This window comes from Nocardia terrae, from assembly GCF_009760405.1.
Lineage (GTDB): Bacteria > Actinomycetota > Actinomycetes > Mycobacteriales > Mycobacteriaceae > Nocardia > Nocardia terrae.
Genome location: NZ_WRPP01000016.1, coordinates 1 through 54,847 on the forward strand (window position 1 = coordinate 1; position 54,847 = coordinate 54,847).

Annotated in this window: 59 protein-coding genes and 1 pseudogene (1 of these 60 cut by a window edge); 23 read left to right on the forward strand and 37 right to left on the reverse strand. The window is 68.1% G+C overall.

Features of this window, described 5'->3' with window-relative positions; translation table 11 throughout:
- Both GPX89_RS44175 and GPX89_RS42340 read left to right on the forward strand, forming a co-directional pair.
- Nucleotides 1-252, forward strand: a 252-nt coding sequence (locus GPX89_RS44175) for a hypothetical protein (RefSeq protein WP_207710611.1), incomplete at its 5' end; no start/stop codon positions are given.
- 566 nt (nt 253-818) lie between these two features.
- Nucleotides 819-1,664, forward strand: coding sequence for a class I SAM-dependent methyltransferase (locus GPX89_RS42340; RefSeq protein WP_157393434.1), 846 nt, complete (start codon nt 819-821; stop codon nt 1,662-1,664).
- Nucleotides 1,665-1,674: 10 nt separating this feature from the next.
- Here the strand turns inward: GPX89_RS42340 and GPX89_RS42345 are convergent, their stop codons facing one another.
- Together GPX89_RS42345 and GPX89_RS42350 are read right to left on the reverse strand one after the other, a co-directional pair.
- The gene (locus GPX89_RS42345) at nt 1,675-2,559 is read right to left on the reverse strand and encodes a class I SAM-dependent methyltransferase (protein WP_157393435.1); all 885 of its coding nucleotides are present in this window, start codon (nt 2,557-2,559) and stop codon (nt 1,675-1,677) included.
- A gap of 74 nt (nt 2,560-2,633) precedes the next feature.
- Nucleotides 2,634-3,602: an esterase/lipase family protein gene (locus GPX89_RS42350; protein ID WP_157393436.1), complete on the reverse strand. Its 969-nt coding sequence runs from the start codon at nt 3,600-3,602 to the stop codon at nt 2,634-2,636.
- Between the two features lie 232 nt (nt 3,603-3,834).
- Here GPX89_RS42350 and GPX89_RS42355 point away from each other — a divergent pair, with 232 nt between their 5' ends.
- Entirely contained in the window at nt 3,835-4,461 is a 627-nt protein-coding gene (locus GPX89_RS42355; protein WP_157393437.1) for a TetR/AcrR family transcriptional regulator, read from the forward strand.
- Between the two features lie 30 nt (nt 4,462-4,491).
- On the opposite strand, the gene GPX89_RS42360 is transcribed toward GPX89_RS42355, so the two are convergent.
- Complete coding sequence (locus GPX89_RS42360) at nt 4,492-5,112, reverse strand: class I SAM-dependent methyltransferase (RefSeq protein WP_157393438.1); 621 nt, start codon at nt 5,110-5,112, stop codon at nt 4,492-4,494.
- A gap of 147 nt (nt 5,113-5,259) precedes the next feature.
- Between GPX89_RS42360 and GPX89_RS42365 the strand changes: the two genes are divergently transcribed.
- Entirely contained in the window at nt 5,260-6,009 is a 750-nt protein-coding gene (locus GPX89_RS42365; protein WP_157393439.1) for a helix-turn-helix transcriptional regulator, read from the forward strand.
- On the opposite strand, the gene GPX89_RS42370 is transcribed toward GPX89_RS42365, so the two are convergent.
- Both GPX89_RS42370 and GPX89_RS44135 read right to left on the reverse strand, forming a co-directional pair.
- Nucleotides 5,924-7,612: an acyl-CoA synthetase gene (locus GPX89_RS42370; protein WP_157393440.1), complete on the reverse strand. Its 1,689-nt coding sequence runs from the start codon at nt 7,610-7,612 to the stop codon at nt 5,924-5,926. The genes GPX89_RS42365 and GPX89_RS42370 overlap by 86 nt on opposite strands.
- Before the next feature lie 83 nt (nt 7,613-7,695).
- Nucleotides 7,696-7,872, reverse strand: coding sequence for a hypothetical protein (locus tag GPX89_RS44135; protein ID WP_198347852.1), 177 nt, complete (start codon nt 7,870-7,872; stop codon nt 7,696-7,698).
- A 195-nt stretch (nt 7,873-8,067) separates the two neighbouring features.
- On the opposite strand from GPX89_RS44135, the gene GPX89_RS42375 reads away from it, so the two are divergent.
- From GPX89_RS42375 to GPX89_RS42385, 3 genes are all read left to right on the forward strand, one after another.
- Nucleotides 8,068-8,481: a ribonuclease domain-containing protein gene (locus GPX89_RS42375; RefSeq protein ID WP_157393441.1), complete on the forward strand. Its 414-nt coding sequence runs from the start codon at nt 8,068-8,070 to the stop codon at nt 8,479-8,481.
- Nucleotides 8,482-8,690: 209 nt separating this feature from the next.
- Nucleotides 8,691-10,214: a mannitol dehydrogenase family protein gene (locus GPX89_RS42380; protein ID WP_157393442.1), complete on the forward strand. Its 1,524-nt coding sequence runs from the start codon at nt 8,691-8,693 to the stop codon at nt 10,212-10,214.
- Between the two features lie 47 nt (nt 10,215-10,261).
- Nucleotides 10,262-10,933, forward strand: a complete 672-nt coding sequence (locus tag GPX89_RS42385) for an HAD family hydrolase (RefSeq protein ID WP_328602964.1) — start codon at nt 10,262-10,264, stop codon at nt 10,931-10,933.
- A gap of 8 nt (nt 10,934-10,941) precedes the next feature.
- Here GPX89_RS42385 and GPX89_RS42390 read toward each other — a convergent pair whose 3' ends face one another.
- The 8 genes from GPX89_RS42390 to GPX89_RS42425 form a co-directional block, all read right to left on the reverse strand.
- Entirely contained in the window at nt 10,942-12,222 is a 1,281-nt protein-coding gene (locus tag GPX89_RS42390; protein WP_157393444.1) for a family 1 glycosylhydrolase, read from the reverse strand.
- Nucleotides 12,223-12,310: 88 nt separating this feature from the next.
- On the reverse strand, nt 12,311-12,679 hold the full coding sequence (locus GPX89_RS42395; protein WP_328602965.1) for a YrdB family protein: 369 nt from the start codon (nt 12,677-12,679) through the stop codon (nt 12,311-12,313).
- Nucleotides 12,680-12,758: 79 nt separating this feature from the next.
- Entirely contained in the window at nt 12,759-13,013 is a 255-nt protein-coding gene (locus tag GPX89_RS42400) for a hypothetical protein (RefSeq protein WP_157393445.1), read from the reverse strand.
- 96 nt (nt 13,014-13,109) lie between these two features.
- Nucleotides 13,110-15,446: a glycoside hydrolase family 65 protein gene (locus GPX89_RS42405; protein ID WP_157393446.1), complete on the reverse strand. Its 2,337-nt coding sequence runs from the start codon at nt 15,444-15,446 to the stop codon at nt 13,110-13,112.
- Complete coding sequence (locus tag GPX89_RS42410) at nt 15,446-16,216, reverse strand: HAD family hydrolase (protein ID WP_157393447.1); 771 nt, start codon at nt 16,214-16,216, stop codon at nt 15,446-15,448. Before GPX89_RS42410 ends, GPX89_RS42405 begins: the two co-directional genes overlap by 1 nt.
- A 47-nt stretch (nt 16,217-16,263) precedes the next feature.
- Nucleotides 16,264-16,452 (reverse strand): DUF2795 domain-containing protein, encoded by a 189-nt coding sequence (locus GPX89_RS42415; protein WP_157393448.1) that lies wholly within the window; start codon nt 16,450-16,452, stop codon nt 16,264-16,266.
- Between the two features lie 69 nt (nt 16,453-16,521).
- Entirely contained in the window at nt 16,522-17,292 is a 771-nt protein-coding gene (locus tag GPX89_RS42420; protein ID WP_157393449.1) for an RNA polymerase sigma factor SigF, read from the reverse strand.
- A 125-nt stretch (nt 17,293-17,417) separates the two neighbouring features.
- Complete coding sequence (locus GPX89_RS42425; RefSeq protein WP_157393450.1) at nt 17,418-18,086, reverse strand: TetR/AcrR family transcriptional regulator; 669 nt, start codon at nt 18,084-18,086, stop codon at nt 17,418-17,420.
- A 137-nt stretch (nt 18,087-18,223) separates the two neighbouring features.
- Between GPX89_RS42425 and GPX89_RS42430 the strand changes: the two genes are divergently transcribed.
- Nucleotides 18,224-19,399 (forward strand): LLM class flavin-dependent oxidoreductase, encoded by a 1,176-nt coding sequence (locus GPX89_RS42430; RefSeq protein WP_328602966.1) that lies wholly within the window; start codon nt 18,224-18,226, stop codon nt 19,397-19,399.
- A 159-nt stretch (nt 19,400-19,558) separates the two neighbouring features.
- Nucleotides 19,559-20,404 carry a ParA family protein gene (locus GPX89_RS42435; RefSeq protein ID WP_157393451.1) on the forward strand — a complete coding sequence of 282 codons (846 nt, stop codon included), beginning with the start codon at nt 19,559-19,561 and terminating at the stop codon, nt 20,402-20,404.
- Here GPX89_RS42435 and GPX89_RS42440 read toward each other — a convergent pair.
- Entirely contained in the window at nt 20,377-20,910 is a 534-nt protein-coding gene (locus tag GPX89_RS42440; protein WP_157393452.1) for a hypothetical protein, read from the reverse strand. The genes GPX89_RS42435 and GPX89_RS42440 overlap by 28 nt on opposite strands.
- Nucleotides 20,911-21,020: 110 nt before the next feature.
- On the opposite strand from GPX89_RS42440, the gene GPX89_RS42445 reads away from it, so the two are divergent.
- Genes GPX89_RS42445 through GPX89_RS42460 form a run of 4 tightly spaced genes read left to right on the forward strand, consistent with a single transcriptional unit; the run spans nt 21,021 to nt 24,236 of the window.
- Nucleotides 21,021-21,785: an ATP-binding cassette domain-containing protein gene (locus GPX89_RS42445; protein WP_157393453.1), complete on the forward strand. Its 765-nt coding sequence runs from the start codon at nt 21,021-21,023 to the stop codon at nt 21,783-21,785.
- On the forward strand, nt 21,782-22,804 hold the full coding sequence (locus GPX89_RS42450; RefSeq protein ID WP_157393454.1) for an ABC transporter permease: 1,023 nt from the start codon (nt 21,782-21,784) through the stop codon (nt 22,802-22,804). The genes GPX89_RS42445 and GPX89_RS42450 overlap by 4 nt, the downstream gene beginning before the upstream one ends.
- Nucleotides 22,805-22,832: 28 nt before the next feature.
- A complete protein-coding gene (locus tag GPX89_RS42455; protein WP_235949363.1) occupies nt 22,833-23,813 on the forward strand; it encodes an ABC transporter substrate-binding protein in 981 nt (326 codons plus the stop codon).
- Between the two features lie 48 nt (nt 23,814-23,861).
- Entirely contained in the window at nt 23,862-24,236 is a 375-nt protein-coding gene (locus GPX89_RS42460; protein WP_157393455.1) for a hypothetical protein, read from the forward strand.
- 6 nt (nt 24,237-24,242) lie between these two features.
- On the opposite strand, the gene GPX89_RS42465 is transcribed toward GPX89_RS42460, so the two are convergent.
- Entirely contained in the window at nt 24,243-24,986 is a 744-nt protein-coding gene (locus GPX89_RS42465; RefSeq protein ID WP_157393456.1) for an SDR family NAD(P)-dependent oxidoreductase, read from the reverse strand.
- Nucleotides 24,987-25,149: 163 nt separating this feature from the next.
- On the opposite strand from GPX89_RS42465, the gene GPX89_RS42470 reads away from it, so the two are divergent.
- Complete coding sequence (locus GPX89_RS42470) at nt 25,150-26,091, forward strand: hypothetical protein (protein WP_157393457.1); 942 nt, start codon at nt 25,150-25,152, stop codon at nt 26,089-26,091.
- A 37-nt stretch (nt 26,092-26,128) separates the two neighbouring features.
- Entirely contained in the window at nt 26,129-27,010 is an 882-nt protein-coding gene (locus GPX89_RS42475; protein ID WP_157393458.1) for a SecDF P1 head subdomain-containing protein, read from the forward strand.
- Here GPX89_RS42475 and GPX89_RS42480 read toward each other — a convergent pair.
- Nucleotides 27,007-27,975 carry an NAD(P)/FAD-dependent oxidoreductase gene (locus tag GPX89_RS42480; RefSeq protein WP_157393459.1) on the reverse strand — a complete coding sequence of 323 codons (969 nt, stop codon included), beginning with the start codon at nt 27,973-27,975 and terminating at the stop codon, nt 27,007-27,009. The genes GPX89_RS42475 and GPX89_RS42480 overlap by 4 nt on opposite strands.
- Before the next feature lie 82 nt (nt 27,976-28,057).
- Between GPX89_RS42480 and GPX89_RS42485 the strand changes: the two genes are divergently transcribed.
- Entirely contained in the window at nt 28,058-28,645 is a 588-nt protein-coding gene (locus GPX89_RS42485; RefSeq protein WP_157393460.1) for a helix-turn-helix domain-containing protein, read from the forward strand.
- 3 nt (nt 28,646-28,648) lie between these two features.
- On the opposite strand, the gene GPX89_RS42490 is transcribed toward GPX89_RS42485, so the two are convergent.
- From GPX89_RS42490 to GPX89_RS42515, 6 genes are all read right to left on the reverse strand, one after another.
- Nucleotides 28,649-29,266, reverse strand: a complete 618-nt coding sequence (locus GPX89_RS42490) for a TetR/AcrR family transcriptional regulator (RefSeq protein WP_328602967.1) — start codon at nt 29,264-29,266, stop codon at nt 28,649-28,651.
- A gap of 25 nt (nt 29,267-29,291) precedes the next feature.
- Nucleotides 29,292-30,782, reverse strand: coding sequence for a flavin-containing monooxygenase (locus tag GPX89_RS42495; protein ID WP_157393462.1), 1,491 nt, complete (start codon nt 30,780-30,782; stop codon nt 29,292-29,294).
- Nucleotides 30,779-31,636: an SDR family NAD(P)-dependent oxidoreductase gene (locus GPX89_RS42500; RefSeq protein WP_157393463.1), complete on the reverse strand. Its 858-nt coding sequence runs from the start codon at nt 31,634-31,636 to the stop codon at nt 30,779-30,781. The genes GPX89_RS42495 and GPX89_RS42500 overlap by 4 nt, the downstream gene beginning before the upstream one ends.
- Nucleotides 31,620-32,522: an alpha/beta fold hydrolase gene (locus tag GPX89_RS42505; RefSeq protein WP_157393464.1), complete on the reverse strand. Its 903-nt coding sequence runs from the start codon at nt 32,520-32,522 to the stop codon at nt 31,620-31,622. Before GPX89_RS42505 ends, GPX89_RS42500 begins: the two co-directional genes overlap by 17 nt.
- Nucleotides 32,519-33,886 (reverse strand): cytochrome P450, encoded by a 1,368-nt coding sequence (locus GPX89_RS42510; RefSeq protein WP_157393465.1) that lies wholly within the window; start codon nt 33,884-33,886, stop codon nt 32,519-32,521. The genes GPX89_RS42505 and GPX89_RS42510 overlap by 4 nt, the downstream gene beginning before the upstream one ends.
- 128 nt (nt 33,887-34,014) lie before the next feature.
- Complete coding sequence (locus tag GPX89_RS42515) at nt 34,015-34,302, reverse strand: hypothetical protein (RefSeq protein WP_157393466.1); 288 nt, start codon at nt 34,300-34,302, stop codon at nt 34,015-34,017.
- Nucleotides 34,303-34,409: 107 nt separating this feature from the next.
- Here GPX89_RS42515 and GPX89_RS42520 point away from each other — a divergent pair, with 107 nt between their 5' ends.
- Together GPX89_RS42520 and GPX89_RS42525 are read left to right on the forward strand one after the other, a co-directional pair.
- Nucleotides 34,410-36,308 carry an alkyl/aryl-sulfatase gene (locus tag GPX89_RS42520; RefSeq protein ID WP_157393467.1) on the forward strand — a complete coding sequence of 633 codons (1,899 nt, stop codon included), beginning with the start codon at nt 34,410-34,412 and terminating at the stop codon, nt 36,306-36,308.
- 20 nt (nt 36,309-36,328) lie between these two features.
- The gene (locus GPX89_RS42525) at nt 36,329-37,489 is read left to right on the forward strand and encodes a PucR family transcriptional regulator (RefSeq protein ID WP_157393468.1); all 1,161 of its coding nucleotides are present in this window, start codon (nt 36,329-36,331) and stop codon (nt 37,487-37,489) included.
- A 1-nt stretch (nt 37,490) separates the two neighbouring features.
- Here the strand turns inward: GPX89_RS42525 and GPX89_RS42530 are convergent, their stop codons facing one another.
- Entirely contained in the window at nt 37,491-38,144 is a 654-nt protein-coding gene (locus tag GPX89_RS42530; RefSeq protein ID WP_328602968.1) for a TetR/AcrR family transcriptional regulator, read from the reverse strand.
- Nucleotides 38,145-38,245: 101 nt separating this feature from the next.
- On the opposite strand from GPX89_RS42530, the gene GPX89_RS42535 reads away from it, so the two are divergent.
- Nucleotides 38,246-39,190, forward strand: coding sequence for an oxygenase MpaB family protein (locus tag GPX89_RS42535; RefSeq protein ID WP_328602969.1), 945 nt, complete (start codon nt 38,246-38,248; stop codon nt 39,188-39,190).
- A 12-nt stretch (nt 39,191-39,202) separates the two neighbouring features.
- Here the strand turns inward: GPX89_RS42535 and GPX89_RS42540 are convergent, their stop codons facing one another.
- The 8 genes from GPX89_RS42540 to GPX89_RS42575 all read right to left on the reverse strand — a co-directional run bounded on the left by GPX89_RS42540 (nt 39,203) and on the right by GPX89_RS42575 (nt 46,144).
- On the reverse strand, nt 39,203-40,669 hold the full coding sequence (locus GPX89_RS42540; RefSeq protein ID WP_157393470.1) for an alpha/beta hydrolase: 1,467 nt from the start codon (nt 40,667-40,669) through the stop codon (nt 39,203-39,205).
- Between the two features lie 73 nt (nt 40,670-40,742).
- Complete coding sequence (locus GPX89_RS42545; RefSeq protein WP_157393471.1) at nt 40,743-41,156, reverse strand: hypothetical protein; 414 nt, start codon at nt 41,154-41,156, stop codon at nt 40,743-40,745.
- 185 nt (nt 41,157-41,341) lie between these two features.
- A complete protein-coding gene (thpD, locus tag GPX89_RS42550) occupies nt 41,342-42,226 on the reverse strand; it encodes an ectoine hydroxylase (RefSeq protein WP_157393472.1) in 885 nt (294 codons plus the stop codon).
- A gap of 27 nt (nt 42,227-42,253) precedes the next feature.
- Nucleotides 42,254-42,643, reverse strand: a complete 390-nt coding sequence (locus tag GPX89_RS42555) for an ectoine synthase (RefSeq protein WP_157393473.1) — start codon at nt 42,641-42,643, stop codon at nt 42,254-42,256.
- Between the two features lies 1 nt (nt 42,644).
- A complete protein-coding gene (gene ectB, locus GPX89_RS42560; RefSeq protein ID WP_157393474.1) occupies nt 42,645-43,919 on the reverse strand; it encodes a diaminobutyrate--2-oxoglutarate transaminase in 1,275 nt (424 codons plus the stop codon).
- Nucleotides 43,916-44,452, reverse strand: a complete 537-nt coding sequence (gene ectA, locus GPX89_RS42565) for a diaminobutyrate acetyltransferase (RefSeq protein WP_157393475.1) — start codon at nt 44,450-44,452, stop codon at nt 43,916-43,918. The genes ectB and ectA overlap by 4 nt, the downstream gene beginning before the upstream one ends.
- A 105-nt stretch (nt 44,453-44,557) precedes the next feature.
- Nucleotides 44,558-45,283 (reverse strand): response regulator transcription factor, encoded by a 726-nt coding sequence (locus GPX89_RS42570; protein ID WP_157393476.1) that lies wholly within the window; start codon nt 45,281-45,283, stop codon nt 44,558-44,560.
- A gap of 183 nt (nt 45,284-45,466) precedes the next feature.
- Nucleotides 45,467-46,144, reverse strand: a complete 678-nt coding sequence (locus GPX89_RS42575) for a L,D-transpeptidase family protein (RefSeq protein WP_198347853.1) — start codon at nt 46,142-46,144, stop codon at nt 45,467-45,469.
- Between the two features lie 63 nt (nt 46,145-46,207).
- On the opposite strand from GPX89_RS42575, the gene GPX89_RS42580 reads away from it, so the two are divergent.
- Nucleotides 46,208-46,759 (forward strand): YaeQ family protein, encoded by a 552-nt coding sequence (locus GPX89_RS42580; protein ID WP_157393478.1) that lies wholly within the window; start codon nt 46,208-46,210, stop codon nt 46,757-46,759.
- A gap of 4 nt (nt 46,760-46,763) precedes the next feature.
- On the opposite strand, the gene GPX89_RS42585 is transcribed toward GPX89_RS42580, so the two are convergent.
- The 4 genes from GPX89_RS42585 to GPX89_RS42600 form a co-directional block, all read right to left on the reverse strand.
- Nucleotides 46,764-47,261 (reverse strand): winged helix-turn-helix transcriptional regulator, encoded by a 498-nt coding sequence (locus GPX89_RS42585; RefSeq protein WP_157393479.1) that lies wholly within the window; start codon nt 47,259-47,261, stop codon nt 46,764-46,766.
- Complete coding sequence (locus GPX89_RS42590; RefSeq protein WP_157393480.1) at nt 47,258-49,507, reverse strand: molybdopterin-dependent oxidoreductase; 2,250 nt, start codon at nt 49,505-49,507, stop codon at nt 47,258-47,260. Before GPX89_RS42590 ends, GPX89_RS42585 begins: the two co-directional genes overlap by 4 nt.
- 40 nt (nt 49,508-49,547) lie before the next feature.
- A complete protein-coding gene (locus GPX89_RS42595) occupies nt 49,548-50,192 on the reverse strand; it encodes a pentapeptide repeat-containing protein (protein WP_157393481.1) in 645 nt (214 codons plus the stop codon).
- Between the two features lie 336 nt (nt 50,193-50,528).
- Nucleotides 50,529-51,008, reverse strand: coding sequence for a MarR family winged helix-turn-helix transcriptional regulator (locus tag GPX89_RS42600; protein ID WP_157393482.1), 480 nt, complete (start codon nt 51,006-51,008; stop codon nt 50,529-50,531).
- An 84-nt stretch (nt 51,009-51,092) separates the two neighbouring features.
- On the opposite strand from GPX89_RS42600, the pseudogene GPX89_RS42605 reads away from it, so the two are divergent.
- Both GPX89_RS42605 and GPX89_RS42610 read left to right on the forward strand, forming a co-directional pair.
- Nucleotides 51,093-52,745 (forward strand): annotated as a pseudogene (locus GPX89_RS42605) (ABC transporter ATP-binding protein); the annotation flags it as partial.
- A 49-nt stretch (nt 52,746-52,794) separates the two neighbouring features.
- Nucleotides 52,795-53,355: an SDR family NAD(P)-dependent oxidoreductase gene (locus tag GPX89_RS42610; protein WP_235949379.1), complete on the forward strand. Its 561-nt coding sequence runs from the start codon at nt 52,795-52,797 to the stop codon at nt 53,353-53,355.
- A 41-nt stretch (nt 53,356-53,396) separates the two neighbouring features.
- Here the strand turns inward: GPX89_RS42610 and GPX89_RS42615 are convergent, their stop codons facing one another.
- Both GPX89_RS42615 and GPX89_RS42620 read right to left on the reverse strand, forming a co-directional pair.
- Nucleotides 53,397-53,585 carry a hypothetical protein gene (locus tag GPX89_RS42615; RefSeq protein ID WP_157393483.1) on the reverse strand — a complete coding sequence of 63 codons (189 nt, stop codon included), beginning with the start codon at nt 53,583-53,585 and terminating at the stop codon, nt 53,397-53,399.
- Between the two features lie 73 nt (nt 53,586-53,658).
- Nucleotides 53,659-53,997: a hypothetical protein gene (locus GPX89_RS42620; RefSeq protein ID WP_157393484.1), complete on the reverse strand. Its 339-nt coding sequence runs from the start codon at nt 53,995-53,997 to the stop codon at nt 53,659-53,661.
- A 291-nt stretch (nt 53,998-54,288) separates the two neighbouring features.
- Between GPX89_RS42620 and GPX89_RS42625 the strand changes: the two genes are divergently transcribed.
- A protein-coding gene (locus tag GPX89_RS42625; protein ID WP_157393485.1) for a VOC family protein crosses the window boundary here: on the forward strand, nt 54,289-54,847 show its 5' portion. 224 nt of this gene lie beyond the right edge of the window; only the first 559 of its 783 coding nucleotides appear in the window; the start codon lies at nt 54,289-54,291; its stop codon lies off the right edge, out of view.

Here is a 54,847-nt window from a genome sequence, read left to right on the forward strand (position 1 = left end):
CCAGAAACGGTGGATCACCCGCTGGAAATCGGCGTTGAACGCCTTCGACATCACCTTCGACGGCCGACTCACCGCCGCACGGAAATGACTCAATCAACCCGAGTTACACCGTTATCTGGACAGACCCGCTCGCCAGACAAGTTCTGCCACAACCGCATTCAGGTGATGGGCTGTTTCGACGACGTCGTCGCCCCCGAGCAGCATGATTCGCTCGAACGCGCGGCTCCGTTCCCCGCCGGTCTCGGAAAGTAGTGCACGGAGTTCCTCTTCCGTACGCGGATCTGGGTGCTGGTCCTCGCTGCGGTATGCGTGATACAGCGTCCACGCCGCGGAGATGTTCGCGCGCACCTTGTCTACGTAGGCCTCGTAAGCATCGAGCTTCCGACTGTCCCAACGCGTCGAGAGCTCATACCGATTGCGTTGACGCGTCAAGACATACGTCGCGACGTAGGACGACACAGCACCTACGAGAACACCGGCGATGGTGACGATCTGACTGACCATGGTCCCCCCACGCGTGGACTGCTGTGTCATCGAGAGCTGTGCAGGCTCTCGTCAGTCAATCTTGCATGGGATACGTCTCGGACTCCACCTTGCCTTCCACGCACGCCTGGTCGCGGCGACGCGTCGGGTTGGGGTCTGCGGCAACACGGTCGAGTCCGAACCTCTCCTGTCCTGAGTTTGGTTGTGTCGCAGCCCTTATCGGGATGACGTGTCAGTGGGGGCGGCTGTGATGCTGGCGGGCCATGCCGTTTTGGAGGATCCTGAGGGCGGCGGTGTGGCCGGTGTGGTGGGTTCTGGTCGGCGAGGAGGGTTGTATGGAGAGTGCGCCGAGTCGGACGGCGATGTTTGCGGCTATATCGCGGGGGTTGTTTCGGTTGGAGACGGCGGCGCCGTGGGTGTTGGATGATGTGTTGGCGCTGGTGCTGGTTGGGCCGGGGTGGCGGGAGTTGCGAGAGCGATACGATCCGATGTTTCCTGAGTCGGTTCGGCTCGAGGCTCGGGCGGCTGTTTGCACTCGTAGTCGGTATGCCGAGGATCGGCTGGGGGCGGGTGGGTTCGGGCAGTATGTGATTCTTGGGGCGGGGCTGGACTCGTTTGCTTGGCGGCGGCCGGATCTGGTCGGCTCGGTGACGGTGTTCGAGGTTGATCACCCTGCCTCGCAGGGCTGGAAGCTCGAGCGGGTCAGGGAACTTGGGCTGCCGGTCAGCGAGTCGCAGGTGTTCGTGCCGGTTGATTTCGAGGCTGAGCCGGTTCGGGATGCGTTGGGCGCGGCCGGGTTCGATTGGGGGGAGCCGGCGATGTTCTGTTGGACGGGCGTGGCCCCTTATCTGACGGCACAGGCGATCGAGTCGACGTTGCGCATGGTCGCGGCGGCGGCTCCCGGGTCGGAGGTGGTGTTCTCCTACCTTGCCGAGGACGCTGCGCTCGACGACGCGGGGGCGGAATACGCCCGTATCTACACTCCGATCGCGGCTTCTGTCGGCGAGCCTCTTCAGCCGGGCTGGCCGGTATCCGAGATCGAGAAGCTGGTCAGCCGGTGCGGGCCGAAGGTCGTGGACCACCCCACACGCGCAGACCTTCAGCAGCGCTACTTCGCCGATCGGACCGATGGCCTACGCCCCTACACCTTCGAGACGCTGGTGGCCGCGCGGGTCATCTGAGCGAGCGGTCTCAGTCGCGTTGGAAATGCCAGAGCAGCAGTGACGGTGCGCCTACGTCGGCGGAGGAGGCGGCTTCGGGGATCAGGCTGTAGAGGGACCAGGGCCAGATTTCCCAGGGGCCGGGGTCGGTGGTTGGAGGGAGGGCGGTGGAGGTGAGGCGTTGCGGGGGAATCGGCTCCTTGCAGGCTCGGATCGAGAGTCCTGCGGCGAGGGCGGCTCGCACGTAGTCGCCCGTGGGGTGATGGTGGGATCGGATGCGGGCGGGGGTGCCGTCGGGTAGGCGGACTGTGGGGACGTGGGTTCGGGCGACGCGGTCGGGGTGGATGTCGGCGATTATCGCGTGGCCGCCGGGGCGGAGGACTCGGGCGAATTCGGTGAAGACCTGGGTCAGGTCGGGGACGTGGGAGAGGGCCAGGGCGCAGGTCACGATGTCGATCGATGCCGTGGCGATGGGGAGGTTTTCCAGGGGGCCGACTCGGAAGTCGGTGTCCGGGAGGCGGTTTCGGGCCTGTTCGAGCATTTCCGGGGTGGCGTCGACGCCGATCGGCTTGTGGCCGCAGTCGGCGAGCAGGGCGGTGATACGGCCGGTGCCGCAGGCGGCGTCCAACGCGATGCCGGAGGGGAGCTGTTCGGCTATGGGGCGGATGAAGGTGTCGACGAAGCCGAATGCGGGGTTGGGGCCGTCGTAGGTTTCGGCCCAGATTCCGTATCCTTCAGGGCTTTCCGCTGTCGAGACGTCGACGCCGGGGTGGGTGGCGAGCTCGCCGTCGAGGAGTTGGCGGATCTCGCGGAAGCGGGCCTCGATGAAGTCGCGGTCGTGTTCGCCCGCGAAGGCGCGGAGCAGGGCGACCCCTTCCAATCCCAGCACATAGGCCAACGGATGTTCGTAGGTCATGAGCGGGACGCTAACGCGCACTCGCGGTTCGAAGCGAGCGAATTATGTGCCGCGACGGGGCACGTGGCCGCGGGCTACCGGCAGGCGGGTAAGCCGGTGGCGGTCGGGTCCAGCGCCCTTTCGACGATGTAGGCCACGGCGGGAGAATCGGGGAGTTTTCCGTGCGGGGTCGTGTCGGTCGGGCACACGTCTTGTACCCAGAGGTTTTCGACGCTGGCGCCGGGGCCCGCGGTGAGGAAGGTCGCCTCGGGCGGGGTCGAGGTCTTGTCGACATGCGTTGCGACGACGGTGTATTCGATGCCGGGGACGGTGTCGCCGTCGGCGTTGAGGGTGGTGATGAATTCGCTGCCCGCCAGCTGTTGCACGGAGGCCAAGCCGACGTAGCTTCCGATGAGGCCGCCGGCCAGGCCGGAGCTTCCGGTGGAGCCGGAGGAGAGGGCGGTGGAGCCCGAGGAGCTTCCGAGGGCGAGCTCGGACAGGCCGTCCATGGTTGTGCCGTGGTTCGTGGCCGCTACGGTGATCAGTTTCGCGACCTTGGCGGCGCCGCCCTCGAAGCGCAGGTACTGGCGGGACATGGTGCCGCCCTGCGAATGTCCGACGAGGTCGACCCGGTCGACGCCGGTCGATTCGAGGACACGGTCGACGAAGGTGGCGAGTTCCTTGGCGGAGGTGGGGATGTCGCCATTGCCGTAGGAGCCGCGCTTGGCGCCCATGACGCTGGTGGTGTCCTTGCCGTAGTTGAGCGAGAACACGCAGTAGCCTTCGGATTTCAGCTGCGGGGCCAGGGTGTTCCAGGCGTTCTGATTGCCCCAGGTGCCGTGGACGAGGACGACGGGGCGCGGGTGCGCGGCGGTCGGCCGGCACGAGAAGTCGTTGGCTCCGGGCGGCGGGGTGCTGCCGTCGGGTCCGTCGCTCGCGCCGCTGCCCGAGGACGATCCGCTGCCCGAGGAGAGCCCGATGGGGCTCGGGTCCGCGGAGGCGGTGCCGCACAGGGTCGATGCGCCGACCGCCAACGCGAGCAGTGTTCCGTTCGCGATCCTCATCGAACGTCGCGTACTGGTCGAAGCCATCTGAACGAGATTCCTTCCGTCGCCAAATTTCCCGTGCTCACCGCACCTCCCGAAAACAGTACATCATTCGGTTTTCGTGGAAAGGGCGGCCGAACGACGCCAATGCGCGCCCTCGCGCACCGGACGGCGTACGTTCTTGCTGGCATGGATGTTCGACGCTGATGACTGGGCGTCGGGAAACGATGATGTCGAGGAAGGCGCCACCGTGGCGAACAGGACTATGACGCAGGCCAGGCTGGAGCGTCGCCGGGTGATCGTGGCGGCCGCCGCGGGGTTGTTCGCTGCCTGCGGTTACCGGGCGGCCAGCATGGACGAGATCGCCTGCCGGTCGGGGATCAGCAAACCGATACTGTACAAGTCGTTTTCGAGCAAGCTGGAGCTCTATCTAGCGGTGCTGGACGAGGCCGTGCACGTGTTGGACGAGACGCTCTCGACGTCGCTCGGCAGCGCACGGGACATGCAGTCGGTCGTGGTCGCGACGGTGACCGCGGTGTTCGACTTCGCGGACCTGCACCCGCGCAGTGCCGCTCTGCTCGCCGGGGCCGCGGTGGCCGAGGAACCGGCGGCGCAACGATTGGCGCATCGCGCGGGGACGATCTGCACCGACGCCGTCACGCGGGCATTGGCACCGTTCCCGCAGCCGCGGATCGGGCAGCAGTGGCTGATCACGGCCGAATTGGTCGCGATCGCACAAGCCTGCGCGCGGGACTGGGTGGCCACCGGCAAGCCGCTGTCCAAACACGACGCCGTCGCGACCACCGCCGGTCTCTGCTGGACCGGTCTCGCCGGTATCCGGTCGATCCGGCCGCAGCCCAGCCACACCGCCGAATAGTTCCCCGCCCCGGCAGCGACCGAGCCTGGCTCAGATCGCCCGCGCTACACCGCTGAGGTGCGGAGTCATCGGGGGTGGGAGCGGCCAGACGAGGTGGGAGCGGAGGTCGGTGGTGTCGAAGCCCGCCGCGGCGATGGCGGCGGCGGTGTGGCGGTTGGGCTGGCAGCCCGAAGCGAAGGCGGACCAGGGGCGGGCGATGCCGTCCTGGAAGCGCGCCATGAGCCCCTCGCCCCGGACGTGTTCGAGGACGATGAGTTTGCCGTCGGGGGTCAGCACCCGGCGGACTTCGGCGAGGGTGGCGGCGGGGTCGTCGACCGAACAGAGGACCAGTCCGCACAGAACGCTGTCGAAGGAGGCGTCGGGGAAGGGCAGTCGTTCACCCGCGGCGTCGAGGATCTCGGCGGACAGGCCGAGGCGCTGGGCTTTTCGCTCCGCCATGCGGCGCATGACGGGATCGGGCTCCACCGCGGTGATCGAGGCTACTTCGGGTGGAAGGTATTTCAGGTCATTACCGGGTCCGATGCCGATGATGAGCAGACGGCCTTCGGCGTGGGACATGCTCTCGGTGCGGATCCGCCCGTACAGCAGAGGATCGGTGAAGTCGACCAGCAGGCGATAGAAATAGGGGAACAACGGGTTTCGAGCTGCCATGGCTGGATTCTGCTCCTGATGACCATGCTCGGCCGACGAATCGGACTATTGGCGGATCAGGCAAATACCGGCAGGTGGCACCGCGGGCGGTTGTGTACCTTGAGAATTCGGATGTCGCGGCAACGGTGCCGGGATCGGAGGGGAACTGTGTCTGGGGATCTGGCCGACCTGCTGGTTCGGTCACGCGAATTGCTGGATTCCGCACTGTCGAGAATCGATTCGGCCGCGGGTGCCGGGGAGATCACCGACAACTCGCCGGTGACTCCCCGCGAGGATTGGGGCGAGACCTTGCTGCAGCGGTTACGCGGGGTGCGGGACGAGGTGACGATCGCGATCTCGAATCCGATTCGGGCGCGGCGGGAGTTCGTCGCTGCGGACGCGCTGCTCCGGGAGCTGATCGACGGCGGGAAACGGGTCCGGATGCTCGTGTACTCGCGATACGCCGACGATCACGATCTGGAGGAATTGCTCCGGGATCGTACGTTCAGCGATCGAATCCGGGTCACGCACAACACATTCCACAACACGATGGTCATCGACGACCGGCTGGCAGTGGTGTGGACACAGGCGAACGGGAAACCGCAGGCCTATTTCGCCACCGAATTCACCCTGTTGGGCGCCATCCAGCAATTCGCCAACCAGACCTGGGAGACCGCGCTCCCCCTGCGGGATCATGTCGCACTGCGCCGGCGCGGATTCGACGAGATGGCCATCGCGGTGCTGCGATTGCTGAACGCCGGTGTCACCGATGAGGTGGCGGCGCGGCGGCTTTCGGTGTCCACCCGCACCTATCGACGTTATCTGGCCGACGTCATGATCCGGTTGAACGCCGCGACCCGTTTCCAGCTCGGTGCTCGTGCGGCCGAACTGGGGCTGTTGAAAGCGGAGAGCGCTTGAGTTCGGCGTGCTCGGCGGCATGCCTCTTTGCGGCGGGGTAGTTGGCCTTGCCGCTCGGCTGGCGCATCATCTGCTCGACGATCCAATAGCCGCGCGGCGCTTTGTATCCGGCGACCTTGGTGCGCACGTGCGCGTCGAGGGCGGCGAGGTCGAGCTCGGTCTCGCCGCGCGGCTGCACCAGCGCCGCGACGGAGTTGCCGAAACGCTCGTCGGAGATGCCGATCACCAAGGCGTCGAAGACATCCGGATGCGATTTGAGCGCGCCCTCGACCTCTTCGGGGAAGACCTTCTCACCGCCGGTGTTGATGCATTCCGACCCGCGCCCGAGCAGGGTGACGGTGCCGTCCTCCTCGTAGCGCGCGTAGTCGCCGGGCACGACGTAGCGGGTGCCGTCCACCTCGACGAAAATCGTCTTCGTCTTCTCCGGATCCTTGTAGTACCCCAGCGGCACGTGCCCGCTGCGCGCCATCCGGCCCACCGCACCCGGCTTGGGCTCCACCAGTTTTCCGTCGTCGTCGATGAGCGCGGCCTGCGCGTTGTACTTCACCCGCGGGCCTTGGGAATGATCGGAATCCTTGCTGACCACGGCCAGTCCGGTGCTGCCGCTCTCCGAGGAGCCGATCACGTCGGTGATGAACAGATTCGGGAACTGTTCGAGGTACTGCTGTTTGAGCGCCTGAGAGAACAGCGCGGCGTGGCTGCTGAACGCCCACAGCGACGACACGTCGTACTCGCCGGCACGGAACGCGTCCATCAGTGGCTTGGCCATGGCGTCACCGACCACGGTCAGCACGTTGACCTTCTCCCGCTGTACCGCCCGCCACACCTCGTCGGCATCGAACTGCGGCACGAACACCAGCGTGCCGCCCGAGTTCAAGGTGATGAACGCCGCCCACTGCGCCGCCCCGTGGATCAACGGCGAAAGCGGGGCCATCACAATGCCATTGGGCGAGGACTTGGCATTATTCGACAATTCCCATTCGTCGGCGACGTACTCGCCGGTGACATGGTTGATCCCGCCGCCGAGGGTGCGCCACACATCCTCGTGGGTCCACATGACGCCCTTGGGGAACCCGGTCGTGCCGCCGGTGTAGAGGATGTAGAGGTCATCGGATCGGCGCTGCTCGAAATCGCGGTCCGCCGACTGCCCGACGTGCGCCTCGTCGAAGGAGATACCGCCGTAGCACGTGTAATCGCCGCCGGTGCCGTCCTCGATCACGATCACGTCGCTCAGCAGCGGAGCGCCCGGCGCGACCTCGGCCACGATATCGGCGTACGCGCGCTCGTGGACCAGGGCTTTCAGGTCGGCATTGTCCACGATGTAGCGGACTTCCTCGGCCACGTACCGGTAGTTGACGCACACCGAGACCGCCCGCAACTTGTAGGTGGCGATCATCGTCTCGAGCGCCTCGATGGAGTTGCGCGAGTACACCCCCACGTGGTCGCCCTTGCCGATGCCGCGCGACGCCAGATGGTGCGCCAGCCGATTGGCGCGCTCGTCGAGTTCACGGTAGGTCACCCGGCGATCACCGCAGATGACGGCGATGCGGTCAGGGACCGCATCCACCGCGTGTTCGAACAGGTCCGCAACATTGAAAGCCATGCGATCACGCTAGGACCGGCGACGTTGCGCGACAACGAAAGTCCCGGCCGATCAATGGCAAAAAGCGGACAGACGGGTAATTCTCACAGGCACCAGTACAGGTTCACCGATCCCGGGAACGGGAGCGTGAAACACAGCCCGATCGATCCGTCCACGGGTGCGGCCTGCGGTTCGTCGGCGGACGCGGTCGATGCCCCGATCACACCGAGCGACAGCACAACTGCGGCCGCGGCCGCGACACTTGCGATTCTTGCGGTCATTTCGTCATCTCCTGTTCGGTGAATTCGCATTTCGAGGAAGGCTCCCCTTTCAACGGTAGGGACCGGCTCGGCCGGTGGTAACCACCCGAAGTCGCCCGGATGAGTGGCGGACACGGACCGGTGCCCACACTCATTTACCCGGGCGACAACTCGATGTGACGGCCGGTTCAGACCCGCGTGGGATCGTCTGCGGTCATGAAGATCGAGACGATATCGCTGAAAATGGTGTGGGGTAAGGCAATTGGCGTCGCGGTGGCCCTGATGGCCGTGGCGGCGGTGCTGGTCGGCGGGGGTATCGCACAACCGGCCGCGCCGCACCCGGTGGCCGAGCTGCGCTTGGTCACCGCGAGCGTGCCGCAGCGGGCGTGGACGACGCTGGGCCTGATCGACCAGGGCGGGTGGCCTCCGGCGGATTGCCCGGGAACCAAGGGCGGAACCACCTGGCAGAATCGGGGTGGCCAATTGCCGGAGGGCGTCGACTATTTGGAGTGGGACGTCAATTGCAAGGCCCCGGGGCGGTCGCGGGACGCGGAGCGCATCGTGACCGGGAACGACGGATCGGCCTGGTACACCGACGACCATTACGCCACTTTCGTGCGCATGCGATGACGCTATTGCCTCGAAACAGCGATTCAGGTGCGCATTTACGAATTACCTACGGGTACTTACAGATAATCGTGTGACGGACGGTACATGTAGAAAACGATAATTGGTGTCGACGTTTTTCAGAGCGTGTTCTAGATTCGCTTCTGCGCCGACCTCAATGTCGAACGGTCGCATTCACGTAGATCATTCCGAATGCCCCCGGAGGACTCGGCATGTACAGCTCCATGAATTCGGTTACGCCCGCGGGTAATTCACCGCGGCTCGGGGTCGGCGCGCTGCGGGAGCTGCCGCGGGATGTGACCCGGCCCCCGTTCACGCCCGGCAGCCTGGGCACCGGCATCGTGCATCTGGGATGCGGCGCGTTCCACCGCGCGCACCAGGCGCTGATCACCCAGCACGCCATGACCGCCACCGGTGACCGCCGGTGGGGAATCGCCGCGGTGGCCATGTCCCGGCGGGACGTGGTCGGCGCGTTGCGGGCGCAGGACAACCTCTACACCGCCCTGCTGCGCGATGAGGGCGCGGTGCGGGCGGAGGTGGTCGGCGCGCTCACCGCGGCCATACACGCACCCTCGGATCGGGTGGGGGTCGTGCGCCGGGTCGCCGATCCGCGCGTGCGCATCGTCACGCTCACCGTCACCACCGGCGGTTACTGCCTCTCCCCCGCCACCGGCCGGTTGGATTCGGGCAGCGACCCGGTGCGCCACGATCTGCGCTGCACCGCCAAACCGTGCACGGCCATCGGCATGCTGGTCGGCGGGCTGGCGGCGGTGCGGCGTCGGGGCGGGACGCCGCCGGTGGTGATCAGTTGCGACAACCTGTCGGCCAATGGACGCCAATTGCGCAGTGCCGTCCTCGATTTCGCGTCCCTGCGCGACGATCGGCTGGCGAACTGGATCGCACGCAATGTGCAGTTCCCCTGCAGCGTGGTCGATCGCATCGTGGCCTCGGACGACGATGACACGGCCGCTCGCGCCCGGCTGGGCGGGGTCGACGATCGGGCTCCGGTGTCGGCCGAGCCGTTCATGACCTGGACCATCGAGAATTTCGAGGGCGAGCGGCCGCGCTGGGATCTGGCCGGGGCCGAGTACGTCGACGACGTCACCGCCCACGAGCTGGCGAAATTGCGGCTGCTCAACGGGACTCATCTGCTGCTGGCCTATCTCGGCGCGCTGGCCGGATACCCGACCATCGCCGAGGCCGGCGCGGATCCGGTGCTGGGCGGGCTGGCCCGGCAGTTCATGCTGCACGAGCAGGGGCCCACCGTCGCGCTGCCGGAGACCGAATTGCGGCGCACTGTCGCCGATCTGCTGCGCCGTTTCCGCAATCCGGCCATCCGGCACGATATGACGCGGGTGGGCCGCAACGGGTCGGACAAGATGCTGCCGCGGGTGACGGCGGCCATGCGGGAGAACCTCGCGAACGGCCGTCCGACCCCCGGGGCCACCCTGCTGATCGCGGCCTGGATCCGATGGTTCGATCTGTGCGGGACACCCGGGGCCGTCATGGAGATCATCGACTCGCGGGCGCCGGAGCTGGCGCGGCTGGCCGCGATTCCCGACCCGCATCGACGGGCTCGCGCGTTTCTCGCGCGCACCGACATCTTCGGGGAGCTGCCGCACCTCGGGCACATTCAGCAGGAGGTGGGCGACGCCCTGGCCGAACTGGTCCGCGACAATGTCACCGAGGTGATCGGGCGGCGGCTGCTGCCGGAATTCGACGGGAGGGTCGCGTGACACCGGGGAACGGTTCCGGAACCATTGCCGAAAAACCGGTTCGGGCAGTGGTTTTCGATATGGACGGCCTACTGCTCGACTCCGAGCGGCTGGCCGTGGAGTCGCTGGCATTGTCGGGCGCCGAACTCGGTTATGCGCTCTCGCCGGAGTTCTGCCACGGTCTCATCGGCATGCCCGCCGACACCTGCCGCGAATTGGCCGTGGCCGCCTTCGGCCCGGGCTTCCCGCTCGAGGAGTTCTTCCGCCGGCACGAGGCGACCGTGGCCCGCCTGGTCGACGAGGGCCGCCTGACCATCAAGCCCGGCGTGCACGACCTGCTCGACGAACTCGATCGCCGCGACGTGCCCCGCGCGATCGCCACGTCCTCGGGCCGGGACCGCACCCGCCACCACTTGCGCGCCGTCGGGCTGGCCGACCGTTTCGGCGCGATCGTCACCCGCCAGGACGTCGACCGCGGCAAACCCCACCCTGAGCCTTACCTGACCGCGACGGCCGCGCTCGGCGCGCACCCGGAATTCACACTGGCCTGCGAGGATTCGCCCAACGGCCTGCGTGCCGCCCACGCCGCGGGCCTGCGCTGCGTCCTGATCCCCGATCTGGTTCCGGCCAACGCCGAGACGAGCCGCCTGGCCCACCGCGTCTATCCGTCGCTGGTTCAGGTCATCGACTACATAGCCGCAGCGAATGACGAGCTGCGCTATCGGCCGGTGCTGTGGTGATCAGACGGTCAGTGCACCGGATTGATACAGCTGGAGGGTAGATCCTGCAGGGAGCAGAGCGCCGGAGCCCGCGTGGGGACATAGCCCGCGGGGACGCCGCCGTTGGCGGTGATGTCGTGGTAGGCGGGCACCGCCGCGGTCGGGCGGCGAGACAGGCCGGGATCGCTGGTGACGTCGACGGTGTAGAGGCCGAAACGGGGTGAGTAGCTTCCCCATTCGTAGTTGTCGGTGATGCTCCAGTAGTTGTAGCCGATGACGTCGATGCCGTCGGCTTTGGCGCGTTGCACCCAGTAGACGGTGTCGCGGAGATCATCTTCGCGGGTCATGCCGTCAGTGGTGGCGGAGCCGTTGTCGGAGGGCATGCCGTTCTCGACGACGTAGAGCGGGCGGCCGGGGAATTTCTGGCCGTATCTGCGCAGCGCGTAATAGATTCCGTCGGGCTCGAGGATCAGATTCGACGGCTGATTCGTCAGTTGCGCGATCGCGTTGGGCGGGTTGCTCAGCGATCCGCCGTAGTAGTAGTCGATTCCGATGTAGTCGAGTTTGTCCGCGACCCGGTCGATGAAGGACGCGTCGGCCTGCGCCGCGCCGATGCCGGTGAACGCGAGATTGCTGGTGACCATCGCGCCGGGCTGCACGCCGTGGATGTGGTCGTAGATCGCCCGGTGCGCCGCGACCATCCGATCGATCATCGGGGTGACGTCGAGCGCGCCGAGATCGCCGATCTGCTGCTCTTTTCCGACATAGGCGAGCGGCTCGTTGAAGGTGACCCACAGCGGATCCAGGTGCGAGTAGCGGTCCACCACGGCACGCGCCTCGGTCAGCCAGTCCTCGACCATGCCGGGATTGCGCCAGCCGCCGCGATCGACTTCCCAGCCGGGGAATACCCAGTGATCCAGGGTGATCATCGGGCGCATGCCGGCCGCGCGGATGCGGTCGAGCATGGCGTCATAGAAGGAGAAATCCCATTCGCCCGGATTCGGTTGTACCCGTGCCCATTCCACGCTGACCCGGTAAACGCCGACGCCGAGGTTGGCCGCGTTCTGGATGTCCTCGCCGTAGCGATGCAGGAAGTCGACGGAATTGCCGTATCCCCCGCCCGCGTAGCGGCTCCAATTACTGTCCGGCGCAAAGCCTTCGCTCTGGAAGCCGGAACTGGACACGCCCCAGAGGAAATCACCGCCGACCGGTGGTAGCCCGGGATCGGCGGCGACAGTGCCGGGCGTGGCAACCGCCCACCATGCGGCCAGAACGATACCTGCCAACGCGAACAGTGTACGTTGCCCCATCGCACGAGATTACCGGCCACGGAGCCGCTTTCGAGGCGGTACCGATCAGATCGAGGACCGCGGACGGCGTTTCATCAGCGCGTTGGCGTCAATGGGCCAGCAACCATCCGAGGCGGTCGTAGGCGAGCGCCGTGTACACCACGAGCACGACCGCCGACACCAGCGCCGCCACCGACAATCCGGCTCCCCACAGCGCGAATGCTCCCCCGCCCAGCACGAGGATCTCGAGCACGAGCCGCACCGCCCCGGGCACCGCCACGGTCGCCTCCCCATTGCGGCTCGGATCTCCCGGCACGGCGAAGACGCCCCACGCCGCCGCCACCAGAATCGGCAGCAACACCACCAGCAGAAACCGCCAGGGCGATTCGAACGCACGCCATCCCAGAATTCCGAACGACGCCACCGCGGTCAGTTCGAGCAGGAAACGCACACCGAGCATGAACGGGTTCAACGACACGTGCGAAACCTACGCGTCCTCGTCCCCACGCGCAGTGGGCAATTCACGCCGAAAAGGTGGCCGGACATGCCACCGGGGATTACGGGCTGGGTTGGGGGACGTTCACGTTGCACTCGTGGATTTTCGGGTTGACCCCGGCGTAGTTGAGGGGACCCGCGAGGATGGTGACCGCAATGGTTCCGGTGCCGGCGCAATTGGTCGGCGCGTTGTCGTAGTAGTGGCGCTGGCCCGCGGCGATCACGCCGATCAGGAGCCAGATGAACAGCAGGACGGTGAATCCTCCGCCGTAGCGCACTCCGTAACCGCGATAACTTCGTTCGTCATAGTAGCCCATCGTCGTGCCTTTCAGCGCTTTGCTCCGGACCTGCTGGGTCCGCGATTCATTGATCGCGATACCCGGCGGACACTCCGATAAACGGGCCCGGCACGGTCAGCCGCGCGGGCCGGGCGCGCGGCCCGGCGGCTGGGTGATCGACGGTGGACTCGGGGGCGGCGGGTTGTCGAGGGTGAGCGGGGTATCGGTGAGTTTGTGGTGCTCGCCGTGGTGGGCGATCGGGAGGGGGTCGCCCGCGAGCAGGCGGTAGGTGGTGGTCGCCGGGGTGACGTCGACGGCTATTCGGCTGGTGCGCCAGAGGATTCGGAAGGACAGACCGGTCAGGGCGTCGGGCAGGCGCGGGCTGAAGGCGGGGTGGTCGTCGTGGGCGCGGAAGCCGCCGAATCCGGCGACACAGCCGAGCCAGGTGCTCGCCAGGGCGGCCAGGTGCAGCCCGGCGTCGACGTCGTGGTGCAGATCGCGCAGGTCGGTGAGGGCGGCTTCGGCGAAATAGTCGAAGGCCAGGCAGAGGTCGCCGATCTCGGCGGCGAGGATGGCCTGGACGCCGGCCGAGAGGGAGGAGTCGCGCACCGTCAGGGCCTCGTAATAGGCGAAGTCGCGGCTTCGCTGTTCGGGGTCGAAAGCGTTGGGGCACAGATACATCGCCAGGACCAGATCGGCCTGTTTGACGACCTGGAGGCGATAGAGGTCGAAGTACGGGTAGTGCAGGAGCAGGGGGTAGTCCTCGGGCGGGGTGGCGTCGAAATCCCAGCGGGCGTATCGGGTGAAGCCCTCGGATTGCTCGTGGACGCCCAGCTCGGCGTTGTAGGGGATGACCATGGCGTCGGCCGCGTCGTGCCAGCGGGACAGCTCTTCGGAGTCGACGCGCAGCCGCCGGGCGACATCGGGGCGGCGCCGGCAGGCCGCGGCGGCCTCCCGCAGGTTTCGCCGGGCCAGCAGGTTGGTGTAGAGGTTGTTGTCGGCCAGGGCGGAGTATTCGTCGGGGCCGGTGACGCCGTCGATGCGGAAGCCGTCGGATTCGTGGTGGCCCAGGCTGGCCCACAGGCGTGCGGTCTCGACGAGAAGCTCTACGCCGCAGTCGGTTTCGAATTCCTCGTCGCGGGTGGCGGTCAGGTAGCGGGCGGTGGCGTCGGCGATGTCGGCATTGACGTGGACGGCCGCGGTGGCGGTGGGCCAGTAGCCGGAGGCTTCGTCGCCGTTGATGGACCGCCACGGGAACATCGCGCCCGACTGCCCGAGTTCGGCCGCGCGACGACGCGCCCGGTCCAGGGTGGAATGCCGCCAGCGCAGCGCGTCACCCGCGGCCACGGGCATGGTGTAGGTGAGCACCGGCAGCACATAGGTTTCGGTGTCCCAGAACGCGTGGCCGTCGTAGCCGGGTCCGGTGAGCCCCTTGGCGGGGATGGCGCGCGCCTCCCCGCGCGCACCGGCCTGCAGCACGTGGAACATGGCGAACCGCACCGCCTGCTGCAGTTCCGGATCGCCGTCCAGCTCGATGTCGGCCTGCGCCCAGAAGTCGTCGAGATACTCGCGCTGGCGTGCCAGCAGACCCGCCCACCCGATCTCCATCCCGGCCGCGAGCGCGGCCTCCACCTGCGCGCGCAGCGCGGGCGCGGAGCGCCGGCCGGACCATCCGTAGGCGAGGAATTTGGTCACGCACAGGCGATCTCCGAGTCCCACGTCGGCCGCGATGGCGACCCGGGCCAGGTCGTCCTCGGCGTGGACGGAGCAGCGGGGCGGGTCGCGGACCTCGAGTTCGTGATTCATGCCCGCGGCCATGCGCAGCCCGGAGCGCCGGGTGTGGTGCACCAGCACCGCGCCGAGGTCCGCCGCGACGTGGTGTTCGGCGATCAGTGGCTGGTCCAGTGCGGCGGCCCGGCGCGGATCACCGGGTTTCGCCGAACTCGGTTCGTTCGCCAGCAGATCCGATTGCACGACCAGTTCCAGGTCGTCGTCGAGCGGCTCGACGACATACCGGATGGCCGCGACCGCGCGCTCGGTGAACGACACCAGCCGCTCCGAGCGAATCCGCACCCGCCGACCGGTCGGCGAGGTCCAGATCGTGTCCCGGCGCAGGGTCCCGGACCGGAAGTCCAGGACACGCTCGTGCGCCTCGGTGTGCCCGTAGCGCAGATCCATCGGCTCGTCCTCCGCGAGCAATCGGATGATCTTGCCGTCGGTCACGTTCACGACGGTCTGCCCTTGCTCCGGATAGCCGAATCCCACCTCGGCGTAGGGCAGCGCCCGGGTTTCGTAGAAGCCGTTGAGGTAGGTCCCGGACAGTCCGACCGGCTCGCCCTCCTCCAGGGTCCCGCGCAGGCCGAGATGCCCGTTGGACAGCGCGAAGATCGATTCGTTCCGCGCGAGCGCGTCGAGATCCAGTCCGCACCAGCGCAATTCCCACGGCGCGACCTGGAAACCACTGGCGCCCATCACGACTCCGCCAGTTCGGCCAGATCGGAGACGACCACATCGGCCCCGGCGGCGCGCAGCGCCTCGGCGTGCCGGTCGTCTCCCCTGCGCTCGACGCCGACCACGAATCCGAAGCGGCCCGCGTGCCCGGCCTCGACCCCGGCCACGGCATCCTCGAAAACGGCCGCGCCGCCGGGTGATACCCCCAATTGCCCGGCCGCCGCCAGGAATCCGTCCGGCGCGGGCTTACCGCGCAGCCCGCGCTGGGCGAAGGTGTTCCCGTCGACCCGCACCTCGACGAACCGCGCCAGGTCGGCGGCGTCGAGCACCGCGGCGGCGTTCGCCGAGGACGACACCACCGCGATCCGCAGCCCGCTCACGCGCACCGCCGACAGGTAGTCCACCGACCCGGGATACACGTGCACACCGTCCCGGCCGATCATCGTCTTCAGCAATCGATCCTTGCGATCACCGATGGCCCGCACGGTCCACTCGTCCGGTGCGTCCTCGGAATTCCCTTCCGGCACAGTGATATCCCGTGTCCTCAGGAACTCCCGGACACCGTCGAGTCGCGGTCGTCCGTCCACGTGATCCGCGTAGTCCGCCGCGCTGAACGGCCGGAATCCCGGACCGCAGCGCGCCGCCAGGAACTCGTCGAAGATCTGCTTCCAGGCCCGTTCGTGCAGCTCGGCGGTGCTGGTCAGGACGCCGTCGAGATCGAAGAGGGCCGCCGCGATCGTCTCCGGCAGCCCCAGCCGATTACCGGTGGCGCCCGCGCCGGTTCGCGTCATAGCCGTCCTCGTCCCTCCGTCTCGTCCGCGGTCAGTGCGGTCCGCGGTCAGTGCACGACGGCGCGGCTGACCGCCTGCGGCCCTTCGTATCTGCGGTCGGGGATCTGACGCAGGCGGTCGAGGATCACGGCGTCCGCGCCGTTGTCGCGGGCGAGGCGAACGAGATCGTCACGCTTGGCGGGATAGTCGGCTCCGCGCAGGAACTTCTGGAGCCGAATTGGATTGACCGTCGCCATGATGACGCTCCCATCGTCGAGTTCGCTCTCCGGCTACCCGGCGATCCGGTGCCGAAACGCGTGACGGGATCAGTCCTTCAGTGCCTCTTCGCGAAGTCCGGCGAGCGTCTTGGCGAGGATGCGTGAGATGTGCATCTGCGAGACGCCGAGCTCGGCGGCGATCTGCGCCTGGGTCTTGCCGTCGAAGAAGCGCAGCACCAGCACCTGGCGTTCCCGCGCGGGCAGGTTCGCGATGTGCGGCCGCACCGCCAGATACTGTTCGACCAGTTCGTAGTTCGGCTCGTCGGTGCCGAGGGCGTCGATCAGCGACAGCGGTGCGTTCTCCCCGCCGTCGGGCATCGCCGCTTCCAGCGACGAACTCTGATAGCCGTTGGCGGCCAGCATGGCCTGGGTGATCTCGGCCCGGTCGACGCCGATCTCGGCGGCGATCTCACCGGCATTGGGCATGCGGCCCAACCGCTGTGCCAGCTTCTCGATGGTGGTGCCCAGGCGCAGTTGAATCTCCTTGATTCGGCGTGGGACCCGCACCGCCCAGGTGCCGTCGCGGAAGTAGCGACGCACCTCGCCCATGATGGTGGGCACGGCGAAGGACAGGAAGCGGGATCCGCGCGTGACGTCGAAACGATCGATGGAGACGACCAGTCCGAGCCTGGCGACCTGCAGTAGGTCCTCGTAGGGTTCACCGCGGCCGGAGAACTTGCGCGCGATGTGTTCGGCCAGCGGCAGGCAACGGTCGATCGCCTCGTCGCGTAGGTCCTCGCGCGCCGGGTCATCGGCTTCGACCGCGATAGCCAGCTGTTTCAGCAGCGGCTCGATGTTGTCGTAGCTGTCACCTGTCATCGTCCTCACTCCGTAGTCGGCTCAGGTGCACGAATACGGGGTACCCACTCCGGGCGTCATCGAACGTCCAAGCAGCGGATTCTTTCGAATCTGTCAAGGTCACCAAAAAACTGCGACCGAAAACGTTACGTTCCCACGACCCCGTCGTTCCCCTGACCGGGTGGTCCGAGCAGGCGTTCCAGGCCGCCGATGAGGAAGACGACCTGGTCCTCGTAGAGGGCCAGCAGGTTCTCGGCGGGTGGCGCGGTGGCGGGATGCCATTCGTCGGCGCGGGCCAGGGCCTGCAGGAATCCCATGAGGGCGATGGCCCAGCGGGACTCGAGCCTGGCCGGGTCGGATCGCGGGAAGGCGCGGCGCAGCTGGGTGTGCAGGTGCTCGGGCAGGTCGGCCTCGGCGGCGGTCAGGGCGGGGTGATCGCGCAGGGAGAGCTGGGTGACTATCTTGATCCAGCGCATGCCGCGAGTTCGGTGCCGCAGCAGCAGGTCTCGGTAGGGCTCGGTGACGGCGCGCACCAGAGACGCTGCGGTGGGCGGGGTTTCGGCGGCGGCCAGCAGATCGGTATTGGCGCGGATGCGGTCGCGGACGGCGGCGCCGAGATCGAGCAGGACGGCGGCGATGAGGTCGTCCTTGGTGCCGAAGTGGTAGTTGACCGAGGACGGGCCCAGACCGGCGGCGGCGTTCACCGCGCGCACCGAGACCGCGTCCACGCCGTGCGCGGCGAACAGGCGCTCGGCGGTCTTCACCAGCCGGGTGCGGGTCGCGGTGCCCTGGCGGTTCTGCGTCGGGACGGTCATCCCACGAGCCTGGCATACCGCGCGTTCCGGTCCTCCCGCTCACCGGGACGGACGAACTTCTGGATCACTTGATCCAGTTTTACTCGCTGTACCGCATCGGGCGAGGAAGCCCGGCGCACTGGGTAAGGAGATCCACCGTGTGGACCGCTGAATCGCTGAAATTCGGAGCCTTCCTGGCCCCCTATCACCCCCTCGACGCCGATCCGGCCCTGCAGCTGCGCCGCGACATCGACCTCATGGAACACCTCGACCACCTCGGATTCGACGAGGCGTGGATGGGTGAGCACCACTCCACCGGCGCCGAAATCGTGCCCGCGCCCGATGTTTTCATCGCGGCCGCCGCCGAGCGCACCGAGCGGCTGCGCTTCGGCACCGGCGTGATGTCGCTGCCGTACCACCACCCGCTGGTCACCGTCGACCGCATCACCCAGCTGGACCTGCAGACCCGCGGCCGCCTGATCTTCGGCACCGGACCGGGCAAGATCCCGCTCGACGCGCACATGATGGGCATCGATCCCGCCGAGCAGCGCCGCCGCCAGGGCGAGGCGCTCGAGGCGATCCTGGCGCTGCTGCGCGGCGAGGTGGTGAACATGAGCACCGACTGGTTCACCCTGCGCGATGCCCGCGCCCAGCTGCCGACCTACGATCCGGCGGGCATCGAGGTCGCGACCGCCTCGACCATCTCCCCCAACGGCTCGGTGCTGGCCGGCACGCACGGACTGTCGCTGCTGTCGCTGGCGGCCAGCTCACCCATGGGATTCGAAGTGCTGGACCGAAATTGGGGCGTCTACGAGAAGGTGTGCGCCGAACACGGGCACATCGCGGACCGGGCGCGGTGGCGGCTGGTCAATCCGATCTTCCTGGCCGAGACGCGGGAAGAGGCGGAGCGGGCCGTGAGCCGGCGCATCGGATCGATGGCGGCGTATGTGAATCGGCAGACCGGCGAGAACCCGGCCTGGGCCGACACGCCGAAGGGCATCATCGATCAGTGGCGCAACGAGAACCTCGGCGAGTTCGGGCAGGCCGTCATCGGCACGCCGGACGAGGCGATCGCGCGGATCGAGCGGCTCGTCGAGAAGACCGGCGGCTTCGGCACCCTGCTGGTCCTGCACGTGGACATGGCGAGCTGGGCGGACACCAAGCGCAGCTACGAGCTGTTCGCCTCGGAGGTGATCCCGCACTTCAAGAACCGCAATCGGCGGCGGGAGGCGAGCCTGCAGTACGCGCAGGACAATCGCGAACTGCTGATCGGGCAGCTGGTCACCGCGATCACCAAGGCGCACACCGACTACTACGGCGCCACCTCTGGCTAACCCTCAGCACGTACCGGACGCCCCGCTCGATCCTTGTCCACCAGGCCCATTCGCGTCGAAATGACCGAATTGTGCTGGTAATCAGACGCGATTAACGGCGTGAGAAAGGACTCAGCGGGGGTCCGACAGTTCTGGCTACCTTCGGGTTAGGCTGGCGAAATGTCGGCAAACACAGCTGTTGAGCAGGCCGGGGCTACCCGCAACGCCCGCGTGATTGCGCTGTGCAATCAGAAGGGCGGTGTCGGGAAGACCACCTCGACGGTGAATCTGGGTGCCGCGCTTGCCGAGCACGGGCTGCGGGTGCTGCTGGTGGATCTCGATCCGCAGGGCGCGCTGTCGGCGGCCCTGGGCGTCGCCCACCACCAACTCGAGCTGACGGTGTACGACCTGCTGACCCGCAACGCGCCGCCGATCGACGACGTACTGCTCGAGACCGGCGTGGCGAATCTGCACCTGCTGCCCAGCAATATCGATCTCTCCGCGGCGGAGATCCAGTTGGTCAACGAGGTCGGACGCGAGCACTCGCTGCGGCGGGTGCTCGATCCCATCCGGGACCGCTACGACTACATCCTCATCGACTGCCAGCCGTCACTGAGCCTGCTCACGGTGAACGCGCTCGCCTGCGCGGACGGCGTGATCGTGCCGATGGAGTGCGAATTCTTCTCGCTGCGCGGGCTGGCGCTGCTCAACGACACCATGGACAAGGTGCGCGAGCGGTTGAACCCGGGGCTCGAGCTATCGGGGATCGTGGTCACCATGTACGACCCGCGGCTGCTGCACTCGCGGCAGGTGCGCGACCGGGTGGCCGAATCCTTCGGCCCGCTGCTCTACGAGACGGTCATCTCGCGCACGGTGCGGTTCCCGGATTCCACCATCGCCGGGGAACCGCTGACCAAATGGGATCCGAAATCGCGTGGCGCCGAGCAGTATCGGGACCTGGCGCGGGAATTCCTGCATCGGTCCGGGCAGTCCGGCTCTCAGTTGATGATGTCCTCGATGCAGTAGCCCTGGGAGGCCGCGCGCAGGGCGAACGTGGCCACCCTGGTGACCGTGGAGGAATTCGTCACCGGGACAGTCACTTCCGCGCCGGTGTCTCCGGTGAGTCGCGCGGTCATCCTGTCATTGTCGAACGACAGTGTGCCGGTGAGTTTTCCCGGATTGTTCGCCAGCACGGAACCGGCGCAGACCAGCGGATACCGGCCCTCGGTGTCGTCGGGCTGCAGCGGCTGGCCGGTCCAGCGGGACAGGTAGCGGCGCACCGTGTAGCGGGCGTCGTCCTCGGTGAAGGCGGGCTGCGCGGCAGTGGTTCCGGGCGGCGGCGCGGTGGTCGCGGCGGGCGGTGGCGTGGTGGCCGACGAGGTGATCCCGAGCGTATCGAGTGAACCCAGGGGCGCGGTCCCGGTCCGCTCGGCCGGGTGCACGGTGTGCGGACTCGAGGCGCAGCCGACGGCGGTGACGCACAGCGCGACGGCGGACAACAGTTGCAGCGCGCGGAATCCCGGCCTCGTCATCGGTCCAACCCTAGCGGTGTTGGCAAATACCGCCCCGATATCCGGAGATCGAACGTACGCTCGGAGCGGACCGGACGTCCGCTCAAACGATTTCACCGGGGTGATCGCCGATGCCTGCCGTGGTTTTGGAAGCCGAAGGGCTTCACAAGCGGTACGGCGGCGTGGAGGCGTTGCGAGGGGCCAGCTTTCAGGTCGACGCCGGTGAAGTGGTGGCGCTGATCGGTGACAACGGGGCCGGGAAATCCACGCTGGTGAAGTGCCTTTCCGGGGCCGAGCAGCCCGATAGCGGGCGAATTCTGTTGGATGGGAAACCGGTTCGCATGGCCTCGCCGGTCGCGGCGCGGCGGCTGGGCGTGGAGACGGTGTATCAGGATCTGGCCGTCGCGCCCGATCTGGATCCCGCGGCGAATCTCTTTCTCGGACGCGAACTTTTCCGCTCCGGGCTGCCGGGGCGACTGGGCATGCTCGATCGCAAGTCCATGAGAGTGCAGGCGGCCGAGCACTTTCAGCGGCTCGGCGTGGTGTTGCCGCGTGACGACGTGCCGATCGGGTCGCTGTCGGGCGGGCAGCGGCAGGCCGTGGCGGTGGCGCGTGCGGTCATGTGGGCCAGCAAGGTCGTGTTCATGGACGAGCCCACCGCGGCGCTGGGCGTGGTGCAGCGCGAGCGGGTGCTGGATGTCATTCGGCGCGTGCGGGATCAGGGCATCGCGGTGGTGCTGATCAGCCACAACATGCCCGAGGTGCTGGCCGTCGCCGATCGTATCGAGGTACTGCGGCTGGGGCGGCGGGTGGCGCGCTTCACCGCGGCCGACGCCACGCTGGAACAGCTGGTGGGAGCCATGACCGGGGCGCTGACCACGGAGGACGAATCTTGAGTGGGCAGAGCGTGAGCGGGGCCGTGGGCCGAATCGTGCGGCGGCTGGCCGGGACCGGCACGTTCTGGATCGGGATCGTGCTGGTGGTGCTGTATCTGGCGTTCAGCATCGCGCGGCCCGACGCGTTCCCGACCCGGTTCACCTTCCAGACGCTGCTCATCGAGACCTCGGTGCTGCTGGTGCTGTCGATCGGGATGACGTTCGTGATCGTCACCGCCGGAATCGATCTGTCGGTCGGGATGGTGCTGATCTTCTCCGGCGTGCTCGCCTCCAAGACCATGGAGTGGCTGAGCCCAGGCGGGGACGCGACGCACGCGGGCTGGGGAATCATCGTGCTGGGCTTGGCCATATCGATTGCGGGCGGCGCGGTCTGGGGGCTGGTGAACGGATTCCTGGTGGCCAAGGCCAAGATTCCGCCGCTGATCGTCACGCTCGGCTCGTTCGGGGCCGCGCTCGGCGCGGCGCAGCTGATCACCGGCGGTGTGGACACCCGCACGGTCCCCGAAAAGCTGCGCAATTCACTGGGTTTCGGCACCCTGCTGGGCGGCATCCCGGACCTGGTGCTGGTGGCGGTGCTGGTCACGCTGTTCGGGGCCTGGCTGCTGCACACCACGCGCTTCGGGCGCTACACGTATGCGATCGGCTCCAACGCGGAGGCCGCCCGCCGCGCCGGCATCGGCGTCACCCGGCACCTGGTGCTGGTCTATCTCATGACCGGAATGCTCTCGGGCCTGGCCGGTTTCATGAATCTCGCGTACTTCGGCACCACCACCATCGCCGGGCACGGCACCGACAATCTCGACGCCATCGCCGGTGTCGTGATCGGCGGGACCAGCCTGTTCGGCGGGGTCGGGTCGGTGCTGGGGACCGTGATCGGGGTGTTCATCCCGTCGGTATTGCGCAAGGGCTTCGTCATCGTGGGGGTGCCGGTGTTCTGGCAGCCCATCGCGGTGAGCGTCGTGCTCGTGGCGGCCGTGTGGTTCGACCAGATCCGCAGGCGGTCCCGGGACCGGAAATAACAGAACACAGTTCGAAGGTGAGGGCCTGATGATGAGGACCGGAGGACGCGCCGCCATAGTGGCGGCCGTGGCCGTGGCGGTGGCCGGGCTACTGGCGGGATGCGGTGGCTCGGTGAGCAATTCGGGTAAGACCGACGCGAAGAAGCTGGTGCTCATCCCCGGTGTCGCGAACGAACCCTTCTACATCTCCATGCAGTGCGGCGCGCAGGACGAGGCCAAGTCGCTCGGCTACACCCTCGACACCCAGGCCCCGTCGCAATTCGACGCGTCCCAGCAGACGCCCATCGTCACCGGCGTGATCGCCAACAAGCCCGGCGCGATCCTCATCGCGCCCACCCACGCCCAGGCCATGGCCAGCCCGATCAAGCAGGCCAAGGACGCGGGCATCAAGGTCATCGAGGTGGATACGGCGCTGGAGGACACCTCGATCGCGCTGTCGTCGATCTCCTCCGACAATGTCAAGGGCGGGCAGCTCGCGGCCCAGACCCTGGCGAAACTGGTGGGCGACAAGGGTTCCGTGCTGGTGATCAACACCAAGGCGGGCACCTCGACCACCGATCAGCGCGCCCAGGGCTTCGAGAACGAGCTGAAGCAGAGCCATCCCGGCATGACCCCCCTCGGCGTCCAGTACAACAACAACGAAGCGGCCCAGGCGGCCTCGATCGTCACCGCCACCCTGGCGGCGCATCCCGATCTGGCCGGAATCTTCGCCACCAACCTCAGCTCCGCCGAAGGCGCGGCCACCGGGCTGCGCAATGCCGGCAAGCTCGGCCAGGTCAAGGTCGTCGGCTTCGACGCCAGCCCCAAGCAGGTCCAGGACCTCGAGGACGGCACCGTTCAGGCGCTGATCGCCCAAAACCCCGGCGACATCGGCAAACAGGGCGTCGATCAGGCCGCCGCGGCCTTGGAAGGCAAGCCCGTCACCCGCACCATCCAAACCAACATGATCGCCATCACGCAGGACAACATCGCGGCCAACAATCAATACTTCTACAAGTCCAAGTGCTGAGTTCGCACCGAGATCCACTGCCCTACACCCGATTACAGGAGTAGTTCCATGTTCCGCAAGATAGCCGCCACCACCGTCATCGCCGCCGCCCTCACCGGAGCCGCGGTCGGCACCGCCTCCGCCGCGACACCCGACGCCACCCCCGAACCCGTCGCCGCCGTCACCCCCGTAGCCGTCACCCCCGTCGGCGCGGGCCAGACCCAAGCCATCCCCGGCGGTCAGATCGGCATGGTCCTCGGCGGCATCACCGGCGCGGCCATCGGCATCGTCGGCGGCGGCGCGATCGGCTGTGTCGTCGCCGCCCCCGTCTGCCCCGTCACCGTCGTCATCGGCGCGGGCATAGGCGGAGTCGCCGGAGCCGCCGTCGGCGCCAGCGTCGGCGCGGGCATCGGCAGCGCCATCGGCGCCCAGCTCCCGGGCTGAGCTCGGCTAGCCTCGGCCGAGGACCGCGCCGCCATTGACCTGGAGGATCTGGCCGGTGGTCCACCCGGCCTCGGCCGAGGCGAGGTGAGCAATGGCCGCGGCGACATCGTCGGGGGTGCCCGCGCGGCCCAGCGGAATCTCCGCGGCGCGGTCCGCTTCCAGTTGCGGGGTCAGGCGGCCGGTCCAGAACTCGGTGGCGGGAACGAATCCCGGTGCGACGACATTCACCGTGATGCCCTGCGGCGCGAGCTGTTGCGCCAATCCCAGCGACCACCCGTGCATGGCGGCCTTCGCGGCCCCGTAGGGTCCGGACCCACGCAGCCCGGCAATAGAACTCACCGACACGATCCGCCCGCCGGGCCGCGCGATATGCGGCAGCAGGGCCTCAGTCAGCAGTACCGCGGTGACCACGTTCAGCTGGAAGACCTCGGAGTAGACAGTCGCGAGGCCCGCCAAGTCCTTCGGCGTGGGTTTCGGGTTGCCGCCCGCGTTGTTCACCACGATGTCGACCGCCCCGCCCGAGGCAATCTCCTCGCCGAGGGCCCCGGCCTGCTCGGGCACGGTCAGATCAGCGGTCGCGACGGAGACGCGGTCGGCGCCCACCGCGGCGTTGATCTCCTTCGCGGTGCTCTCCAATACCGAAAGCCGCCGCCCCACGATCACCACCGACACCCCATCGGCCGCCAACCGCCGCGCCACCGCCTTCCCGATCCCGGTCCCGCCACCACTGACAACTGCCCGCCGCGCCATCGTGCCTCCCAGATCAACGAAACATGGTCCGGCCGAATCTACTTCGTCAGTGGGTTTCCGGCTGCCCCGGATGCGGTGGTGAGAAAGGTATGGTGGCGCGGTGGACCAGCGGCGGACGGCGTGGGTACCGGAGTCGTTTCTGCTGCTGTGCGCACCGATCGTCGTGGATCTGCTGTTCGGGGCTACGCAGGCGACGACGCTGGTGGCGTTGATCCCCGAAACGTTGACCTATGGGTGTGCCGCCCTGCTGATCAGGGGTCTCGCGCGGGAGCGCGGAGCCGGGTGGGCGGCCGTGATCACGTGGGGGCTCGCGTTCGCGGTGATCGCCGAATGTCTGATCGTGCAGACCTCGCTCGCGCCACGGCCGGGTGCGGCCGGGGAGTGGGGACGGGCGCTCGGCGTCAACTGGCCCTATCTGGTTTGGGCGGTGGGTTACGAGAGCTGTTGGGCGATCGCACTGAGCATTCAGCTCACCGATCTGGTGTTTCCCCTTGATCGCGAAACGGTGTGGCCGAGTCGACGTGGGCGATTGGTCCTTGCCGCCGTGTTCGTCGCCGGTGCGATTCCGACCTGGTACAACTGGACTCACGTCGTGTCGCCGGATCTGCTGCACCTGCCCGCGTACCAGCCGCCGCTGCCGACACTGGCCCTCGCGCTCGTTGTCGTTGCGGCCCTGGCCATTCTCGGGGTGCGCTTCGCGAGGCAGCCCGCGAGAAGATCCCGGACGGCAGCGCGGAGGACACCGAATCCCCTCAGCGCCGGGGCGATTGCCTTCCTTGCCGCCGTATCGTGGTTCGGGCTGCTGCTTCCCGAGGTGAACGGCCTGCTGTTGCACGTCCCGGTGGCGCTGCCGATCATCGGCGCCCTGCTGATGGCTGCCGCGACCGGCATCCTGCTGGATCGCTGGTCCCGGACACCCGGGTGGGACGACCGCCACCGACTGATGCTCATTCTGGGCGCGTTCACCGCCAGCATGGCGGCCGGCTTCCCGGCCAACCAATTCACCACCCTCACCTTGATCATCAAGGCGGGCCTGAACATTGCCGCGCTCGCTGGTCTCCTCGCGCTCTACAGCCGCCGCGCGCGCATTGTGACTCGTTCGTGATTATCATCGCGGGATCAGTTGTCACGAAGGGTTCGGGATGAGATTGTCCAGGTCGGTCGGTCGCGGGGTGCGGGCTGCGGTCGTCGGGGTCGCAGTCGTCGCCGTGATCGGAGCCTGTGGCGGGCAGCATGGTTCGGGTACGGCCGTCGCCTTCACGGCGCGCACTCCGGGCGGGATGGTTCCGTCGGCCGGGACCATGGAACAGACCAAGCAGGCGGTGGAGCAGCGGGCGGGCACCCTGGGGGTCGGCAAGACCACGGTGACGGTGGACGCGGACATGTTGACGATCACCGTGGCCGGGGACGACGGTACGGCGGCTCGACGGCTGGGGCGGTCCGGCCGGTTGTTGCTGCGACCGGTGCTGGCAGGCAAGCCTTTTCAAGCCGGCCCGGGAAAGACTCTGCCGGGCAAGGATGTCCGGCAGAGCCTCGATCCCGCGGTGCAGACGGCCACGCTCGCCGGAATCGACTGCAAGCAGCCGGATCCGCTGCGGGGCGCGGACGACGCCACCCTGCCCCTGGTGACCTGTGCCGCCGCGGGTGACACCGCCTACCTGCTGGGACCGGCCGTGGTCGACGGCAAGGAGCTCACCGATGCCAAGGGCTCGATGGACACCCGCACCGCGCGCTACGGCGTGAACCTGACGCTCACCGATATCGGGGTCCGGCAGTACACCCAGTACACGGCAACCAATGTCGGCAAGCAGCTCGCCTTCGAGGTCGACTCCCAGGTGCTCTCGGCTCCGGTGATCCAGAGCGACGTCCTCACCTCCCAGAGCGGCTTCGGCCCGGTCATCCCGAGCGCCGTCCTCGGCAACCAGAGCCAGCTCGTCGGGAACTTCACCAAGGACGCCGCGGACGATATCGCGACGACCCTGCGACTCGGCGCGCTCCCGGCGATCCTGACCCCGCGCGGCTAGCTCACCCCGGTCAGCGCCCGGTACTCCGCCACGGCCCGGCGGGTGTCCTCCGCCACCAGGTCGGCATTGATCTGCGCGCCCGCCATGGCTCCCGCGGCCGCCGCCGCGCCCACCTGCGCGGACAGATCGACGACATTGCCCGCCGCCCAGACGCCGGGGGCCTCCGTGCGTCCCATTGCGTCGGCGGGGATGTATTCGCCTGCGCCACTGGGATGTTCGGTGGGCACCAGGCCGAGGTCGGCGAGGAATCCGGCGCGGGCGACCATGCGGGTGGGCGCGGCCAGCACCTCGCGGCCGACCACGGCGCCATCGGCCAGCCGCACACCGCTCATCCGGTCGTCGGCCACCTCGACGGCGGCGATCTCGCCCGTCACGACGCGAACTCCCCTGGCCGCCAACTGCTCCGACTCCTCCTCGGTGGGCGGGGTGTTGGTGTGCGCGAAGTACACCACATCCTCGCTCCACTGCCGGAACAGCAGCGCCAGGTGAATTCCCATGGGGCCCAGCCCGAGGACGCCGATCCCGCGATCGCGCACCTCCCAGCCGTGGCAGTACGGGCAGTGCACGACATCGCGGCCCCAGCGCTCGCGCAGTCCGGGAATCGGCGCGAGTTCGTCCACCAGACCGGAAGTGACGAGCAACCGGCGCGCCCGGGTCGAACGGCCGTCGGCCAGGGTGACGACGAATTCCTCACCGTCGCGGCGGATTCCGCTCACCTCACCGGAGACGACCTCGCCGCCGTACTGCCGCACCTCTTCACGCCCGCGCGCCACCAGCTCCGCGGGCGGCACGCCTTCCCGCGCGAACAGCCCGTGCACGCCCGCGGCCGGTGCGTTGCGCGGGCTGCCCGCGTCGATCACCACCACCGAGCGCCGCGCCCGGGCCAGCATCAGTCCTCCGTTCAGTCCCGCGGCGCCGCCGCCCACCACTACCACGTCATAGCTGCTGTTCAGCCGATCGGTCATGGATGACCACCTCCTGTCTACGACGATCCGGGCACACCGGCCGATCCGGCAACCTTCTTTGCCGATATGGCAAACTCGAAGGATGAGCGAGGACATCGACCAGGCCCTGGATGGGGTGGGCCCGCGGCTACGTGAACTGCGCAAACAGCGGGAAGTCACGCTGGCGGAGCTGTCCGCCGAGACCGGTATCTCGGTCAGCACGCTGTCCCGTCTGGAGTCCGGTGCGCGTCGGCCGACGCTGGAGCAGCTGCTCCCGCTGGCCCGGGCGCACAACGTCACCCTCGACGAGTTGGTGGACGCCCCGCAGACCGGCGATCCGCGCGTGCACATGCGCCCGATCACCCGGGGCGGGATGCAGATGCTGCCGCTGACCCGCCGCGCGGGCGGCATTCAGGCGTTCAAGATCATCTTGGACCCGAAGGCCGGGCGCAGCGAGCCCACTCCGCAGACCCACGAGGGCTACGAGTGGCTCTACGTGCTCAACGGCCGGCTGCGGTTCGTCCTCGGCTCCCACGATCTGATCCTGCAGCCGGGCGAGGCCGCCGAATTCGATACCCGCGAACCGCACTGGTTCGGCTCGGCCGACGACGAACCGGTCGAATTCCTCAGCCTGTTCGGCAAACAGGGCGAGCGCGCGCACTTCCGTGCCCGCCCGCCCAAGAAGGGCTGACCGTCAGGCGTCGAACCGGGGACCGACCAGCGCGAGCGCGGTTTCGACTGCGACACCGATGATTTCGGTGATGTCGTGCCCGTCCTCGACGGTCGAGGCGATGAGTTCCCGGAACCCGCCGTAGAGGATCGTCGCCATCCGCCGGTTGGGCGGATGCAGCCCGGCGGCCTGGAATTCCGGTGTGGCGGTGAGCTTCTGGATCAGGGTGATGAACGCTTCGGCCGCGTCCCGATGCAGCTGCCGCGCACGCTCCCCCAGTGCCGGGGTGTCGCGGATCCAGGCCAGGGTGATGCCGGTGTCCTGCCGCGACGCCTCGATCCACGCCTCGATCGCCTGCCGGATCTGGGTGTCCCACGGCGCGGTCGCGTCCACGGCCGCGTAGATCTGCTCCACGGTCTCGTTGTTGCGTTCGGTCAGCAGCGCCACGAAGCAGTCCTGCTTGTCGGCGAAGTGCTCGTAGAAGGTGCGCCGCGAGGTGCGCGCGATGCGCACCACGTCGGCGACGGTGGCGTCACGGTAGCCGCGCTCGCGCACGGCCTCGCCCATGGCGTCGAGCAGCCGCCGCCGGAAGACGGAGTCGGTGGCGGGTTCGGCGTCGGTGGTGGGCTCGGCGCGTGTCACGAGCATCAGCGTAGTTTCTCCGGGTTCACTGCACGCCGAGGCGTGTCTCCGTGCGCTCGGTGGCGTGTCGTCGGGCTCCGGCGAAGCGGATGGTGCCGTCCTCGATCTTGCCGTGCCGCAAGGTGATCACGTCCTGGGCGTAGTTCATGCCCAGCCGCCAGGGCGCGCGCGACCCGGCCTTCGGGAAGCGGTCGATGGCCCGCAGCACGTAACCGGCCTGGAAGTCGAGCAGCGGCGCGGTGGTGATGGTCGGATCGGGCCACGGTGTCGCCTGCGTGTAGCCGTGAATGTCCATGTGCCGCAGCAATCGGCACACGAATTCGGCGACCAGGTCGGCCTTGAGCGTCCAGGAGGCGTTGGTGTAGCCGATGGTGAACGCGAGATTGGGCACGCCGCCCAGCATCATCCCCTTGTAGGCGATGGTGTCCGGCGGCTGGATCTCGCGGCCGTCCACGGTCAGCGCGATGCCGCCGAGCGCGAGCAGGTCCAGCCCGGTCGCGGTCACCACGATGTCGGCGGGCAGCACCGCACCCGATTCGAGCGCGATGCCGTCGGCGGTGAACCGCTCGATACGGTCGGTCGCCACCGAGGCGCGGCCCTCCCTGATGGACCGGAACAGATCCCCGTCCGGCACCAGGCACAGCCGCTGATCCCACGGGTTGTAGGTCGGCTTGAAATGGGTGTCGACGTCGTAGCCCTCGGGCAGCTGCTTGATGGCCAGATTGCGGAAGAACTTGCGCATCATCTGCGGCCGCCGCTGGCTCAGCTGATAGATCAGCGTGCTGACCAGCACGTTCTTCCAGCGGGTGACGGTGTAGGCGCGGCGGTTGCCGAGCTTCTCGCGCAGTTTGGTGGCGATGCCGTCGACGGTCGGCACCGACAGGATGTAGGTCGGCGACCGCTGCAGCATGGTCACGTGCGCGGCGGTCTCGGCCATGGCCGGGACCAGGGTGACCGCGGTCGCGCCACTGCCGATCACCACGACGCGCTTTCCGGCGTAGTCGAGTTCGGCGGGCCAGTGCTGCGGGTGCACGACCTGGCCCTGGAAGTCCTCGAGGCCGGGGAATTCGGGGGTGTAGCCCTCGTCGTAGCGGTAGTACCCGCTGCACAGGTAGAGGAAGTCGCAGGTGATGGTCGAGGGGATGCCGTCGTGCTCGAACCCGACGGTCCAGCGCGCCTCTTCCGACGACCAGGATGCCCCGGTCACCTTGTGCCCGTAGCGGATTCGCCGATCGATTCCGGCGTCGGCCGCGGTCTGGCGGATGTAGTCGAGAATGGCGGGCCCGTCGGCGATGGCCTCGGCGGCCACCCAGGGCCGGAACCGGTACCCGAGCGTGTGCATGTCCGAGTCCGAGCGCACTCCTGGATACCGGAACAGGTCCCAGGTGCCGCCCATGGCCTCGCGCGCCTCGAAGAGGGCGTAGCTCCGATTCGGGAAGGCGTCCTGGATATGGTGTGCCGCACCGATTCCGGACAGCCCGGCCCCGACGATCAGCACGTCCACGTGTTCGGTCATGATCTCGCTCCCTTCGCGGCCCGGCCGCGCATCGCGCCCATCACGACCGCCAGCACGTCGAAGTAGTGGGTCGGGGTGACCCGGGCCAGCGTGTCGAACATGTAGGCGTCCGGTCCCACCAGAATGCGCGCCTTGCCGCGTTCGACTCCACGGCAGATGATTTCGGCCGCCTTCTCCGGCGTGGTCATGGCGATGGCCTCGAACTCGTCGGCCATCTGCTCGTGGGTGCGGCCTCGGCCCTCGGGATCCTTGCGGACGCGGCCGTTGCGGGCGATATTGGTCTTGATCCCGCCCGGGTGCACGGTCACCGCGGACACCCCGGTGCCCCGAAGTTCCTGCCGCAGTGCGTCGGTGAAGCCGCGCACCGCGAATTTCGCGGCGCAGTAGGCGCTCTGGTAGGGCATCCCCACCAGGCCGTACACGCTGGAGGTGTTGACGATCGCGCCGCTGTCCTGCTCGACCAGGATGGGCAGGAACGCCCGCGTGCCGTTCACGACGCCGTCGAAGTTGATACGCCGCAACCATTCGTCGTCCTCGGGCACGGTGTCCAGCACCGAGGAGGACACCGCCACCCCGGCATTGTTGAACACCGCGGCCAGCGGCGCGGTCAGCCAAGCGCGGACCTCGTCGGCGAAGGCGAGCTGATCGGCGGCATCGCGCACGTCCAGCACCCGGGTCAGCACCGGACCGCTCATCGACGCCGCGGTCTGCTTCAGGCCGTCGGCGTCGATATCCGCGATGGCCACCGGCGACCCACGGCGGGACAGCAATTGGGCCAGACCCCGCCCGATTCCGGAGGCCGCGCCGGTGATCATCACCGGGTGACCGGAGAGTGGCCTAGACGTTCGGGGCATCGGTACTCCTGGATTCGGCGGTGCGGATGTGGCTGTCGATGAGGTCGGCCAGGGTGGGCCAGAGCGCCTCGGGCAGGTCGTGACCCATGCCGGGCAGGGTGTGCAGGCGCGCGCCGGGCACGGCCGCGGCGGTGACGACGCCGCCGGTCGGGTTGACCATGCGGTCGCGGTCGCCGTGCAGCACCAGGGTGGGCGCGGTAATGGTGCGCACCTCGCGGGTCCGGTCCCCCGACTTCATGATTCCGGCGAGCTGGCGGCCGACACCGGCGGCCGGGCGCGGATCGCGGTCCCAGGTGGTCCCCGCCGTGGCGCGAATTCTGGCCTCGTCCAACGGGTACCCGGCCGAGCCGATGTGGCGGTACATCATGACCGCGCCGTCGGTGTGTTCCTCCCGGGTGCGGGCGGGCTTGCGGAACATGCGCGCCCAGGTCGACAGGGCGGGGCGGCCCACCCGGGCCGCGCCGGTGGTGGAGAAGATCGAGGTCAGCGAGGACACCCGGGCCGGGTACCGGGCCGCGACGGTCTGCCCGATCATGCCGCCCATGGACATCCCGGCCAGGTGCGCGCGTTCCCAGCCGAGGACGTCCAGCAGGCCGAGGGTGTCCAGGGCCAGGTCGCCGAGGTCGTATTGCTGTGGGTCCCAACGCTTGCGGAGCATGTCGGCGGGGCCGGGCGGGCGGAATCGGAGGTGGGTGGAGGTGCCGACATCGCGGTTGTCGAAGCGCACCACGTCGTATCCGCGGTCGGCGAGCAGGGTGATCAGGCCGTCGTGCCATTCGTGTTTCTGCTGGCCCAGCCCGGCGATCAGCAGCAGCGGGATGCCGCTGCCGTGCCGTTCGTAGGTGAGGGTGATGCCGCGTCCGACGTCGGCGCTCTGCTCGCTCATGCCGTCACCTGTTCGCCTCGTGCGTCCTGGTTTTCGCCGGTTTCGACGGACTGGCTCGTGGTCCGGGGCGCCCGCCGGTAGACGACGGCTCGCCCCTTCTTCGCGGGAACCAATGCGACACCGCGGAAGTGCGCGCGCTCGTCCGGGGCGTCGGTGGTCTCCAGGGTGAAATCTCGCAGCAGCACGCGCAAGACCACGTTCATCTCCATGGTCGCGAACGCCGCCCCGATGCAGCGCCGCGCGCCGCCGCCGAACGGGATCCAGCTGAACGTGCCGGGCCGCTTGCCGACGAACCGGTCCGGGTCGAAATCCTTGGGGTTGGTGAACAATTCCGGATTGTCGTGCATCAACCGGATGCTGACCATGACGCCCTGCCCGCGCGGCAGCGTCCACCGGCCCAGCTGCAGCGACTCGGCCCGCACCTTGCGCGCGGTGGCGTCGATGACCGGGCGCACCCGTTGCGTCTCGAGCAGCGCCGCCTCGCGCAATTCGGAGCCGCCCGCGTCGGCCTCGGCGACCAGCCGCCCGAGAATGTGCGGGTGGCGGCGCAGCCGTTCGATGGTCCACGACAGCGAGGTGGCGGTGGTCTCGTGCCCGGCGGTGAGCAGGGTGAGCAGTTCGTCGGCGATCTCGTTGTGCGTCATGGCCGAACCGTCGTCGTAGCGCGCCTGCAGCAGCATGGCCAGCACGTCGTCGCGCTCGCTCAGGCCGGGGTCGGCGGCCGCGCGCTCGATCAGCCGCTGCACGATGCGGTCGTACTCGGCGCGGTGCCGTGCGAAACGGGCCCAGGGGCCGAAGCGCCCGAACAGCTTGCGCGGTACCGGAAGCGCGGCGAGCGCGGAGCCGACGAGCACCAGTTTCGGCAGCAGCGTGCGCAATTGGTCGAACTCCGCGCCCTCCGCGCCGAAGACCGCGCGCAGGATCACGTTGAGCGTGATCCGCATCATCGAGTCCATGGTCGCGAACTCGGTGCCCGAGGGCCAGGTGGCCATCTCGCGGACGGCCTCCTCCTCGATGAGCGATTCGTACACCGCCAGCCGTCGGCCGTGGAACGGCGGGGTCAGCAGCTTGCGCTCCTTGCGGTGTTCCTCCCCGCGCAGCGCGAAAAGCGAACCGGGACCGAGGAATTGGCCCAGGTTGGCGTCGATGTTGTCGACCAGGTCGGTATGGGTGGTGAACAGCGCCTTGACCTCGGCCGGGTCCGAGAGCACCACGGTGGGCCCGAAGCGCGGCATCTTGACCATGAACGCCGACCCGTATTTCGCGTGCAGCCGCCGCCATGCGCGGGTGCGTCCGGCCAGGATCTCGACGGCCTGCACGAAGGCCGGCGTGGTTGGTCCATCGGGCAGTGTCACTGTGGTCATGCGCCATCTCCCAGCCTGGTACTTCTGCGTACCATGAGCACGGTACGCGCGTGTACCAGGCTGTGGCAAGGGTCACTTCCCGAACCGGGCGGGTGCTGGATCACCCACCCGGCACCGGGACGGTGCGCCTAGGACAGCGTCGCGCGCAGCGGATGGCGCGGATCGAAAATGGAGATCGGCGGGCCGTCGCCCGCCGGGTGCACCTCGAGCTTGCCGGTGTCGTCGATGAGGACGCGCCGACCCGGATACGTGCGCCGGGCGGTCTCCGCGTCGCGCTCATCGAAGGCGTCGCAGCCGATGAAAACGAGTACGCCGTAATGCAATTCGGTCGCGTAGACGCTGGCCGGCCAACGGTGCAGCCAGGCGTCCAGATCGAAGAGAGCATCGGCTTTGGGCAGGTCAGTGCCGACCGTCATGCGGGAATCCTAGTCCCGCCGGGCGTAAGGATGGCGTCAATGCGGAGCGGATCTTTCACAGATGTTTCTTATTGCAGCAATACTGCAATAGCGGCTAGCGTGGAGACATGGCCACCGAACCCACCGCCCACATCGTCGCCGCCCACCAGCGCGTCCTCGCGACGCTGCCGTTCGCGGACACCACCGATTTCGACGACGCCACCCGCGGGCTCATCGCGCGACCGGACTCCGGCGCGATCACCGATGATCAGGGAAACGTGGTGTGGGACGGGGATTCCTACGGCTTCCTCGGCGGCGACTGCCCCTACTCGGTGAATCCGAGCCTGTGGCGGCAATCCGAACTCGCCTCACAGCAGGGGCTGTTCGAGGTCGCGCCGGGCATCTACCAGGTGCGCGGCTTCGACATCTCCAATATGACCCTCATCGAGGGCGAGACCGGCGTCGTCGTCATCGACCCGCTCACCACGCGCGAGACCGCCGCGGCCGCCCTGCGGCTCTACCGCGACCATCGCGCGCACCGCCCGGTCACCGGGCTGATCTACACCCATTCCCACATCGACCACTTCGGCGGCGCGGAAGGCGTCCTCGCCCCGGAGGACGCCGCGTCGGGGCGCTGCCCGGTCATCGCGCCCGAGGGCTTCCTCGAGCACGCGGTGGCGGAGAACATCTTCGCGGGCACGGCCATGGCGCGCCGCGCCGGATACATGTTCGGCACCGCGCTGCCGCGCGGCGAGCGGGGCACCGTGGGAACCGCGCTGGGACAGACGATTCCGGTCGGCTCCGCCGGAATCATCGCGCCCACCGTGGATATCGTGGACAGCGGCCAGGAGCTGACCGTGGACGGCGTGCGGCTGGTCTTCCAGCTGACCCCCGACACCGAGGCCCCGGCCGAGATGAACGTCTACCTGCCCGGCCATCGCGCACTGTGCATGGCGGAGAACGCCATCCACACCATGCACAACCTGCTGACCCTGCGCGGCGCGCTGGTCCGCGACGCCCACAACTGGGCCAAGTACCTCACCGAGGCCGTCAACCGCTACGCCCGCAACTGCGACGTGGTGTTCTCCTCGCACCTGTGGCCGACCTGGGGCACCGAGCGCGTCGTGAAATTCATGTCGCTGCAGCGGGACATGTACGGCTACCTGCACGATCAGACGCTGCGCAAGCTGAATCAGGGCCTGGTCGGCACCGAGATCGCCGAGGACTTCCCGCTGCCGCCCGCGCTCGAGAACACCTGGCACACCCGCGGGTACTACGGCACCGTCAGCCACAACGTGAAGGCCGTCTACCAGCGCTACATGGGCTGGTACGACGGTAACCCGGCACACCTGTGGCAGCATCCGCCGGTCGAGAGCGCGACGCGGCACGTGGAATTCATGGGCGGCGCGGACGAGGTGCTGCGCAAGGCCCGGGCCGCCTACGAGGCGGGCGATTTCCGCTGGGTGGCGCAGGTGGTCGACTACGTGATCTTCGCCGATCCGGCCAACGCGGAGGCGAAGGCGCTGCAGGCGGACACCTTCGAGCAGCTGGGCTACGGCGCGGAATCGGCCACCTGGCGCAATGTGTATCTGTCCGGCGCGTACGAGCTGCGCCACGGCTCCTTCGGCACTCCGACCAAGGCCGACGCGGCGTCGTCGATGCTCTACGGGCTGACCGTCGAGCAGATCTTCGACGCCATGGCGCTGCGGGTGGACGGCCCCAAGGCGTGGCACTTGAAGTCGGTCGTGGACTGGAAGATCACCGATCAGGACCGCGTCCACCGCATCGAGATGAGCAACGGGCTGCTGGTGCACTACGACCGCTTCGACGGCGACGGCCTGCCCGACGCGGACGCCACCTTCGAGCTCGCGCACCCGACCCTGGTCCGGATCCTGCTCATGGAGCAGGACTTCCCGGGCGCGGTCGCGCGGGGCGAACTGGCCGTGCACGGCGACGTGACGACCCTGGGCGGGTTGGTGGCCGCACTGGACGAACCGGACCCGGACTTCGCTATGGTCACTCCCTGACTGCTACCACGGGAGGTCTCATGGCGGAGGCCGAGAAGTTCATCGATGCCTGGCAGGAACGGGCGGTGGCGCTGATCGCGGACTTCGCGATCGGCACGCCGCCCTATGACGCCCTGCCCGCGTCCATGATGGACGCCGACTTCCTGCCCGCCGCCCAGCTCAATATCGAGCTGTTCTTCCGGTTCCTGCGCACCGGCGAGGACCCGAGCGAGACCGAAACCGAACCGCTGGTGGCGCGGGCGGTTTCGCTGGTCCGCGACGGGATGCCGATGGCCGAGGCACTGACCAACTACCGGGTGGGCCTGAGCTTCGTGTGGAGTCAGGTGGTCGGCACGCCCACCCGGGCCGAGGCGATCACCGCGGCCACGAGCGCGTTCCGGCTGGCCCAGTACGTGGCATTGATGACGGCGCGGATCGCCGACGCCTGCGTCGACGATGTGCGGCAGTCCCGCTACGACCGCATCGAACAGCATCGCGCCATCGCGGAAGCGCTGCTGTCCGGCGGTGATCCGTACGAGTGGGCCGAGGACGCGGCGGTCACCCTGGTGGACGCGTATGTGGTGGCGGTGATCCGGCTCGGGGATTCGCCCAACGGCATCCTGACCGACCTGCGGCGCCGGCTGGCCGGGATCGCGGGCAGCTTCCTCTACCGCGACAGCGGCGGCTGGACGACGCTGTTGCCGCTGCGCTCGGCCGCCGACGAGAGCGCCGCCATCACCAGCCTGGCCGAGATTCTGCAACCCAAGGCGCGCACCGCGAAAACCGCGCTGTGGGTGGGTGTTTCGGCCGCGCCGACCCGGGATCGACTACCCGAGGCGTTCGCCGAGGCGCGGGTGCTGGCCGAGACCGGGCGGGCGCTGCGGCGGCCGCGCATGATCTGCCGGCGCGAGGACATGGTCTTCGAATACGCCATCGCCACCTCGGGCGCGGCCGGGAATCTGGTGCGGGTGCTGGATCCGCTCGACGCGCAGCCGGTGCTGGCCGAGACCCTCGAGGTGTTCATCCTGCAGGACTTCAACCAGAACGGCACGGCCCGTGAGCTTTCCGTGCACCGCAATACGATCACCTACCGGCTCACCCGCATCGCCGAGCTGACCGGCTACGACCCGCAGACCCCGGCGGGGATCTCGACGCTCATGAGCGCCCGCGTCGCCCGGCAGCTCGACGGGCACACGCACTGAGCTATTCGGGCGTCGCGCCGCCGATCAGCAGCCGGACGATGGCCTGCACGAAGCCCTCGATGCGTTCGCGGGGATAGGCGTCCGGGTCGCTGACCGCCAGGCGGGCGAGCATTTCGGAAATGGTCAGCAGGGAGTTCGTCAGCAGGCCGGAATCGATTCCGGCCCAGCGCGGGTCGATGACCAGGCCCATGCGCACCAGCGCCTCGGCCTGATCGAAGATCCCGGCCCGGGAGCTGCGGATGGCCTCGCGGTATTCGTCGGGGGCGTTGCCGGGACCGGCGAGCAGCAGCCGCCAGCGGGTCGGATTGCTCAGGGCCACACCGACGAACGCCTCGACGGTCGCGGAGGCGACCACCACCGGGTCCGCGCCGAGCAGATCGGTGGGCAGGGTCTCGGCGACCTGTTCGAGGGCGCGTTCGCGTTCGCGTTCCAGCAGGGCCGCGACCAGGTCGGCGCGGGTCTTGAAGACGGTGTAGAGCACGGGCTTGCCGACGCCCGCCTCGGCGGCGACCGCCTCCATGTTCAGCTCGTGGAGTTCGGCCTTCTCCAGGACCGCGAAGGCGGCGTCGAGCAGCTGGGCTCGCCGCTCTTCCGGGGGCAGGCGTTGCGCATAGCGCCGACGCGGCCGGTCTGCCGTCGCGCGGGGTTCGCTCACCGGGCCATTCTGTCACAAAGCTACGCACCCGTTGTATTCACCGCCGCCAATTGCTACGGTGGCGTTGTATTCCATGGGATCGAGCCTTCAGAGGAGCCCACGTGACCTTCGATCCGACCACTCTCCGCCGCGACGACTACGGCTTCTTCGGCCCGGATTCCCCGAGCTGGAAGGTCTGGACCTCGCCCACCGCGGTGATCGGCTTCCAGCGCGCGGTCACCCTCGAGTTCTTCGACCCGTTCCTCACCGCGTCCGTCGCCGACACCGGCAAGATCTACGCCGACGCCCGCGGCCGCCTCGACGCCACCTTCGCCTACTTCCTGATCGTGGCCATCGGCGACTCCCGCACGGCCATCCAGGCCTCCGAGCACCTGATGAGCGTGCACGCCAAGAGCACCGGCATCGAGCCGATCACCGGGCGGCGCTACAGCCCCAACTCGCCCGAGACCCAGCTGTGGATCCATATCACCGGATGGCAGTCGGTGCTCAAGGCCTACGAGATGTTCGGTCCCGGACTGACTCCCGAGGAGGAGGCCCGGTACTGGCAGGAGTGCCGGATCGCCGCGGAACTGCAGACCTGCAAGCCCGAGGACGTGCCGCTGACCCGCGAAGGCATCCGCGAGTACTACGCGAATGTCCGATCACGCCTGTGCACTTCGGAGCGCGCCCAGGAGGGCATGCATCAGATGCTGTTCACCTCGCCCAAGAACGGCGCGGGCTGGACCTATGCGATCGGGGCGCGGCTGCTGTCCTTCGCCTCCATCGCGACCCTGCCCAAGTGGCAGCGCAAGCTGGGCCAGTTCGATCGGCCCGGCATCGTGGATCTGCTGGTGAAACCCGTTGGCCGCATTCTCGTTTGGCTGTTCACCCTGTTCAACAAGAAGGGGCTGATCATGGCCGCCCCGATCATCGCGCCGATGGCCGGGCAGATCCTGGAACAGCATCTGAAGTTCGAGACGCCGACCCGGCAGGAGACGGTGACACCGGCCGCCGCACGGGAACTGTACGGCAGCCAGGGGCACCGCAGCGTCGCCGCCGCAGGCTGATTCGCGTGGGTCTCACCGGCAGGTGAGGTCCGTCTCCGGACGGGTGCCGTCGCGCAGGAACCGCTCGACGGCCTCGTTCGCGCAGGCGACCGGGGACGGGTACGCGCCGTGCCCACCGGCGTCGACGGCCACCATGCGGGCGCGATCGCCGAAGGCCCGGCGTAGGTTCAGCGCACCGCTGTAGGGCGAGGCCGGATCCCGGAGATTCTGCACCAGCAGCACATTCGAGGGCCCGGAGGAATTCACCAGCGTGCGCGGTGCGACCGGGTAGGGCCAGGTCGCGCACGGCGAGTAGCCGCGCGGCATGCCCGCGGTGAGGGGAAATCGGGCACGATCCGCAGCGACGGCGGCCGTGTAGTCCCCCACGGAGGTCGGCCAGGCGACGTCATTGCACAAGGTGGCGATCAGGACGGCCGTCGACCGCTGGACGGTCTGCTCGGGCGCAGCGGGCGGAGCGGCGGGGAGCGTCCCGGACCCCGCGGCGGCGTTGAGCAATTGGGCCAGGAAGGGGAATTGCTTGTCACTGTGCAGACCATCCAGCATGGTTTGCCGTAATCCGTTGCCGCTCAACGCAGACAACTCGGCACCGGGCCACGGCAGCGGAGCCCGATCCAGGCGTGCGGCCACCGTCAGGAACTCCTCGCGCACCGCGTCCGGCGTCTCCGCCACTCGATCCGGGTTGCCGTCCGAGGAGGCCCAACGCGCGAAGTCCGGGAACCGGTCTTCCATGGCGACAGCGTAATTCGCGGCCCAACCGCGCTCGATCAGGTCGGGGTCGGGATCGTCATTGCTGTCCAGCAGCACCCGGTCCGTGCGATCGGCGAACATCGTGGCGTACACCGAGACCACGTAGGTGCCGTAGGACTGCCCCCAAGCCGCTATCTTGTTCTCCCCCAGCGACTCTCGAATCCGATCGATGTCCCGCGCCTCGGTCCGGGTGCCGATGGACCGCACCAGGGCTCCCCCGTTTCGGATACATGCCGCGGCGACCCGGTTCTCCACCTCGACATTGCCCGCGATCCCCCCGTCGGCATCGGGCCACGGGCGCAACCGCTCCAGGACCAGATCCTCCTTCGGCACATGGCAATTCGCTTCGACGCTCGCCCCGAGACCGCGCGGGTCGAAGCCGATCAGGTCGTACTCGTCACGCACCGATTCGGGCAGCCGGGCGCCCCATGTCGACGGCAGTCCGAGCCCGCCCGAACCCGGGCCACCCGGAACCAGGAACAGCACCCCGCGCCGATGCTCGGGATGCGCGCTGCGAATCCGCGAGACCGCGATGGAAATCCGTTCGCCGTCGGGCTTGTCGTAGTCCAGCGGCACCGAGAGGGTCGCGCATTCTTGCCGGGGATCCAGACCATTTCCCTGGCAGGGGTACCAAGTCGGCGCAGCACTCGACGCCAACTGGCACGCCGTCACCCCGGACACCGCCATCCCGGCCAGCCCCAGCACCGCTGCGAGGCGAACAGTTCTTCTCATGACGCCGACGCTACGAACGGCGCATGCCCGTGGGCGTCACCCCACGGTGCTGTCCACCACTCCCCCTGCGGGACTAGCTCGCGAGGTCGTGGACCAGCGTGTCGCTGCGCCAGCGATGTCCGGCGGGCAGCGCGTCGGCGATGCGGCCGTCCAGACGGGCCCGTGCGCCGAACCAGATGCGGACGGGGCCAACATGATTGGGCATGAGGCTGGAGTTCTGGATCGCCAATGCGGCCTCGTCACCCGCGGCGCAGCCCAGCAGCCGGATGGTGTGCAGCGCGTCGGGGTGATCGCCCTCCGCGGTGACGCGCAACTCCGGTTCCAGCAACACGCGCAGCGCGGCCTCGAAATCGGCCGTCTCCGGCCAGATTCGGTGATGACCCCCGACCGGTACGGTCGTGCCGAGCCGCAACGGGTGCAGATCGGCGTCCGCGGCGGCCGCCTCCCAGCGGAAGGCGAGCTCGTCGGGTTCGACGACCCAATCCATGAAAGCCTCCTCGTGTTTCCCGCCTTCGAACGTAGAGCGAGAAAGGTAAGGTTTCGCCAAATTTTCTCGCCCGAGGCGTTCCACGCGGCCCCTCATCGATCGACCATTGCCAGGTCGGGGCATGGATTCGACAAGTTGTGTGATCGCGACCACATGGAACGGCATCGGCGAGGCGAAACGGGCGCTCACACCAGCGGCGTGAAGTCCCGGCTCGCGAGGTACTCCGGCCGCGGATGAGGCGCGGCATACGGGTCCAGCAGGGTGTTCTCGACGCTGTTGAACACCAGGAACAGGTTCGAGCGCGGGAACGGGGTGATGTTGCCGGCCGAGCCGTGCATCAGGTTGGAGTCGAACAGCAGCGCCGATCCGGCCCGGCCGGTGAACTGGGCGATGCCGTGCTTGCCCGCCAGGTCGGTGATGGCCTGCTGGGACGGGACGCCGATCTCCTGCTCGGTCAGCGACACCCGGTAGTGATCGGCCGGGGTTTCACCCTGACAGGGCACGAACGTGCGGTGCGAGCCCGGCATCACCATGAGGCTGCCGTTGAACGGGTAGTTGTCGGTCAACGCGATGGACAGGCTGACCGCGCGCGGGGCGGGCATGCCGTCCTCCGCGTGCCAGGTCTCGAAATCGGAGTGCCAGTAGAAACCGGTCCCGGTGAATCCGGGCATGTAGTTGACGCGGGTCTGATGCAGATACACCTCGGAGCCGAGGATCTGGCGCGCCAGCCCCGCGATCCGGCTCTCGCACACCAGCTCCGCGATGACGGGGCTGAGCCGGTGCACGTCGAACACCGACCGCACCCGGTGCGAGGCGCGCTCGATGATCACGCGGTCGTCGAGCACCAGGTCGGGATCGCTTGTCAGACGCTGGATCTCGCCGGCGACATCGCCGACCTCGTAGGGGTCGAGCAGGCTCTCGACGATGGCGTAGCCGTTGTCGTCGAAGTCGGCCAGCGCGGGAGTGCCGATCTCGCCCCACACGGTCGGGTCGTCGCGTTCGATCGGCGGCGTCCCGACCACGGTGCGGGTGCGGTAGCGGTCGATTCGCTCCGGACTGGACAGGGTCATTCGGAAACCTCCGTCATGCGAAACCTCCTAGTCGACGGCGACGAGCGGATAGACACCGTGCTCGTCGTGCACCTCGCGCCCGGTCACCGGCGGATTGAACACGCACAGCATGCGCATCCCGGTGCGGGCGAACAGGCGGTGCCGTTCGTGGCCGTTGAGCAGATACATCGAGCCGGGGCCCAGCTCGTAGGTGGTGCCGTGGTCGAGATCGACCAGCGTGCCCTCGCCCTCGACGAGCCAGACGGCCTCGATGTGGTTCTGGTAGTGGAATTCGTGGACGGTCTCGGCGTCGATCGTGGTCTCGTGGAAGGAGAATCCGACGCCGTCGCCGCCCAGTACGATGCGCTTGCTGCGCCAGCCCGGGCCCGCGATATCGCGGTCGGTGCCGGTGATCTCGGCGGTGGTGCGCACGATCATGTCAGCGCCCCCGCCCGCCGCAGACCGCGTCCACCGACTCGGCCAGCAGCTCCAGGCCGTGATCCAGCTCGCTGTCGCTGATGGTCAGCGGCGGAAGCAGTTTCACCACCTCGTCCTCGGGCCCGGAGGTCTCGACCAGCAGTCCGCGCTGGAATGCGCTGGCGCACACCTTCTCCGCGGCCGAGGCGTCGTCGAACACCACGCCGTGCACGAGGCCGCGACCGCGGGTGGTGATGCCGTCGAACGCCGCGACCATGCCGGCCAGGGCGCGGTCGATGCGCTCGGCCTTGGCCCGGGTGGCGATCTCCAGGGCGTCGTCGGCCCAGTAATGTTCCAGCGCCGCACGGGCGGTCACGAAGGCCGGGTTGTTGCCGCGGAAGGTGCCGTTGTGCTCGCCCGGCTTCCACACATCCAGTTCCGGCTTGAACAGCACCAGCGCCATGGGCAGGCCGTAGCCGCCGATGGACTTGGACAGGGTGACGATATCCGGTGTGATACCGGCCATTTCGAAGGAGAAGAACGGTCCGGTGCGGCCGCAGCCCATCTGCACGTCGTCGACGATCAGCAGAATCTCACGGGCGGCGCACAATCCGGCCAGCTTGCGCAGCCACTGCACGCCCGCGATGTTGACACCGCCCTCGCCCTGCACGGTTTCCACGATCACCGCGGCGGGGCTGTCCAGGCCGGAGGAGGCGTCGTCGAGGACGCGTTCCATCCATTCGAACGAATCATCGTCGGGGCCGGACAGATAGCCGTCGAAGGGCATCGAAGTGGCGTGCTGCAGCGGGACACCCGCGCCCGCGCGCTTGGCGGCGTTGCCGGTGACCGACAGCGCGCCCAGCGTCATGCCGTGGAAAGCGTTGGTGAAGTTGAGGATTTCGGTGCGGCCGGTCACCTTGCGAGCCAGCTTGAGCGCCGCCTCCACCGCGTTCGCGCCGGTGGGGCCGGGGAACTGCACCTTGTAGTCGAGGCCGCGGGGCCGCAGGATGCGGTCGCGCAGGGTTTCCAGCAGCTCACGCTTGGCGACTGTGGACATGTCCAGGCCGTGGGTGATTCCGTCACCGGCGATGTAGTCGAGCAGCGACTGCTTGAGGACGGGATTGTTGTGCCCGTAGTTGAGCGCTCCCGCCCCGGCGAAGAAGTCCAGGTATTCCCGGCCGGTCTCGTCGCGCAACCAGGCGCCGGAGGCGGTGTCGAAGACCGTCGGCCAAGAGCGGCAGTAGCCGCGGACATTCGATTCCAGGTCCGCGAAAACCGTCATGTCGGGCAGTGTCATCGCCATTCCTCCTGAGGGGTGAGCGGTGCGATGCGATAGAGATCCTCGGGCTGATGCCCGCCGGGGAACTGATCCGCCGTGAACAGCGGGGTGCGGGTCAGGGCCGCGCCCCGCCGACGCGACAGCGAGGCGAACATGGCTACCGAGGCCGGATTGTCGGGGGAAATCGTGGTCTCGAGCTGCGTGACGCCCTGGGCCGCACAACTTTCCAGCAGCGCGTCGAGCATGTCGACGCCCAGGCCGTGCCCGCGATGCGGGTGATCGACCGCCACCTGCCAGACGAACAGGGTCTGCGGCCGCGCGGGACGGGTGTAGCCGATGACGAAACCGGCTACCTCGCCGTCGATTTCGGCGACCATCGAGGTGTTCGGGAAGTCCCGGCACCACAGCAGGTAGGCGTAGCTGGAGTTGGTGTCGAGCACTCGGGAATCCTGGGCAATGCGCCACATCTGCGCGCCGTCGGCGAGCACCGGTTCCCGGATCTCGATTGTTTGCTGGGATATCGCGTCAAATTTGCTGATTGGGATCTGCATGACCGCCTCAGCCTGACGATCGAACGTTGAGGTCTACCGTGCGAACTCATTGCGATCTCATGACGATCCGATGACTCCGCAGGCGGGGAAAACCGTAAAGACCCGCTATTTCGGCATGTCGAGGCGGTATCCGAGGCCGCGGACCGTGACCACGATGCGTGGATCCGACGAGTCGGACTCGATCTTCGTGCGCAGGCGGCGGATATGGACGTCGACCAGGCGTTCGTCACCGAAGAAGCCTTCGTCCCAGGCGCGTTCGAGCAACAGTGTGCGACTGAGCACACGGCCGGGGTTGGCCGCCAGTTCGCACAGCAGCCGAAACTCGGTGATGGTCAAGGGAATCTGCTCGTCGCCGCGGCGTACGACGCCGCCGTCCGGCGAAAGCACCAGCGGCGCATCATCATCGGCGTCGAGCACGATCTCGGCGGGCGGATCGGACATCGGATCGTCGGGCAGCGCGCCCAGGCGCGGCCGCCGGCGCAGCGCGCGCATGCGCGCGCTGATCTCCTTGATCTCGAACGGCTTCGTCACGAAATCATCGGCCCCGGCCTCCAGCGCGGCCACCACGTCGTGGGTGTCCTCGCTGGCGCTGACCACCATGATCGGTACCTCGTGGGCGCGCCGCACCTCACGAATACAGGTGAAGGCGTCCATTTCGCCGACCAGCATGTCCACGATCATGACGTCCGGCGCGCCATTGCTGCGCAACCGTTCCAGCGCCACTTCGGCGGCACCCGCTTCGGCGACCTCGTAGCCTTCCTGCTCCATCGCCAGCCGCAGGGTGTCACGGACCCGGAAGTCGTCCCCGACGATCATCAGGCTCGCACCCATATCCCTAATCCTTTCGTCCGGAGGACACCCCGACGCGTCCAGCGGACAATCACCGGCGAACCGGTGATCGTGTTCGACAAGGTCGAATACCCGAACCTTAGTTCAGCGAAACATCGGCAATTCTCAGGAGTGCGGTCGCATTTGCGACAGTGTGAGAACAGGCACAGGCCCTCGAGCCGCTGATCAGGGCATTCGGTTCTTTACGGCGATATCGATGACCGGGCCGCGAGCCGGATCCAGCCAGCGCATCACCGCATCGAGTTGCCCGGCCGGAAGTGTGACGCAACCGGCCGTCGGATTGCCGTCGCCGACGTGCAGGAAGTACGCCGAACCCGCTCCGGAGACCACGGGACTGCGGTTGTAGTCGATGACCACGGCGTGATCGTAGGCGGGACCGGCCGCCCCGAGATCCTCACCGGCGGATTCGTCGAACGGGCAAGTGCCGGGCGCACAGCGGAAGTGGGTGTTGTAATACCGCGACTTCACATCCGACACCCACCAATCCGACTCGGTGACCCGGCGATACGGCAGGCGGGTGCCATTGTTCTCGCCGATACCGAATGCCTCTGTGAGCGGCCAGATTCCGGCCGGGGAGCGGGTGGCCGTCTCACTCGCGGGCCCGACGCCCTGCGCTCCGACCTCGGCCCGCAGCGGCCCGATCCGCCGAACCCATTGCGCGCCATCGCGATCCCACGCGGTCAGGGCGGCGGTCGTGGCGGTGGGCGAATCGGCGGTCACCGTGATGAGCTGCTCGGCCGGGCCGGAATAGGCCGGCTGCTCCTGCTCCTGCGGCTCGGCGGGCCTGTGCGCGCAACCGACCGCGGCGGCGAGAACGACTGCGGCCGTGACTGCGGGAACCACGCGGCGAATGCTGGGCATAGTGCCTGCCAGTGTGCCCTACTCCCCCGATAAGCTCTGGTCCTTATGGCCCTGAACTCGACCATCCACACCGTCACCGTCCATCTGGCGGATGTGGACCGCAGCGTCTACGAGGAACTCGAGCTCCGGGTCGCGCGCCATCCCTCCGAGAGCGCCGAATACATGCTCACCCGCCTGCTGGCCTACTGCCTGGAGTACGAGGAGGGCATCACCTTCAGCGACGGCGGCGTCTCCTCCACCGACGAACCCCCGGTCCTCGTTCGCGACCTCACCGGTCGACTCACGACCTGGATCGATGTGGGCGCCCCCGACGCCGACCGAATCCACCGCGCCAGCAAACTCGCCGACCGCGTCGCCATCTACACCCACCGCGATCCCGCAAAGGTCCTCGCCGCTCTCCCCGCGAAACGCATCCACCGTGCGGAGGACATCCCGGTCTACTCCTTCGACCGCACCTTCATCGACTCCGCCGCCGGTCTGTTCGACCGCCGCAATGTCCTCACGGTCTCCGTCACCGACCGGCATCTGTTCCTGGATCTCAACGGGACCTCGTTGTCCGTGGCCGTCGAAGAGCACCGGCTCGACGGGCAGAGTTGAGCTCTCAGTCGTCGAAACGGCCTGTCGCCAGGGCGGATTCGCGGAGACGGGGCGGGAAGCCGGGGCCCAGGCGGGCCGAGATGTCCTCGTGGCGGAGGGGTTCTCGGCAGTGGGAGCAGACGACTTCGGCGTGGGTGTCGTGGTCGCAGGTGGTGTGGTGGAGGGTTATCGGCTCGCCGGATTCGGGGGCCAAGTAGCGGTCACCCCAGGCCATCATGGCCGCGATGACCGGGAAGAAGTCTCGGCCCTGGTCGGTGAGTAGGTATTCGTGGCGAACCGGGCGGTCCTGGTAGGGGTGTTTGATCAGGAGGCCCGCTTCCACCAGGCGGGTGAGGCGTTGGGTGAGGATGTTGCGGCTCAGGCCCAGGGTGGATTCGAAATCGTCGAAACGCTTTGCGCCGTAGAAAGCTTCGCGCAGGATCAACGGCGTCCACCAGTCGCCCAGCAGGTCTACGGTGCGGGCGACGGTGCACGGCCAGTTCGCGAAACTCGTTCGTTTCATGCGGTCACGGTATCCAGGCGGGCGGGGACGTACTTGTGCCAGGGGGTTCCGACCCATTCGTCGCGGGCGTCGAAGGAGGTCAGTTCGTTGGGGGCGGTGCCGGTGGTGACGGGGGTGCCGTCCGGGTCGGCGACGGCGAGCCCGAAGCCGTTCGGGAGCGACAGGTGGCCGGGGCGCATGCGGTCGGTGGGTTCGACGGGGACCTGGGCGGTGCCGCGTCGGGTGGTGACGCGGACCAGATCGCCCGCGGTCACGCCGAGGCGGTCCGCGTCGGTGGTACTGATGCGCAGGGTGCCCGCCGCATCGCGCTTGCGCCACGCCGGATCCCGGAAGATGGTGTTGGCGGTGAAAGCGCGGCGTTCGCCCGCGGACAGGATGAACGGGAACTCCCCGGTGTCCTCGGGCGCGTCGGGGAGGGTGGCGACCACGTCCAGGAGCTCGGGGATCTCCAGGCGGAGTACGTTGCCGCGCACGCGGTTCCAGGTCTCGGCGTAGTCGTCCTCGGAGATGACGACGCCGTGCTTGCCGTTGAGTATCGCCTCGAACAGCCGCTCACCGGCCTCCAAACCCGTTCCGTACCCGGCGCGTTCGACGCTGGCCGGGAACTTGCGCACCATGTTGTAGGCCGCCGCCCACAGCAGCGCCGCCGACGCCGCACCCTCGGGCAGGGTCTCGCCCAGCGTGCGGTACAGCAGGACGGGAGCCAACTTCGAACGGGCCGGATCACCGAGGACACCCAGGAACGCCATGGCGAACGCCTCGCGGCCCTGCGCGAGCGCGGCCCGCAACGGCGCGTAGTCGGCCTCGCCGACCACGCCCGCGGCCTCCGCCAGCCGGGCGTGGATCTCCGGCTCGGGCAGCACGCCTTCCGGCGCGGGCAGCACCGGGTGGCGCAGGTGGAAGATGTTGCGCGGGAAGTCGAAATTGAAGAATGTGGCCTCGTACTTCTCGAACTGGGTGGGTGCGGGCAGCACGTAATCGGCCAGGCGGGCGGTCTCGGTCATGGCGACGTCGATGACGACCACCAACTCCAGGGACTCCAGAGCCTCGCGCATGCGGGCCGAATCGGCCAGGGAGTGCGCGGGATTCGAGCTCTCGATGAACATCGCCCGGTAGCGGTCGGGGTGGTCGGTGAGGATTTCCTCGCTGATCACATTGCACGGCACCAGGCCGCTCACGATCTGCGCGCCCGCCACCGGGCTCTTGGGGCCCTCCCCGGCCGGATGCCCGCGGTCGTGGCCGATATTGGTCAGGCCGGTGAAAGCGTATTGGGTGCCGGGCTTTCCGACATTGCCGGTGAGGATCCAGACCAGCTTCTCGACATAGCTGACCACGGTCGAATACCGGTTCATCTGGACGCCGAGGTCCTCGAGCGCGGCCACCGATTCGGCGCCGGCCAGGCGGTGGGTGGCGGCGGTGACCAGGTCCAGGTCGACATCGGCGATGGCGCAATACTTTTCGATCGGCACCGACCGCAGTACCGGAAGCACGGCGTCGAGGCCGGTGGTGTGCTCGGCCAGCCACTCGTGGTCGATCAGGTTGTCGCGCACCAGGATCGCGGCCATCGCCGACAGCAGGTACACGTCGGTGCCGGGGCGCAGCTGCAGATGGAAGTCGGCGAGTTCGGCGGTCTCGGTGCGGACCGGGTCGAGCACGATCATCGAGCGCGCCGGGTCCTTGGCGATCTCCTTCAGGACCGTGCGGGCGCGCGGAAAGCCGTGCGACTGGTACGGATTCTTGCCGATGAAGAACGCCACCTCGGCGTGCTCCACATCGGCGCGCATGGGGTGGCCCGCCATGCGCGCGCCGACCCAGAAGTCACCGGTCTTCTCCTGCGCCAGCGCGCTCGACCGGTACTTGATGCCGTAGGCGGCCATGGTCGCCGGGGCGTACGCGCCACCCAGGTGATTGCCCTGCCCGCCGCCGCCGTAGTAGAAGATCGATTCACCGCCGAAGTGATGCTTGACCTCCAGCAGCCGGGCCGACACCTCGGAAATCGCGGTGTCCCAATCGATTTCCTCGAAGCCGCCATCCGGGCGCCGCCGCAGCGGCGAGGTCAGCCGGCCGGTGCGGCCGTTCTGGTACCGGTCCAGCTGCAGCGCCTTGTTGCAGGTGTAGCCCTCGGAGGCCGGGTGCAGCTTGTCGCCGCGGATCTTCTCGAAGGACCGGCCGTCCGGCCCGAGCAGCACCTGGATGCCGCAATTGCACTCACACAGGATGCACGCCGTGGGCTGCCACTCCGTCATGTGAGGAGCGTAACCCCAGTCAGTTCACTAGCGCTACCCACTAGAGGTCTTCGACCACGATTCCGAACGCGGCGGCGAAGACGGGGGCCAGTTCCAGCAGCTGCAGATTGGTGATGGTCGCCCCGGTGAGCGACTCGACGCCGCCCGCGATCCCGATCGAACGGGCCTGGCGCAGATCCACATTCTTCAATTTGGCATTGCGCAGGTTCAGCCCGCTGATCTCCGAGCCCGGGAAGGTCACGCCGGTCAGCTTGGCGTCCATGATGTCGACATCGCGCAGCACGCAATCCACGAACGAGACGTCGATGAGCGTGGCGCCGCGCAGGTTCACCGAATCGAACTTGCAGTTGTGGAAGCTCACCCGCCGCAGCGTCGACCCGAACGCCTCCACCCCCGACAGCGCCGCGAGCACGAATTCCGCATCCATCCAATTGGTTTCGGACAGATCGGTGCGAATCCACCGCGTGCTCCGCAACCAGACATCGGTGAACCGCGAATAGCGGAACATGCCACCGGTCACCGTGCTGGCGGTGACGGCACACTCGCTGAACGTCACACCCCGCACCTGCGGGTCCTCGAGCGACAGACCGTCGAAGTGGGCACAGTCGTAGGCGCCCTCCTCCCCCAGCGAGTCGCGCACTTCCAGGAAACGTGCGAACGGCAGGTCGGCCAGCTCTCGTGACATGAAGATCCTCACCTCGTCGGGACACCGTGCGACCGCCGAACGCCCCGGCGGCCCACCCGACGCTAGCCCCGCGCCCCGACAGGCCCGCCGCCAGTGCGCCCTCACCCAGCCCAGCCCCGACTCACTTCGAAGGCCCGGCCGATCCACGCGAGCCGACACCGACAACCCGCCCGACGAGCACCGGCGGCGAGCATGCGGCGGCCCATCCGGCGGGCGGCGACGAATTGCGACACCGCTCCCAGGAATGGCCACCATGCCTCGAACCCGGCGCAGCCCGACCGGCCGCGCTCTCCATCCGGCGAGGCGACTCGGATCGCAGGAGGAGCCAGATCTCGGTCAGTGCTTGTCAGCCGGTGCGGGAATGTCGGCTGCCAGCGTCGCCAGGAGGTCGCGGAGGGTGTGGCGCTGCGCAGGCGAGAGGGCGGCGAAGATCTCCTCCGCGGCGTCGCGGCGCGCCTCGGACATGCGGGCCAGCGCGGCGCGACCGGCGGCGGTCGGGGTCACCAGGGTCGCCCGGCGGTTGGCCGGATCCGGTTCGCGGGTAACCAGATCCGCCGCGACCAAGGCGTCGACCACCGTCGTGGCCGATCGCGGCACGATCCCGAGATGGTCCGCCAGGACGGACATGCGCAGGGGTTGGTCGCCGTGTTCGTCGGCGCGTCCGACGATGCGCAGGGCGCGGGACTGGGCCGGGGTGAGGCCGAGGGGCGAGAGGCGAGCGGCCTGGGTGCGGCGCAGGCGCTTGGTGGTGCGGAAGAAGAGTTCGATGAGGTCGTCGTCCGCGGCGGCGGGCTCGGCTCCGGGGCTGGTCGACATGATTCAGAGCATAACTCATTGTCCTCGGAACAATTATGAGTCAGACTCAGTTACAGCGCGTGACTCCGTTGGAAAGGAGGCGCTATGGCTTCACAACCTGGACTTCGCCGGATCGTCCGGCTCTTTCATCCCTATCGTGGGCGGTTGGCCCTGGTCGCGGCACTTGTTGGACTCGCCTCGCTGGCCGGGTTGGCCTCCCCGTTCCTGCTGCGCGGGATCATCGATGACGCGTTGCCGCACGGGCGCACCGGGCTGCTGACCGTGCTGGCCGTCGGCATGATCGCCGTCGCCGCGCTGAACAGTGTGTTCGGCGTGCTGCAGACCTATATCTCGACCGCGGTCGGCCAGGACGTCATGCACGATCTGCGGTCGGCGGTGTACGCGCGGCTGCAGTCGATGCCGCTGTCGTTCTTCACCACCACCCGCACCGGCGAGGTGCAGTCGCGCATCGCCAATGACATCGGCGGCATGCAGTCCACGGTCACCTCGACCATCACCTCGCTGGTCTCCAACTTCACCTCCGTGGTCGCGGCGGTCATCGCCATGGCCGCGCTGGACTGGCGGCTCACGCTGGTCTCGCTGGTCATGCTGCCGCTGTTCGTGTGGATCAGCCGCAAGGTCGGCTCCGAGCGCCGGCGCATCACCGCCGAGAAGCAGCGCAAGCTGGCGGGCATGTCGGCGATCGTGGAGGAATCGCTGTCGGTGAGCGGAATCCTGTTGGCGCGCACCATGGGTCGCTCACCGGCGCTGGTGGACGACTTCACGCGGGAGTCGCGGGGCCTGGTGGATCTGGAGATCCGTTCCAGCATGGCCGGGCGGTGGCGGCAGTCGACCATCTCGATCGTCATGGCGGCCATGCCCGCGGTCATCTACTGGGCGGCGGGCATGACGGTGGCCAACGGGCATCCGCTGGTCTCCATCGGCACCCTGGTCGCGTTCACCACCTTGCAGAGCGGCCTGCTGCGGCCGACCGTCATGCTGCTGTCCACCGGCGTGGACATCCAGAGCTCGCTGGCCCTGTTCGGGCGGATCTTCGAATACCTGGATCTGCGACCGGATATCGAGGAACCCGAGCGGCCCACTCCCCTGCCCGCGCGGGTCACCGGGGCGGTTCGCTTCGAGAAGGTCGGGTTCGCCTACGACGCGGACCGGGAAGTGCTGAGCGATATCGATATCGAGGTGCCCGCCGGGACCAGCCTGGCGATCGTCGGCGAAACCGGTTCGGGCAAGACGACACTCGGCTATCTGGTGGCGCGGCTCTACGACGTGACGTCCGGCCGGGTGACCGTCGACGACGTCGACGTACGGGATCTGAGTTTCGCGGATCTGTCCGCGGCCGTGGGCGTCGTGTCGCAGGAGACCTACCTGTTCCACTCCTCGGTGGCAGACAACCTGCGCTTCGCCAAACCCGATGCGACCCTGGAGGAATTGCACGCGGCCGCCCGCGCCGCGCAGATCCACGAGCACATCATGAGCCTGCCCGACGGCTACGACACCCTCGTCGGCGAGCGCGGCTACCGCTTCTCCGGCGGCGAGAAGCAGCGCCTGGCGGTAGCGCGCGCCATCCTGCGCAACCCACCGATCATGGTGCTCGACGAGGCGACCAGCGCCCTGGACACCAGAACCGAACGCGAGGTGCAGGCGGCCATCGACACCCTGTCGGCCGACCGCACCACCATCACGATCGCCCACCGGCTGTCCACGATCCGCGACGCGGACCAGATCGTGGTGCGCGACCGCGCTGGCGGTGCAGGCGTCGGTCGACGATCCGGCGGCGGTGGCAGCGATGGTCGACCGGGTCACCGGCGAACTCGGCCCGATCAGCATTCTGGTCCACAATGGCGGCATCGCCAGCCGGGGCCGCGCGGTCTCCGACACCGATTCCGCGGAGGTCGAACGCCTGCTGCGCATTCAGGCCATCGGCCCGCACCACCTGACCAGCCTCGTCCTGCCGGAAATGCGCAAGTGCCCGCGCGGCGACATCATCATGATCAGCAGCGTCGCCGCCCACGCCCTGGGCGCGAACGGCGCCCCCTACAACATGGCCAAGGCCGCCCTCGAAGCCCTCGCCCACACCCTCGCGAAAGAGGAGTCCCCCAACGGCATTCACGTCAACATCGTCGCCCCCGGCCTGGTCTCCTCCGACATGGGCGACCGCCTCACCGCCGCCCTCAGCGGCGGCGCCGTGCGGCAGGCCACCGACCTCGACGACACCTCCCCCTTCGGCCACGTCTGCCGCCCCGAGGAGGTAGCCGACGTCGTCACCTTCCTCGTCTCCCCCGCCGCCGGCTACCTCACCGGCCAGCGCATCGTCGTCGACGGCGGCGCCTACCCCCACCGCGCCTGATCAGAACATTCCGCTGGACTGGGCGGTGACGTTGACCTCGATCAGGTGGGGGCCGGGGGTGAGGAAGGCTCGGTGATCGGGACGCGGTTCCACCAGCCGATCATCGAGGGTGCGTCCCACACGAGTTGGGCTCCGGCGGGCCGGGTTTCGGATAGGACGTCCCAGAGCTGGTGCTCGGTGAAGTGGGACGTGGCGGGTGCGGGATCCGGGGTGGGGCGCGGCTGCGGCATGGGGCAGGTCGAGATCGACACGGCCTCGGCGAGCTGCCACAGCGCGGCGGCCGGGTCACCGTGTCACAGGCCGTCAGTCGCTCGCGGACCTGGGCCACCGTCGAGCCGAGCGCCCCACGGAAACAGCGGTGATCGGTGGGAACGGCATGCGGGAGTATTCGCCGCTGCCCAGATACACTTCCGTGCGCAGCTTTTCGGCGAGTGCGATGGCGGCCTCCCAGCCGCCGTATTCGTCGACGTCGGGTCCCAGCACCAGAACCGGATTCGCCGCGTTTTCCGATATTTGGGCGACCCGATCGATATCGGCCTGCGGCACTTGCGGATTGCCGGAAATCCGGCGGGTGGCCGCGTAAGCGCCGGTGTCGGAATCGGATTCGCGCCGCCAATCGTCGAGCGGAATCGATACGCACACCGGCCCGGGACGAAGCGGAAGTCGTCGGGCATACGGTCGAGAAACGGCAGTTCGTTCGATCCGGGATTCGCGACGATGGTGGTCGCTCCGAAAGCCCGCAATACCTCGTATGCCGCCCGCCGCACCGTGGACAATTCGACTCCCTCGCGCACCGATTGGACATCGATCGACGGAAATCAACAGCGAATTCGAACGGACTTTCGCCACAGTGCCGGGTGAATATTCCACATCAGTTCATGACCGGTCGGAATTCCGAGTCCGGATTGCCGGAAAGCGTGGTTAGCTGAGCCCATGCCCACCACCGACAAAGCTTGGCCACAAGGAACTCCGTGCTGGGTCGACTGTTCGGTCGACGATCCCGCCGCCGCGCGGGACTTCTACTCCCAGCTGCTGGGCTGGGACGTCCTCGACAGTCCGCCCGAAGCGGGCGGATACCTGATGGCCATGCTGAACGGCCGCCCGGCCGCGGGCATCGGCCCCAAGATGGGCGATGTGGCCATGCCGTCGGTGTGGACCACCTACTTCGCCGCCGACAGTGCCGACGCGGTCGCGGGCTCGGTGCAGGCGGCGGGCGGCACGGTGTTCATGCCGCCGTTCGACGTCATGGACGTCGGCCGGATGTTCATCGCCGCCGACCCCGCGGGCGCGGTCTTCGGCGTGTGGGAAGCCAAGGCGCACACCGGAGCCGGGATCTTCAACGAGCCCGGCGCGTACTGCTGGAACGACCTGCACACCGGCTCGTACGTGCCGTCCCAGGACTTCTACGCTCAGGTCTTCGGCTGGAAGTTCGACGAGATCGGCAACGAGCAGATGTCGTACTCGACCTTCGCCGGAGCCGACGGCCGCCCCA

Excerpts from the sequence above, each read along its gene's own strand:
- GPX89_RS42540 (WP_157393470.1), bottom strand. The coding sequence starts at position 40,669 with ATGAGAAGAACTGTTCGCCTCGCAGCGGTGCTGGGGCTGGCCGGGATG.
- GPX89_RS42505 (WP_157393464.1), bottom strand. The coding sequence starts at position 32,522 with ATGAGCGAGCAGAGCGCCGACGTCGGACGCGGCATCACCCTCACCTAC.
- GPX89_RS42375 (WP_157393441.1), top strand. The coding sequence starts at position 8,068 with ATGAAGATCGAGACGATATCGCTGAAAATGGTGTGGGGTAAGGCAATT.
- GPX89_RS42570 (WP_157393476.1), bottom strand. The coding sequence starts at position 45,283 with ATGGGTGCGAGCCTGATGATCGTCGGGGACGACTTCCGGGTCCGTGAC.
- GPX89_RS42390 (WP_157393444.1), bottom strand. The coding sequence starts at position 12,222 with ATGGGGCAACGTACACTGTTCGCGTTGGCAGGTATCGTTCTGGCCGCA.
- GPX89_RS42415 (WP_157393448.1), bottom strand. The coding sequence starts at position 16,452 with ATGGCGACGGTCAATCCAATTCGGCTCCAGAAGTTCCTGCGCGGAGCC.
- GPX89_RS42580 (WP_157393478.1), top strand. The coding sequence starts at position 46,208 with ATGGCCCTGAACTCGACCATCCACACCGTCACCGTCCATCTGGCGGAT.
- thpD (WP_157393472.1), bottom strand. The coding sequence starts at position 42,226 with ATGACCCTGTCCAGTCCGGAGCGAATCGACCGCTACCGCACCCGCACC.
- GPX89_RS42480 (WP_157393459.1), bottom strand. The coding sequence starts at position 27,975 with ATGACCGATCGGCTGAACAGCAGCTATGACGTGGTAGTGGTGGGCGGC.
- GPX89_RS42425 (WP_157393450.1), bottom strand. The coding sequence starts at position 18,086 with ATGACCGTCCCGACGCAGAACCGCCAGGGCACCGCGACCCGCACCCGG.
- GPX89_RS42370 (WP_157393440.1), bottom strand. The coding sequence starts at position 7,612 with ATGGCTTTCAATGTTGCGGACCTGTTCGAACACGCGGTGGATGCGGTC.
- GPX89_RS42475 (WP_157393458.1), top strand. The coding sequence starts at position 26,129 with ATGAGATTGTCCAGGTCGGTCGGTCGCGGGGTGCGGGCTGCGGTCGTC.
- GPX89_RS42585 (WP_157393479.1), bottom strand. The coding sequence starts at position 47,261 with ATGAAACGAACGAGTTTCGCGAACTGGCCGTGCACCGTCGCCCGCACC.
- GPX89_RS42460 (WP_157393455.1), top strand. The coding sequence starts at position 23,862 with ATGTTCCGCAAGATAGCCGCCACCACCGTCATCGCCGCCGCCCTCACC.
- GPX89_RS42345 (WP_157393435.1), bottom strand. The coding sequence starts at position 2,559 with ATGACCTACGAACATCCGTTGGCCTATGTGCTGGGATTGGAAGGGGTC.
- ectA (WP_157393475.1), bottom strand. The coding sequence starts at position 44,452 with ATGCAGATCCCAATCAGCAAATTTGACGCGATATCCCAGCAAACAATC.
- GPX89_RS44135 (WP_198347852.1), bottom strand. The coding sequence starts at position 7,872 with ATGACCGCAAGAATCGCAAGTGTCGCGGCCGCGGCCGCAGTTGTGCTG.
- GPX89_RS42380 (WP_157393442.1), top strand. The coding sequence starts at position 8,691 with ATGTACAGCTCCATGAATTCGGTTACGCCCGCGGGTAATTCACCGCGG.
- GPX89_RS42615 (WP_157393483.1), bottom strand. The coding sequence starts at position 53,585 with ATGCCGCAGCCGCGCCCCACCCCGGATCCCGCACCCGCCACGTCCCAC.
- GPX89_RS42610 (WP_235949379.1), top strand. The coding sequence starts at position 52,795 with ATGGTCGACCGGGTCACCGGCGAACTCGGCCCGATCAGCATTCTGGTC.
- GPX89_RS42500 (WP_157393463.1), bottom strand. The coding sequence starts at position 31,636 with ATGCCCCGAACGTCTAGGCCACTCTCCGGTCACCCGGTGATGATCACC.
- GPX89_RS42405 (WP_157393446.1), bottom strand. The coding sequence starts at position 15,446 with ATGGGCGCCAGTGGTTTCCAGGTCGCGCCGTGGGAATTGCGCTGGTGC.
- GPX89_RS42495 (WP_157393462.1), bottom strand. The coding sequence starts at position 30,782 with ATGACCGAACACGTGGACGTGCTGATCGTCGGGGCCGGGCTGTCCGGA.
- GPX89_RS42520 (WP_157393467.1), top strand. The coding sequence starts at position 34,410 with ATGGCCACCGAACCCACCGCCCACATCGTCGCCGCCCACCAGCGCGTC.
- GPX89_RS42465 (WP_157393456.1), bottom strand. The coding sequence starts at position 24,986 with ATGGCGCGGCGGGCAGTTGTCAGTGGTGGCGGGACCGGGATCGGGAAG.
- GPX89_RS42485 (WP_157393460.1), top strand. The coding sequence starts at position 28,058 with ATGAGCGAGGACATCGACCAGGCCCTGGATGGGGTGGGCCCGCGGCTA.
- GPX89_RS42515 (WP_157393466.1), bottom strand. The coding sequence starts at position 34,302 with ATGACGGTCGGCACTGACCTGCCCAAAGCCGATGCTCTCTTCGATCTG.
- GPX89_RS42600 (WP_157393482.1), bottom strand. The coding sequence starts at position 51,008 with ATGTCGACCAGCCCCGGAGCCGAGCCCGCCGCCGCGGACGACGACCTC.
- GPX89_RS42545 (WP_157393471.1), bottom strand. The coding sequence starts at position 41,156 with ATGGATTGGGTCGTCGAACCCGACGAGCTCGCCTTCCGCTGGGAGGCG.
- GPX89_RS42555 (WP_157393473.1), bottom strand. The coding sequence starts at position 42,643 with ATGATCGTGCGCACCACCGCCGAGATCACCGGCACCGACCGCGATATC.
- GPX89_RS42455 (WP_235949363.1), top strand. The coding sequence starts at position 22,833 with ATGATGAGGACCGGAGGACGCGCCGCCATAGTGGCGGCCGTGGCCGTG.
- ectB (WP_157393474.1), bottom strand. The coding sequence starts at position 43,919 with ATGACACTGCCCGACATGACGGTTTTCGCGGACCTGGAATCGAATGTC.
- GPX89_RS42510 (WP_157393465.1), bottom strand. The coding sequence starts at position 33,886 with ATGACCACAGTGACACTGCCCGATGGACCAACCACGCCGGCCTTCGTG.
- GPX89_RS42420 (WP_157393449.1), bottom strand. The coding sequence starts at position 17,292 with ATGACAGGTGACAGCTACGACAACATCGAGCCGCTGCTGAAACAGCTG.
- GPX89_RS42410 (WP_157393447.1), bottom strand. The coding sequence starts at position 16,216 with ATGACGCGAACCGGCGCGGGCGCCACCGGTAATCGGCTGGGGCTGCCG.
- GPX89_RS42525 (WP_157393468.1), top strand. The coding sequence starts at position 36,329 with ATGGCGGAGGCCGAGAAGTTCATCGATGCCTGGCAGGAACGGGCGGTG.
- GPX89_RS42440 (WP_157393452.1), bottom strand. The coding sequence starts at position 20,910 with ATGACGAGGCCGGGATTCCGCGCGCTGCAACTGTTGTCCGCCGTCGCG.
- GPX89_RS42340 (WP_157393434.1), top strand. The coding sequence starts at position 819 with ATGGAGAGTGCGCCGAGTCGGACGGCGATGTTTGCGGCTATATCGCGG.
- GPX89_RS42350 (WP_157393436.1), bottom strand. The coding sequence starts at position 3,602 with ATGAGGATCGCGAACGGAACACTGCTCGCGTTGGCGGTCGGCGCATCG.
- GPX89_RS42400 (WP_157393445.1), bottom strand. The coding sequence starts at position 13,013 with ATGGGCTACTATGACGAACGAAGTTATCGCGGTTACGGAGTGCGCTAC.
- GPX89_RS42590 (WP_157393480.1), bottom strand. The coding sequence starts at position 49,507 with ATGACGGAGTGGCAGCCCACGGCGTGCATCCTGTGTGAGTGCAATTGC.
- GPX89_RS42445 (WP_157393453.1), top strand. The coding sequence starts at position 21,021 with ATGCCTGCCGTGGTTTTGGAAGCCGAAGGGCTTCACAAGCGGTACGGC.
- GPX89_RS42595 (WP_157393481.1), bottom strand. The coding sequence starts at position 50,192 with ATGTCACGAGAGCTGGCCGACCTGCCGTTCGCACGTTTCCTGGAAGTG.
- GPX89_RS42360 (WP_157393438.1), bottom strand. The coding sequence starts at position 5,112 with ATGGCAGCTCGAAACCCGTTGTTCCCCTATTTCTATCGCCTGCTGGTC.
- GPX89_RS42435 (WP_157393451.1), top strand. The coding sequence starts at position 19,559 with ATGTCGGCAAACACAGCTGTTGAGCAGGCCGGGGCTACCCGCAACGCC.